The sequence below is a fragment of the Neisseria bergeri genome, from assembly GCA_003044455.1.
GTDB lineage: Bacteria > Pseudomonadota > Gammaproteobacteria > Burkholderiales > Neisseriaceae > Neisseria > Neisseria bergeri.
Genome location: POWY01000011.1, coordinates 1 through 56334 on the forward strand (window position 1 = coordinate 1; position 56334 = coordinate 56334).

The 56334-nt window shown below is 52.2% G+C and carries 60 protein-coding genes and 1 tRNA gene (1 of these 61 only partly in view); 35 read left to right on the forward strand and 26 right to left on the reverse strand.

The annotated features are described in order from the left end of the window. Positions 1-442: 442 nt before the first annotated feature. The 4 genes from dksA to DBY86_RS09950 all read right to left on the reverse strand — a co-directional run bounded on the left by dksA (position 443) and on the right by DBY86_RS09950 (position 2939). A complete protein-coding gene (gene dksA, locus DBY86_RS09935; protein ID WP_025457529.1) occupies positions 443-859 on the reverse strand; it encodes an RNA polymerase-binding protein DksA in 417 nt (138 codons plus the stop codon). A 146-nt stretch (positions 860-1005) separates the two neighbouring features. Further along, a complete protein-coding gene (proC, locus tag DBY86_RS09940; RefSeq protein ID WP_301001448.1) occupies positions 1006-1815 on the reverse strand; it encodes a pyrroline-5-carboxylate reductase in 810 nt (269 codons plus the stop codon). Positions 1816-1845: 30 nt separating this feature from the next. Then, the gene (locus DBY86_RS09945) at positions 1846-2253 is read right to left on the reverse strand and encodes a hypothetical protein (protein WP_002221801.1); all 408 of its coding nucleotides are present in this window, start codon (positions 2251-2253) and stop codon (positions 1846-1848) included. Continuing rightward, positions 2253-2939, reverse strand: a complete 687-nt coding sequence (locus DBY86_RS09950) for a YggS family pyridoxal phosphate-dependent enzyme (RefSeq protein ID WP_107819852.1) — start codon at positions 2937-2939, stop codon at positions 2253-2255. Before DBY86_RS09950 ends, DBY86_RS09945 begins: the two co-directional genes overlap by 1 nt. Before the next feature lie 113 nt (positions 2940-3052). On the opposite strand from DBY86_RS09950, the gene pilT reads away from it, so the two are divergent. The 3 genes from pilT (at position 3053) to yccS (ending at position 7753) form a co-directional block, all read left to right on the forward strand. Next, positions 3053-4096 (forward strand): type IV pilus twitching motility protein PilT, encoded by a 1044-nt coding sequence (gene pilT, locus DBY86_RS09955; RefSeq protein ID WP_107819853.1) that lies wholly within the window; start codon positions 3053-3055, stop codon positions 4094-4096. 163 nt (positions 4097-4259) lie between these two features. Beyond that, positions 4260-5486: a PilT/PilU family type 4a pilus ATPase gene (locus DBY86_RS09960; protein WP_101148277.1), complete on the forward strand. Its 1227-nt coding sequence runs from the start codon at positions 4260-4262 to the stop codon at positions 5484-5486. 116 nt (positions 5487-5602) lie between these two features. Then, positions 5603-7753 carry a YccS family putative transporter gene (yccS, locus tag DBY86_RS09965; protein WP_107819854.1) on the forward strand — a complete coding sequence of 717 codons (2151 nt, stop codon included), beginning with the start codon at positions 5603-5605 and terminating at the stop codon, positions 7751-7753. A gap of 538 nt (positions 7754-8291) precedes the next feature. Here yccS and DBY86_RS13110 read toward each other — a convergent pair. The 3 genes from DBY86_RS13110 to ftsY form a co-directional block, all read right to left on the reverse strand. Beyond that, positions 8292-8441: a hypothetical protein gene (locus DBY86_RS13110; RefSeq protein ID WP_159068582.1), complete on the reverse strand. Its 150-nt coding sequence runs from the start codon at positions 8439-8441 to the stop codon at positions 8292-8294. A 15-nt stretch (positions 8442-8456) separates the two neighbouring features. Next, positions 8457-8723 (reverse strand): DUF3079 domain-containing protein, encoded by a 267-nt coding sequence (locus DBY86_RS09970; RefSeq protein WP_107819855.1) that lies wholly within the window; start codon positions 8721-8723, stop codon positions 8457-8459. 500 nt (positions 8724-9223) lie between these two features. Further along, on the reverse strand, positions 9224-10387 hold the full coding sequence (ftsY, locus tag DBY86_RS09980; RefSeq protein WP_465120004.1) for a signal recognition particle-docking protein FtsY: 1164 nt from the start codon (positions 10385-10387) through the stop codon (positions 9224-9226). A 487-nt stretch (positions 10388-10874) separates the two neighbouring features. Here ftsY and msrAB point away from each other — a divergent pair, with 487 nt between their 5' ends. Beyond that, entirely contained in the window at positions 10875-12443 is a 1569-nt protein-coding gene (gene msrAB, locus DBY86_RS09990) for a bifunctional peptide-methionine (S)-S-oxide reductase MsrA/peptide-methionine (R)-S-oxide reductase MsrB (protein ID WP_082300465.1), read from the forward strand. A gap of 101 nt (positions 12444-12544) precedes the next feature. On the opposite strand, the gene DBY86_RS09995 is transcribed toward msrAB, so the two are convergent. The 3 genes from DBY86_RS09995 to DBY86_RS10005 all read right to left on the reverse strand — a co-directional run bounded on the left by DBY86_RS09995 (position 12545) and on the right by DBY86_RS10005 (position 15000). Continuing rightward, positions 12545-13030: a CinA family protein gene (locus tag DBY86_RS09995; RefSeq protein ID WP_082300464.1), complete on the reverse strand. Its 486-nt coding sequence runs from the start codon at positions 13028-13030 to the stop codon at positions 12545-12547. 25 nt (positions 13031-13055) lie between these two features. Next, positions 13056-13904, reverse strand: a complete 849-nt coding sequence (locus DBY86_RS10000; protein WP_082300463.1) for a mechanosensitive ion channel family protein — start codon at positions 13902-13904, stop codon at positions 13056-13058. A 94-nt stretch (positions 13905-13998) separates the two neighbouring features. Then, positions 13999-15000: a thiamine ABC transporter substrate-binding protein gene (locus DBY86_RS10005; protein ID WP_082300462.1), complete on the reverse strand. Its 1002-nt coding sequence runs from the start codon at positions 14998-15000 to the stop codon at positions 13999-14001. Positions 15001-15058: 58 nt separating this feature from the next. On the opposite strand from DBY86_RS10005, the gene DBY86_RS10010 reads away from it, so the two are divergent. From DBY86_RS10010 to DBY86_RS10025, 4 genes are all read left to right on the forward strand, one after another. Next, a complete protein-coding gene (locus tag DBY86_RS10010; RefSeq protein WP_107819858.1) occupies positions 15059-15739 on the forward strand; it encodes a pyrimidine 5'-nucleotidase in 681 nt (226 codons plus the stop codon). A 25-nt stretch (positions 15740-15764) separates the two neighbouring features. Next, complete coding sequence (locus tag DBY86_RS10015; RefSeq protein WP_101148242.1) at positions 15765-16037, forward strand: membrane lipoprotein lipid attachment site-containing protein; 273 nt, start codon at positions 15765-15767, stop codon at positions 16035-16037. Positions 16038-16091: 54 nt separating this feature from the next. Continuing rightward, complete coding sequence (gene glmU, locus DBY86_RS10020) at positions 16092-17462, forward strand: bifunctional UDP-N-acetylglucosamine diphosphorylase/glucosamine-1-phosphate N-acetyltransferase GlmU (RefSeq protein WP_101148248.1); 1371 nt, start codon at positions 16092-16094, stop codon at positions 17460-17462. A gap of 76 nt (positions 17463-17538) precedes the next feature. Then, complete coding sequence (locus DBY86_RS10025) at positions 17539-17868, forward strand: zinc ribbon domain-containing protein YjdM (RefSeq protein ID WP_101148241.1); 330 nt, start codon at positions 17539-17541, stop codon at positions 17866-17868. A gap of 103 nt (positions 17869-17971) precedes the next feature. Here the strand turns inward: DBY86_RS10025 and DBY86_RS10030 are convergent, their stop codons facing one another. The 5 genes from DBY86_RS10030 to efeU all read right to left on the reverse strand — a co-directional run bounded on the left by DBY86_RS10030 (position 17972) and on the right by efeU (position 22335). Then, positions 17972-18421 carry a hypothetical protein gene (locus tag DBY86_RS10030; RefSeq protein ID WP_143726558.1) on the reverse strand — a complete coding sequence of 150 codons (450 nt, stop codon included), beginning with the start codon at positions 18419-18421 and terminating at the stop codon, positions 17972-17974. Beyond that, positions 18396-18710 (reverse strand): hypothetical protein, encoded by a 315-nt coding sequence (locus DBY86_RS10035; RefSeq protein WP_101148239.1) that lies wholly within the window; start codon positions 18708-18710, stop codon positions 18396-18398. Before DBY86_RS10035 ends, DBY86_RS10030 begins: the two co-directional genes overlap by 26 nt. A 214-nt stretch (positions 18711-18924) precedes the next feature. Then, the gene (gene efeB / locus DBY86_RS10040) at positions 18925-20190 is read right to left on the reverse strand and encodes an iron uptake transporter deferrochelatase/peroxidase subunit (protein ID WP_101148238.1); all 1266 of its coding nucleotides are present in this window, start codon (positions 20188-20190) and stop codon (positions 18925-18927) included. Positions 20191-20332: 142 nt separating this feature from the next. After that, entirely contained in the window at positions 20333-21499 is a 1167-nt protein-coding gene (gene efeO / locus DBY86_RS10045) for an iron uptake system protein EfeO (protein WP_107819859.1), read from the reverse strand. After that, a complete protein-coding gene (efeU, locus tag DBY86_RS10050; RefSeq protein WP_107819894.1) occupies positions 21496-22335 on the reverse strand; it encodes an iron uptake transporter permease EfeU in 840 nt (279 codons plus the stop codon). The genes efeO and efeU overlap by 4 nt, the downstream gene beginning before the upstream one ends. A 212-nt stretch (positions 22336-22547) precedes the next feature. Here efeU and mltA point away from each other — a divergent pair, with 212 nt between their 5' ends. Continuing rightward, a complete protein-coding gene (gene mltA / locus DBY86_RS10055; RefSeq protein ID WP_107819860.1) occupies positions 22548-23873 on the forward strand; it encodes a murein transglycosylase A in 1326 nt (441 codons plus the stop codon). Between the two features lie 278 nt (positions 23874-24151). On the opposite strand, the gene DBY86_RS10060 is transcribed toward mltA, so the two are convergent. Next, positions 24152-24673, reverse strand: a complete 522-nt coding sequence (locus DBY86_RS10060; RefSeq protein WP_199901089.1) for a hypothetical protein — start codon at positions 24671-24673, stop codon at positions 24152-24154. A 281-nt stretch (positions 24674-24954) separates the two neighbouring features. Here DBY86_RS10060 and glmS point away from each other — a divergent pair, with 281 nt between their 5' ends. Both glmS and metG read left to right on the forward strand, forming a co-directional pair. Further along, complete coding sequence (gene glmS, locus DBY86_RS10070) at positions 24955-26793, forward strand: glutamine--fructose-6-phosphate transaminase (isomerizing) (RefSeq protein WP_101148233.1); 1839 nt, start codon at positions 24955-24957, stop codon at positions 26791-26793. 115 nt (positions 26794-26908) lie between these two features. Then, positions 26909-28963: a methionine--tRNA ligase gene (gene metG, locus DBY86_RS10075; protein ID WP_101148246.1), complete on the forward strand. Its 2055-nt coding sequence runs from the start codon at positions 26909-26911 to the stop codon at positions 28961-28963. Between the two features lie 77 nt (positions 28964-29040). Here metG and DBY86_RS10080 read toward each other — a convergent pair whose 3' ends face one another. After that, positions 29041-29994 (reverse strand): D-2-hydroxyacid dehydrogenase, encoded by a 954-nt coding sequence (locus DBY86_RS10080; RefSeq protein ID WP_107819862.1) that lies wholly within the window; start codon positions 29992-29994, stop codon positions 29041-29043. A 121-nt stretch (positions 29995-30115) separates the two neighbouring features. On the opposite strand from DBY86_RS10080, the gene DBY86_RS13120 reads away from it, so the two are divergent. Beyond that, positions 30116-30274: a hypothetical protein gene (locus DBY86_RS13120; RefSeq protein WP_159068584.1), complete on the forward strand. Its 159-nt coding sequence runs from the start codon at positions 30116-30118 to the stop codon at positions 30272-30274. A gap of 77 nt (positions 30275-30351) precedes the next feature. Here the strand turns inward: DBY86_RS13120 and DBY86_RS10090 are convergent, their stop codons facing one another. The 3 genes from DBY86_RS10090 to DBY86_RS10100 all read right to left on the reverse strand — a co-directional run bounded on the left by DBY86_RS10090 (position 30352) and on the right by DBY86_RS10100 (position 31601). Next, positions 30352-30807, reverse strand: coding sequence for a hypothetical protein (locus DBY86_RS10090; protein ID WP_107819863.1), 456 nt, complete (start codon positions 30805-30807; stop codon positions 30352-30354). 34 nt (positions 30808-30841) lie between these two features. Beyond that, on the reverse strand, positions 30842-31315 hold the full coding sequence (locus DBY86_RS10095; RefSeq protein WP_003712413.1) for a hypothetical protein: 474 nt from the start codon (positions 31313-31315) through the stop codon (positions 30842-30844). Positions 31316-31385: 70 nt separating this feature from the next. After that, the gene (locus tag DBY86_RS10100; RefSeq protein ID WP_199901090.1) at positions 31386-31601 is read right to left on the reverse strand and encodes a DNA/RNA non-specific endonuclease; all 216 of its coding nucleotides are present in this window, start codon (positions 31599-31601) and stop codon (positions 31386-31388) included. Between the two features lie 31 nt (positions 31602-31632). Between DBY86_RS10100 and DBY86_RS10105 the strand changes: the two genes are divergently transcribed. The 11 genes from DBY86_RS10105 (at position 31633) to DBY86_RS10155 (ending at position 41266) form a co-directional block, all read left to right on the forward strand. Beyond that, complete coding sequence (locus tag DBY86_RS10105; protein ID WP_107819895.1) at positions 31633-31791, forward strand: DUF2061 domain-containing protein; 159 nt, start codon at positions 31633-31635, stop codon at positions 31789-31791. A gap of 77 nt (positions 31792-31868) precedes the next feature. Further along, a complete protein-coding gene (locus DBY86_RS10110) occupies positions 31869-32198 on the forward strand; it encodes an FKBP-type peptidyl-prolyl cis-trans isomerase (protein WP_107819864.1) in 330 nt (109 codons plus the stop codon). Positions 32199-32361: 163 nt separating this feature from the next. Beyond that, on the forward strand, positions 32362-33285 hold the full coding sequence (gene lpxC, locus DBY86_RS10115; RefSeq protein ID WP_107819865.1) for a UDP-3-O-acyl-N-acetylglucosamine deacetylase: 924 nt from the start codon (positions 32362-32364) through the stop codon (positions 33283-33285). 329 nt (positions 33286-33614) lie between these two features. After that, the gene (locus tag DBY86_RS10120; RefSeq protein ID WP_234403434.1) at positions 33615-33878 is read left to right on the forward strand and encodes a hypothetical protein; all 264 of its coding nucleotides are present in this window, start codon (positions 33615-33617) and stop codon (positions 33876-33878) included. A 79-nt stretch (positions 33879-33957) separates the two neighbouring features. Continuing rightward, a complete protein-coding gene (gnd, locus tag DBY86_RS10125; protein WP_107819867.1) occupies positions 33958-35406 on the forward strand; it encodes a decarboxylating NADP(+)-dependent phosphogluconate dehydrogenase in 1449 nt (482 codons plus the stop codon). Positions 35407-35468: 62 nt separating this feature from the next. Continuing rightward, complete coding sequence (gene waaA, locus DBY86_RS10130; RefSeq protein WP_107819868.1) at positions 35469-36740, forward strand: lipid IV(A) 3-deoxy-D-manno-octulosonic acid transferase; 1272 nt, start codon at positions 35469-35471, stop codon at positions 36738-36740. Between the two features lie 40 nt (positions 36741-36780). Next, positions 36781-37230, forward strand: a complete 450-nt coding sequence (locus DBY86_RS10135; protein WP_107819869.1) for a CopD family copper resistance protein — start codon at positions 36781-36783, stop codon at positions 37228-37230. A 32-nt stretch (positions 37231-37262) separates the two neighbouring features. Next, on the forward strand, positions 37263-38237 hold the full coding sequence (locus tag DBY86_RS10140; RefSeq protein WP_107819870.1) for a TerC family protein: 975 nt from the start codon (positions 37263-37265) through the stop codon (positions 38235-38237). Between the two features lie 68 nt (positions 38238-38305). Then, positions 38306-38381: transfer RNA gene (locus tag DBY86_RS10145), tRNA-Lys, on the forward strand. A gap of 372 nt (positions 38382-38753) precedes the next feature. Continuing rightward, positions 38754-40007: a UDP-N-acetylglucosamine 1-carboxyvinyltransferase gene (gene murA / locus DBY86_RS10150; RefSeq protein WP_107819871.1), complete on the forward strand. Its 1254-nt coding sequence runs from the start codon at positions 38754-38756 to the stop codon at positions 40005-40007. 80 nt (positions 40008-40087) lie between these two features. Then, the gene (locus DBY86_RS10155) at positions 40088-41266 is read left to right on the forward strand and encodes a phosphoglycerate kinase (RefSeq protein WP_107819872.1); all 1179 of its coding nucleotides are present in this window, start codon (positions 40088-40090) and stop codon (positions 41264-41266) included. A 67-nt stretch (positions 41267-41333) separates the two neighbouring features. On the opposite strand, the gene DBY86_RS10160 is transcribed toward DBY86_RS10155, so the two are convergent. The 4 genes from DBY86_RS10160 to DBY86_RS10180 form a co-directional block, all read right to left on the reverse strand. Next, positions 41334-41582, reverse strand: a complete 249-nt coding sequence (locus DBY86_RS10160) for a BolA family protein (protein WP_025458127.1) — start codon at positions 41580-41582, stop codon at positions 41334-41336. An 87-nt stretch (positions 41583-41669) separates the two neighbouring features. Further along, positions 41670-42587, reverse strand: a complete 918-nt coding sequence (gene ftsX / locus DBY86_RS10165) for a permease-like cell division protein FtsX (protein ID WP_107819873.1) — start codon at positions 42585-42587, stop codon at positions 41670-41672. Beyond that, positions 42584-43234: a cell division ATP-binding protein FtsE gene (locus tag DBY86_RS10170; protein ID WP_107819874.1), complete on the reverse strand. Its 651-nt coding sequence runs from the start codon at positions 43232-43234 to the stop codon at positions 42584-42586. Before DBY86_RS10170 ends, ftsX begins: the two co-directional genes overlap by 4 nt. Positions 43235-43428: 194 nt before the next feature. Beyond that, complete coding sequence (locus DBY86_RS10180; protein WP_107819875.1) at positions 43429-43911, reverse strand: TlpA disulfide reductase family protein; 483 nt, start codon at positions 43909-43911, stop codon at positions 43429-43431. A 123-nt stretch (positions 43912-44034) separates the two neighbouring features. Between DBY86_RS10180 and arsC the strand changes: the two genes are divergently transcribed. The 5 genes from arsC to DBY86_RS10210 all read left to right on the forward strand — a co-directional run bounded on the left by arsC (position 44035) and on the right by DBY86_RS10210 (position 47538). Beyond that, positions 44035-44388, forward strand: a complete 354-nt coding sequence (gene arsC / locus DBY86_RS10185; protein WP_002242104.1) for an arsenate reductase (glutaredoxin) — start codon at positions 44035-44037, stop codon at positions 44386-44388. Continuing rightward, a complete protein-coding gene (locus DBY86_RS10190; protein ID WP_061727342.1) occupies positions 44385-45041 on the forward strand; it encodes a YdcF family protein in 657 nt (218 codons plus the stop codon). Before arsC ends, DBY86_RS10190 begins: the two co-directional genes overlap by 4 nt. 191 nt (positions 45042-45232) lie before the next feature. Then, a complete protein-coding gene (gene gltX, locus DBY86_RS10200) occupies positions 45233-46627 on the forward strand; it encodes a glutamate--tRNA ligase (RefSeq protein WP_107819876.1) in 1395 nt (464 codons plus the stop codon). Between the two features lie 20 nt (positions 46628-46647). After that, the gene (locus DBY86_RS10205; protein WP_107819877.1) at positions 46648-47043 is read left to right on the forward strand and encodes a hypothetical protein; all 396 of its coding nucleotides are present in this window, start codon (positions 46648-46650) and stop codon (positions 47041-47043) included. Positions 47044-47046: 3 nt separating this feature from the next. Then, on the forward strand, positions 47047-47538 hold the full coding sequence (locus tag DBY86_RS10210) for a GNAT family N-acetyltransferase (RefSeq protein ID WP_107819878.1): 492 nt from the start codon (positions 47047-47049) through the stop codon (positions 47536-47538). Positions 47539-47813: 275 nt separating this feature from the next. On the opposite strand, the gene mutS is transcribed toward DBY86_RS10210, so the two are convergent. Continuing rightward, positions 47814-50408: a DNA mismatch repair protein MutS gene (mutS, locus tag DBY86_RS10215; RefSeq protein ID WP_107819879.1), complete on the reverse strand. Its 2595-nt coding sequence runs from the start codon at positions 50406-50408 to the stop codon at positions 47814-47816. Positions 50409-50851: 443 nt separating this feature from the next. Here mutS and gap point away from each other — a divergent pair, with 443 nt between their 5' ends. The 4 genes from gap to DBY86_RS10240 all read left to right on the forward strand — a co-directional run bounded on the left by gap (position 50852) and on the right by DBY86_RS10240 (position 54185). Continuing rightward, a complete protein-coding gene (gene gap, locus DBY86_RS10225; RefSeq protein WP_107819881.1) occupies positions 50852-51856 on the forward strand; it encodes a type I glyceraldehyde-3-phosphate dehydrogenase in 1005 nt (334 codons plus the stop codon). Between the two features lie 185 nt (positions 51857-52041). Then, positions 52042-52248: a helix-turn-helix domain-containing protein gene (locus tag DBY86_RS10230; protein WP_003749495.1), complete on the forward strand. Its 207-nt coding sequence runs from the start codon at positions 52042-52044 to the stop codon at positions 52246-52248. A 44-nt stretch (positions 52249-52292) separates the two neighbouring features. Then, on the forward strand, positions 52293-53183 hold the full coding sequence (locus DBY86_RS10235) for a hypothetical protein (protein ID WP_107819882.1): 891 nt from the start codon (positions 52293-52295) through the stop codon (positions 53181-53183). Positions 53184-53192: 9 nt separating this feature from the next. After that, the gene (locus DBY86_RS10240; RefSeq protein ID WP_107819883.1) at positions 53193-54185 is read left to right on the forward strand and encodes a DNA cytosine methyltransferase; all 993 of its coding nucleotides are present in this window, start codon (positions 53193-53195) and stop codon (positions 54183-54185) included. Between the two features lie 59 nt (positions 54186-54244). Here the strand turns inward: DBY86_RS10240 and tsaA are convergent, their stop codons facing one another. Beyond that, positions 54245-54919, reverse strand: coding sequence for a tRNA (N6-threonylcarbamoyladenosine(37)-N6)-methyltransferase TrmO (gene tsaA / locus DBY86_RS10245; protein WP_107819884.1), 675 nt, complete (start codon positions 54917-54919; stop codon positions 54245-54247). 281 nt (positions 54920-55200) lie between these two features. Here tsaA and DBY86_RS14170 point away from each other — a divergent pair, with 281 nt between their 5' ends. The 3 genes in view from DBY86_RS14170 to waaC are tightly spaced (at most 35 nt apart) and all read left to right on the forward strand, a layout consistent with a single transcriptional unit that may run on beyond the window. Next, positions 55201-55368 carry an Imm32 family immunity protein gene (locus DBY86_RS14170; RefSeq protein WP_465119546.1) on the forward strand — a complete coding sequence of 56 codons (168 nt, stop codon included), beginning with the start codon at positions 55201-55203 and terminating at the stop codon, positions 55366-55368. A 12-nt stretch (positions 55369-55380) separates the two neighbouring features. Beyond that, complete coding sequence (locus tag DBY86_RS10250) at positions 55381-56016, forward strand: nicotinamidase (RefSeq protein ID WP_107819885.1); 636 nt, start codon at positions 55381-55383, stop codon at positions 56014-56016. 35 nt (positions 56017-56051) lie between these two features. Beyond that, on the forward strand, positions 56052-56334 hold the start of the coding sequence (waaC, locus tag DBY86_RS10255; protein ID WP_107819886.1) for a lipopolysaccharide heptosyltransferase I. Its footprint extends 686 nt past the window's final position; 283 of the gene's 969 nt are visible here — the first part of the coding sequence; the start codon lies at positions 56052-56054; its stop codon lies beyond the right edge, outside the window.

Consider the following 56334-nt stretch of genomic DNA (forward strand, 5'->3'; position numbering starts at 1 on the left):
TTAACTTCTGGTCTGCTTCAAAGAAACCGACAGGACAATGTTTAAAACATTATCTTGTCTGTCTTTTAAACAGTGTGAGGCTCAAGGCACTCACACTTATCGGTAATCTGTTTTGTTAAAGAGCGTTGCGAATTATAAAGCATTTCTTCCATCTGTCAAGATATCTCTCGATATTCCCGACATTCTGTGCTATACTTTCCAGTTCGTTCGCCGCTTCGGCAGCAGCGAAGAACCGAACTATACGCCCACCGGGGAAAACGGTCAATACTTTCAGCGGGATTTTTTTGGGGAAATTCGTCATGTCTCTGTCGGATAAGGTTTTTTATTTCCACCAAACGCTGCGCCGCCTCCAACAATCCCTTCCCCCCTCCTCCGGCTGGTGCGCCTTTGTGAATATGCCGTCTGAAACTTGGGGCTTCAGACGGCATTTTGTTTGCTGCTATCAGTCGGCAAACTGTTTTTTCATCCTCTCTCGGCGTTCTTGTGCCTCAACAGATAAAGTGGCTGTCGGGCGTGCCAGCAGCCGCTTCAGACCGATAGGTTCTCCCGTATCGGCACAGAATCCATAATCCCCTTCATCAATATTGCGGATGGTCGCCTGTATTTTACTGAGAAGTTTTCGTTCCCTATCCCGTGTACGGAGTTCCAATGCGTACTCTTCTTCCTGTGTGGCACGGTCGGCGGGATCGGGGGCCGATTCGTGTTCTTGGAGATGTCCTGTCGTAGCGGAAGCATTTTCGATAAGTTCGTCTTGCATTTTTACCAGCAATTCGCGGAAAAAAGCCAAATGGTCGTCATTCATATAATCGTCTTCCGGCCCGCTCCAATTCAAAATATCTTGTTCTGTCAGCTTTGCCATAATGTATGTCCTCTCGGTTCACCGAAAAAAACAAAGCACCACAAAGTGGCTTTATTCCTTTGATTTTTATAAGGCTTATTGCCTAAGGCGTTTTTGAAAACGCGCATCATAACACGTTTTGGATTGGTTTTTTTATTTTCTTTACATTATTGATATTGCCGTTCCATTTCCTGCGAACGGCGCACACAGGCACAAACGCCTTCATTTATGGCTTCGGCGACACGATGCCGTCTGAAGGCTTCCACAGCTTCGTGGGTTGTCCCGCCTTTTGACGTTACATTTTTTTGAAGCTTCTCGAAATCTTCACCCGTCTGTTCGGCAAGGGCAACCGCTCCTTTAAATGTTGCCAGGCTGAGTGCACGTGCTTCTGCCATATCAAACCCTTGTCGGATAGCGGCATTCTGCAAAGCATCCAGCAAATAAAACACATAAGCCGGCCCGCTGCCGCTGATGCCGGTGATGCTGTGCATTTGCGCTTCATCTTCCAACCAAACGGTCAAACCGACAGATTTCATGATTCGATCGGCAATCTTGCAGTCTGTTTCCGATACTTCCGCTTCGGCAAACATACCGGATACGCCCAGCCCGATTTTTCCGGGTGTATTCGGCATAACCCGGACAATGCGGCGTGTTCCCCCGAGGTAACGGCTGAGCGTATCAACCGACAATCCAGCTGCGACAGAAAGCACCAATGCGCCGTTGGTGCGGATATTTTTGCACGCGGCTTCCATATCCTGCGGTTTGACGGCAAGGATTAAAACATCGTCGGAATGAAGCTCCGGCAGGGTTGCCGAAGTTTCGACCCCCAACTCTTTTCCCAAACGTTCGCGTTTTTCCGCACCCCGATTGGCTATATGGATGCGGTAACCGCCTTGTTTGACCAATCCGCCCGCAACGGCAGCCGCCATATTGCCGCCGCCGAGAAAATAAACATTCATTATTTCTACCCTATTCAAAATTACCTGACTAAATTCATTCCCAATTTTTTACCATCGGACGCGCTCGGACAGACCGTTGCGCCGCAACCCCTGCTTTTTCAAACAATCAAAACCTTCCTGTTTGAACGTCTCAATCAAAGGTTTGCCGTCACGCGTACGCCAATCCAACCCGCAGGCTTCAAACTTCCCTATTTTCCTGTAAAAGTAAGATTGTTGTGCGGATTCATATTCATTTGCCCTGACGGAACGATTGCCGTCTGAAAGCGGTATCTCGTAGTCCTCTAAAGACGGCGGACTCTCGCCGCCAATGTCCCAAAAATCGATGGCGGCAGGTTTTCTCGGCTTACACCAGCCGGACAGGGACGAACACTCATACCACCCCGCCAACCGGCAGCCTGCAACCGTAAAGGCAAGCAACGCAGCCATTGCCGTATATTTTATTGCCCGAATTTCCATCAGCCCCTTTTCCCGAAAATCGCACTGCCGATACGGACATGTGTTGCACCGCACGCAATGGCGGCAGGCATATCGTCCGACATCCCCATAGACAGCACATCCGCCTTAACGCCAGCCGCATTGAGGTCGGCAAGCAGCTTTTGCATGGTCTGAAACTGGGTTTTCAACTCCGTTTCACTGCTGTTGGCTTTGGCAACGCACATCAGTCCGCGCACGACAAGGTTGGGCAGCTTCGCCACTTCCACGGCAAGCGCGACCGCTTCTTCGGGCGCGACACCGTGCTTTGCCGTCTCGCCCGCAATGTTCACCTCGATACACACCTGCAAGGGCGGCATCGAGGAAGGACGCTGCCCGCTCAGCCGGACGGCGGTCTTCAGACGGCATACGGTATGCACCCAATGCGCGCGTTCGGCGACAAACTTGGTTTTATTGGACTGCACATCGCCGATGACGTGCCACACGATGTCGGTCAAATCCGCCAACTCTTCCGTTTTACCGTACCACTCCTGAATATAGTTCTCGCCGAAATCACGCTGTCCGGCGGCGTAAACTTCGCGGATGCCGTCTGAAGGGAAAGTCTTACTGACGGCAATCAGGCTGACAGAATGCGGCTCCCTGCCCGCCTGCAGAACCAATTTTCCGATACGGTCGGACACCTCCCGATAACGTTCTTGCAAAACCGTCATAAATTATCCCCGGTAAAAATGCTTAAATAGTTGAATCCCAAGAATCAGGGCAGTAAAATTCAGAAGTAGGAAACACCGAACGACCCAAACATTATACTGGACAATATCCCATTATGCAGATTACCGACTTACTCGCCTTCGGCGTTAAAAACAAAGCATCCGACCTTCACCTGAGTTCGGGCATATCCCCTATGATTCGGGTTCACGGCGATATGCGGCGCATCAACCTTCCCGAAATGAGTGCGGAAGAGGTCGGCAATATGGTAACTTCGGTGATGAACGACCATCAGCGGAAAATCTACCAGCAAAACTTGGAAGTCGACTTCTCGTTCGAACTGCCCAACGTTGCCCGGTTCCGCGTCAACGCCTTCAACACCGGTCGCGGTCCCGCCGCCGTATTCCGCACCATTCCCAGCACCGTCTTATCGCTGGAAGAATTGAAAGCCCCGCGCATTTTCCAAAAAATCGCAGAATCTCCGCGCGGCATGGTATTGGTTACCGGCCCTACCGGTTCGGGCAAATCGACCACGCTTGCCGCGATGATCAACTACATCAACGAAACCCAGCCGGCACACATCCTGACCATCGAAGACCCGATCGAATTCGTCCACCAAAGCAAAAAATCCCTGATTAACCAGCGCGAGCTGCACCAGCACACCCTCAGCTTCGCCAACGCGCTGAGTTCCGCATTGCGCGAAGACCCCGACGTTATCCTTGTCGGCGAGATGCGCGACCCCGAAACCATCGGCTTGGCACTGACTGCCGCCGAAACCGGACACTTGGTTTTCGGCACGCTGCACACGACCGGCGCGGCAAAAACCGTCGACCGTATCGTGGACGTATTCCCGGCGGGGGAAAAGGAAATGGTGCGCTCTATGCTGTCGGAATCGCTGACCGCCGTCATCTCCCAAAACCTGCTGAAAACGCGCGACGGCAACGGCCGTGTCGCCTCGCACGAAATCCTGATTTCCAACCCCGCCGTCCGCAACCTCATCCGCGAAAACAAAATCACGCAGATCAACTCCGTCCTGCAAACCGGGCAGGCGAGCGGTATGCAGACGATGGACCAATCGCTGCAATCGCTGGTACGCCAAGGGCTGATTGCACCGGAAGTCGCACGCAAACGCGCGCAAAACAGCGAAAGTATAAGTTTCTGACACACAACCGCCTTCCGGCCATACCGGCGGGAAAACAAGGTGCAAACACGCGGGGCGGGACGCGGCATCCCGCCCGGTATCCCCTTCAGAACAGGAAGCGTCCGCCTTCCTGTTGAAACCCGCCGCCGCAAACTGCAAGGCTTAAACTGAAAAGAAGTTAACGATGAGTACCGATAACCTGCACGACATCTTGGACGAAATGGTTCAAGTGTATTCTCAAAAAAAACAAAGCCGCTCCGAAACCCCGGCCGAAATCGGCGCACACCTCCACCCGCTGCTCGACCGCCTGTGCGAAACCGCAGAAGCGCAAAGCGCGTCCGACATCCTTATCAGCAAAGGATTCCCGCCCTCGTTGAAAATCAACGGCGCACTGACCCCGCAGCCGCAAAAGGCTCTGACGGGCGAGGAAACCGCCGCCATCGCCGCATCGACGATGAACGCCGAACAATCGGAAATATTCCGGCGCGACGGCGAAATCAACTACTCCGTCCAATCGCGCAGCGGCACGCGCTACCGCGCCAACGCCTACCACAGCCAAGGCCACGCGGGTTTGGTTTTGCGGCGCATCAACCACGTCATCCCTCAAATGCAGGAATTGGGTCTGCCCGAAAAACTCAAAGACCTCGCCGTCGCGCCGCGCGGGCTGCTGATTATCGTCGGGCCTACCGGTTCGGGCAAATCTACCACGATGGCGACTATGCTCGAACACCGCAACAAAACCCTGCCCGGCCATATCGTTACCATCGAAGACCCGATAGAGTTTATCTACAAACCGCGCCGCTGCATCTTTACCCAACGCGAAATCGGCGTCGACACCATAAACTGGCAGACGGCGGTACAAAACGCCATGCGCCAGTCCCCCGACGTGGTCTGCATCGGCGAAGTCCGCAGCAGGGAAAATATGGAATACGCGATGCAGCTCGCCCAAACCGGCCACCTGTGCATTTTTACGCTCCACGCCAACACCGCGCCGCAGTCGCTCGAACGCATACTCAACTTCTACCCTAAAGAACAGCACAAACAAATACTGATCGACATCGCCCTCAACCTGTCCGGTATCATCTGCCAACGCCTCGCCCTCAAAAAAGACAAAACGGGCAGGACGGCGGTTGTCGATTTGCTCATCAACACGCCCGCCATCCAAGACTTCATCCTGAAGGGCGACCTGATGAACATCAATAAAATCATGGAAACCGCCAAAACCGACGGAATGCAGACGATGGACCAAAACCTTTTCGAACTGTACCGGCACGGCATCATCAGTTACGAAGAAGCCCTGCGCCAGTCCGTTTCCGCCAACAACCTGCGATTGCACATCCAACTGTACGAAGAAGGCAAAATGCCCGAACTCCTTTACGACAGGGTCAACGGTCTCAACCTCGTTTCCTGATCCGCAAAACCCAATGCCGTCTGAAAACCGCATCCCCGTTTTCAGACGGCATGATTTTATCCGCCCCATTCATGTGCTACACTTTATTCACTTCATAACAATAAACCGGTAAAACCATGAAAACCCCACCCCTCAAGCCTCTGCTCATTACCTCGCTTCCCGTTTTCGCCAGTGTCTTTACCGCCGCCTCCATCGTCTGGCAGCTTGGCGAACCCAAGCTCGCCATGCCCTTCGTACTCGGCATTATTGCCGGCGGTCTGGTCGATTTGGACAACCGCCTGACCGGCCGTCTGAAAAACATCATCGCCACCGTCGCCCTGTTCACCCTCTCCTCACTTGTCGCGCAAAGCACGCTCGGCACAGGTTTGCCATTCATCCTCGCCATGACCCTGATGACTTTCGGCTTTACCATCATGGGCGCGGTCGGGCTGAAATACCGCACCTTCGCCTTCGGCGCACTCGCCGTCGCCACCTACACCACCCTCACCTACACCCCCGAAACCTACTGGCTGACCAACCCCTTCATGATTTTGTGCGGCACCGTACTGTACAGCACCGCCATCCTCCTGTTCCAAATCGTCCTGCCACACCGCCCCGTCCAAGAAAGTGTCGCCAACGCCTACGACGCACTCGGCGGCTACCTCGAAGCCAAAGCCGACTTTTTCGACCCCGACGAAGCCGAATGGATAGGCAACCGCCACATCGACCTCGCCATGAGCAACACCGGCGTCATCACCGCATTCAACCAATGCCGTTCCGCCCTGTTTTACCGCCTTCGCGGCAAACACCGCCACCCGCGCACCGCCAAAATGCTGCGCTACTACTTTGCCGCCCAAGACATCCACGAACGCATCAGCTCCGCCCACGTCGACTACCAAGAGATGTCCGAAAAATTCAAAAACACCGACATCATCTTCCGCATCCACCGCCTGCTCGAAATGCAGGGGCAGGCATGCCGCAATGCCGCCCAAGCACTCAGGGCGGGCAAAGACTACACATACAGCAAACGCCTCGGCCGCGCCATCGAAGGCTGCCGCCAGTCGCTGCGCCTCCTTTCAGACGGCAACGACAATCCCGACATCCGCCACCTCGGCCGCCTGCTCGACAACCTCGGCAGCGTCGACCAACAATTCCGCCAACTCCAGCACAACAGCCTTCAAGTGGAAAACGATCGCATGGGCGACACCCGCATCGCCGCCATAGAGACCGGCAGCCTCAAAAACACCTGGCAGGCAATCCGTCCGCAGCTGAACCTCGAATCAGGCGTATTCCGCCATGCCGTCCGCCTGTCCCTCGTCGTTGCCGCCGCCTGCACCATAGTCGAAGCCCTCAACCTCAACCTCGGCTACTGGATACTGCTGACCGCCCTTTTCGTCTGCCAGCCCAACTACACCGCCACCAAAAGCCGCGTCCGCCAGCGCATCGCCGGTACCGTACTCGGCGTAATCGTCGGCTCGCTCGTCCCCTACTTCACCCCGTCTGTCGAAACCAAGCTTTGGATCGTCGTCGTCAGCACCACCCTGTTCTTCATGACCCGCACCTACAAATACAGCTTCTCGACATTTTTCATCACCATTCAGGCACTGACCAGCCTGTCGCTTGCAGGGTTGGACGTATATGCCGCCATGCCCGTGCGCATCATCGACACCATTATCGGCGCATCCCTTGCCTGGGCGGCGGTCAGCTACCTGTGGCCCGACTGGAAATACCTCACGCTCGAACGCACCGCCGCCCTTGCCGTACGCAGCAACGGCGCCTATCTCGAAAAAATCACCGAACGCCTCAAAAGCGGCGAAACAGGCGACGACGTCGAATACCGCGCCACCCGCCGCCGCGCCCACGAACACACCGCCGCCCTCAGCAGCACCCTCTCCGACATGAGCGGCGAACCCGAAAAATTCGCCGGCAGCCTGCAACCCGGCTTCACCCTCCTCAAAACCGGCTACGCCCTGACCGGCTATATTTCCGCCCTCGGCGCATACCGCAGCGAAATGCACGAAGAATGCAGCCCCGACTTTACCGCACAGTTCCACCTCGCCGCCGAACACACCGCCCACATCTTCCAACACCTTCCCGAAACCGAACCCGACGACTTTCAGACGGCATTGGATACACTGCGCGGCGAACTCGACGCCCTCCGCACCCACAGCAGCGGAACACAAAGCCACATCCTCCTCCAACAGCTCCAACTCATCGCCCGACAGCTCGAACCCTACTACCGCGCCTACCGACAAATTCCGCACAGGCAGCCCCAAAACGCAGCCTGAAAAAGTTTCGGCATTTTGAAAGAAAGGGCAGATTGTCAGACAGGTTGCAAGATAGTGGATAAGGCTTTGCGCAGGGTAAATGCGCAGGTAGGAGGCAGCTGTAGGGTGGATACATAAGGTGGGGGAATAGGATGGACTGTACGATGAACTGTAGGGCAGGCTTCAGCCCACCATTTCCACCAACCCCAACACCCAATCGATTATTCCCACCATCTTCATCAACTCAAAAACACAAACGGAAGAAAGGGATTCCTGCCTGCCGATTACGACTGTTTCAACGATTTGCCCACAATGTCATGTGTTTTCGATGATGTTGTGAAGTGATGAGGTTGGTCGAGACGGTGGGATTGATGGAAGTGGTGAGATTGGTGGACTGAAACCTACCTTACAGCCTGCGCGCGGCAGGCGGCGGCATGGGAAAAACAGGCAGGAATAAAAAACGCGCCCAAAAATAAAAGATGCCGTCTGAAATTGTTTCAGACGGCATCTTAATTTCTGACAAAGTATTACCCCTACCGTATCCAATCACCAATCTTAATTATGGTGCGGGTCGGCATTGCCATGCCGACGCGGTTTTGTCTGAAAATTCGGGCAGGTGCGGACGACAATGGTTTTCCAGTATACGGAATAACGGCAAACCTGTGCGTATGCCGTAAAAAATGCCGTCTGAAGCCTGTTCGGACGGCATTTCCATAGAAATGCATCAGGCGGTTTTGTTTTTGAGGGGGAGTTTAACATGGGGTTTGGCGGGTTTCGGAGCTTCTTTCAAACCGAGTTCGATTTGCTGGACTTCGCTCAAGAGGTTGCTCCAGTCGCCTTTTTTGTACCACTCGCGCCCGTCCAGCTCAATGGGGTGTTGGATGCGCTCGCAGCCGTTGCCGCACTGCAAATCGTCTTCGCGGCAATATTTGTCGCAACCCCAGCAGATGCGCTCCGGATTTTTTGGGAAAATGGGGAATTTTTTTGCCATATTCGGTGCCTTGTTTTTTATTGGATGAAATTATAGGGGATACGGCGGTGGCGGTTTCGGGTTTATACGGTTTTTACGCGCGGGTGTTAAGGTTTGTGAAATGCCGTATTATGAGGCGGTGTCGGTATTTTATACGGTAGATGTGTCAAGCGCGGGGGTGTTTTTTGGGGATAAGGTGGGGGAGTTGGTAGGATGGGTGGATTGGTGGGCTGAAGCCCACCCTACAGCCCCCCCCTACGGCTTTCTATAAAAATACCTAAACCGTCATTCCCACAAACCTACATTCCGTCATTCCCACGAAAGTGGGAATCTAGGACTCGGGACTGGAGAAACCTTTTTACCCGATAAGTTTCCGTGCCGACAGGTCTGGATTCCCACTTTCGTGGGAATGACGATTTGGAAATTACCCGAACCCAAAAACAACTGAAACCGAACACACTGGATTCCCGCCTGCGCGGGAATGACGGCATCGGTCTGCCGTTTTCAGCCGGCATTTCAGCTCAATCCAACAACGCATCCACAAACGCGCGCGCGTCAAACGGACGCAAGTCGTCTATGCCTTCGCCCACGCCGATGTAGCGGATGGGGACGGGACGGTCGGAGGCAAGCGCGGCGAGGATGCCGCCTTTTGCCGTGCCGTCTAGCTTGGTAACGATTAAACCGGTCAGCCCCAATGCGTCGTCAAAGGCTTTGACTTGGTTGACGGCGTTTTGACCGATATTGGCATCAAGCACGACGATGATTTCGTGCGGCGCGTCGGGCATGGCTTTTTGCAACACGCGCTTCACTTTTTTGATTTCTTCCATCAAATGAAGCTGCGTGGGCAGGCGGCCGGCGGTGTCGGCAAGCACAATGTCGATGCCGCGCGCTTTGGCGGCTTGGACGGCATCAAAACAAACGGCGGCGGAATCGCCCGTGGTTTGCGAAATCACGGTTACGTTGTTGCGTTCGCCCCAAGCTTGAAGCTGCTCACGCGCGGCGGCACGGAAAGTATCGCCTGCCGCCAGCAGCACGGATTTGCCCTGCGCTTGGAAATATTTGGCGAGTTTGCCGATGGAGGTAGTTTTGCCCGCGCCGTTGATGCCCGCAAGCATGATGACGAACGGCTCTTTCGTTTCTGGCAACACCAGCGGTTTTTCCAAAGGCTTAATCAGGTCGTACAAGGCTTCTTTCAGCGCATCACGCAATTCGTTGCCGTCTTTCAGCCCTTTGAGGCTGACGCGGTCGCGCACGTCTTTCATCAGGTATTCGGTGGCTTCCATGCCCATATCGCTGGTAATCAGCACGGTTTCCAGCTCTTCGTACAAGTCTTCGTCGATTTGCCCGCCGCCGAACACGCCTGCCAGCGATTTCGCCATTTTGTCGCGCGATTTGGTCAAACCTTGTTTCAAACGCGCCGTCCAACTGAGCTTGTGTTCTTCAGTTGTCGCAACGGCTTCTTGAACTTGCTCGACAGCCTCGCTGACGGTTTCGGCAACGGCTTCTTTCGCTGCTTCGACTTGTTCCGCTGCTTTTTCCGCAACCTCAGCCGCTTCAGACGGCATCTCGGCAACGGTTTCCCTTACCTGTTCAACCGCACTACTGACGGTTTCAGCAACAGCTTCTTTTGCCACTTCGACTTGTTCCGCTGCTTTTTCAGCCGCTTCCTCTGCTTCAGACAACATCTCGGCAACGGTTTCCTTTACTTGTTCAACCGCACTACTGACGGTTTCAGCAACAGCTTCTTTTGCCGCTTCGACTTGTTCCGCTGCTTTTTCCGCAACCTCAACCGCTTCAGACGGCATCGCGGCAACGGCTTCCTTTACCTGTTCAACCGCACTACTGACGGTTTCAACAGCCGATTCGACCTGCCCTTTGACGCTTTCCGTTAAAGATTCAGCATCTTCTTTAATATTTTCAACTATTTGAGCAACTTCAGACTCTACTTTTGCTGCGGTTTCCTGAATTTGAGCCTCCTCTGGAGCCGGAGTTTCCTGTTTTTTCTTGCGACGGAAGAAGCTGAACATTGAATTTTCCTTTTAATTTTAGAAACTTGAAATAGGGCGTATTGTAGCGTATTTTGCGCAGCAAGGTTGCCCGAAAATCAGGGCTGTAAGGTTTCGGCATCTCAAACGTCTAATCATACAAACCGTCCACACAGGAAACATCAAAATGAAACCTCGTACTTTCTTTTCCCTTTGCGCCAAGTTCGGCTGTCTGTTTGCGCTGGGCGCATGTTCGCCCAAAACCGCCGATGCCGGAACCGCGACCGTGCCGCACACTTTGTCCACTTTGAAAACCGCGGACAACCGCCCCGCCGATGTTTACTTGAAAAAAGACAAACCGACGCTGATTAAATTCTGGGCGAGCTGGTGTCCTTTGTGTTTGTCCGAATTGGGGCAGACCGAGAAATGGGCGCAGGATGCAAAATTCGGCTCCGCCAACCTGATTACCGTCGCGTCTCCTGGCTTTTTGCACGAGAAAAAAGACGGCGACTTTCAAAAATGGTATGCCGGTTTGAATTATCCCAAGCTGCCCGTCGTTACCGACAACGGCGGCACGATCGCCCAAAACCTGAATATCAGCGTTTACCCCTCGTGGGCGTTAATCGGTAAAGACGGCGACGTGCAGCGCATTGTCAAAGGCAGCATCAACGAAGCGCAGGCATTGGCGTTAATCCGCGACCCGAATGCCGATTTAGGCAGTCTAAAAAATTCGTTCTACAAACCCGACACACAGAAAAAGGATTCAGCAATCATGAATACGCGCACCATTTACCTCGCAGGCGGCTGCTTCTGGGGCTTGGAAGCCTATTTCCAACGCATAGACGGCGTGGTTGACGCGGTATCCGGCTACGCCAACGGCAAAACGAAAAATCCGAGCTATGAAGACGTGTCCTACCGCCATACGGGTCACGCCGAAACCGTCAAAGTTACCTACGATGCCGACAAACTCAGCCTCGACGACATCCTGCAATATTATTTCCGCGTCGTCGATCCGACCAGCCTCAACAAACAAGGCAACGACACCGGCACGCAATACCGCAGCGGCGTGTACTACACCGACCCTGCCGAAAAAGCTGTCATCGCCGCCGCCCTCAAACGCGAGCAGCAAAAATACAAACTTCCCCTCGTCGTCGAAAACGAGCCGCTGAAAAACTTCTACGATGCCGAGGAATACCATCAGGACTACCTGATTAAAAACCCCAACGGCTACTGCCACATCGACATCCGCAAAGCCGACGAACCGCTGCCGGGCAAAACCAAAGCCGCCCCGCAAGGCAAAGGTTTCGACGCGGCGACGTATAAAAAACCCAATGATGCCGAACTCAAACGCATCCTGACCGAAGAGCAATACCAAGTTACCCAACACAGCGCGACCGAATACGCCTTCAGCCACGAATACGACCATTTGTTCAAACCTGGCATTTATGTGGACGTTGTCAGCGGCGAACCCTTGTTCAGCTCCGCCGACAAATACGATTCCGGCTGCGGCTGGCCGAGCTTCACGCGCCCGATTGATGCAAAATCCGTTACCGAACACGACGATTTCAGCTACAACATGCGCCGCACCGAAGTGCGCAGCCATGCCGCCGATTCGCACTTGGGACACGTCTTCGCCGACGGCCCGCAAGACAAAGGCGGACTGCGCTACTGCATCAACGGCGCGAGCCTGAAATTCATCCCGCTGGAACAAATGGACGCGGCAGGCTACGGCGCGTTGAAAGGCAAAGTGAAATAATCCGCACCGCCGCCTAACCCGACAAAATGCCGTCTGAAACCCGAAACGTTTCAGACGGCATTTTTTATCCGATGGGGATTGTGTTCAGACGGAGATTTTGTTCAGACGGCATCGCCGCCGCTTTCTACCAGCCCCGCCAACCTTTCCAACGCAAAGGCGACCGCCTGCGCGCGGACGGATTCGCGGTTGCCGTCAAAACGGCGTATTTCTTCATAACTTCCGCCCGGAAAGGCAAACCCGAACCAAACCGTGCCGACGGGTTTGCTTTCGCTGCCGCCGCCCGGGCCGGCGATGCCGGAAATACCGACGGCGTAATCCGCCTGCGCCACGGCTTTCGCGCCGCGCGCCATCTCATAGACGGTTTGGCGGCTGACCGCGCCGTGTTCGAGCAGGGTTTCGGGCAACACGCCCAAGCGGTCTTCTTTGGCTTTGTTGCTGTATGTTACAAAACTCTGGTCGAACCATTGCGAACTGCCTGCAACGCTTGTGAATGCGGCGGCAAGCATTCCGCCCGTGCAGGATTCGGCACAGCTTACGGTTTGACGTTTTTTCGTCAGATTTCGGGCGATGGTGTGCAATGCGTCCATTTCCCACTCCCCTTTCAGACGGCGTTTAAGAATTGATGATGTGTATGTCGCGTTGCGGGAACGGGATGTTGATATTGACTTTGCGGAGGTTTTCGACCACTTGTTCGTTCAAGTCGCATTGCAGCGTCCAGCGGTCCGACTCGTGTGCCCAGGCCCACAATGTGATTTCGATGGCGTTGTCGCCCAAGGCGGTGATGTAGGCGGCGGCCTGCCGCTCTTCGTTTTGAATGCTCAAGGGGTGTTCGGTGGCGGCTTTCAACACCGCCTCTTTCGCCACTTTCAAATCGCAGTTGTAATCGACGCCGACAACCACTTGGGCGCGGCACAGCGGCAGTGTGGAACGGTTGACGATGCTGTTGCCCATCACCACGCTGTTGGGCAGCACGACTTCTTCGTTGTCGGTCGTCCGCAAAGAAGTCTGCACCATTTTGATTTCCCAGACAAACCCTTCAAAACCGCCGACGCGGATAAAGTCTCCGACTTTGAACGGGCGGAACAGGATAATCAGCGCGCCGGCGGCAAAGTTGGACAGTTGGTCTTTCAGGGACAACGCCACCGCCAAACCCGCGCCGCCGATTAAGGCGGTTACGGATGTTGTGGAAACGCCCAATCTGCCCAATGCGGCAATAATCACCAAAATCAATAAGCCGATATTGGCAACATTACACAAAAAACTAATCAGCGTGGCATCGACCTTGGCGCGCGTCATCGCCGCCCTCATTACGGCGACAATGCGTTTCGCCGCCCATTTCCCAATCAGGAAAATAAGCAGCGCGGCGGCAAGGTTCAGCCCGAACGCCCACGCCTTTTCAGCCAGATGCTCCCAGCCGGAAACACTCATCAGGTGTAAAAAATCAAATTGTTTGAAGTCCATTGTTTTTCCTCTCGATCGAACATCCGCCCTGTGCTGCGGAATCGGCACCGGTGTAAAAATGCCGTCTGAAGCCCTGCGGGGCGGTATGTTTGTTTTATTTCAAAACCGTCCTGATCCAACGGGAAACCCATCCGCGCTGGTTCGCATCAATATCGCGCTGCGCGGGGGCGGTGGTGTGCGTCGGTGCTTGTGCAAAACGGAACACATCAGGCAGGCGCGTGTTTTTGACGGCGGGGTAAACCCACATTTCGGACGGAACCGCCTGCTGCACTTCCCGACTTTGCAGCCATTGCACCAGTTTTGCCGCCAGCTTCGGCTGTTTCGCGCCCTTCAAGACCGCCGCGCCTTCGACCTGACGGAATACGCCGCCTTTTAAAAACAGGTTGCCCGTCGGCGGCTCGCTGTATTTGCCTTTGGAAAAATACACTTCCGCCGCAGGGCTGGCGGCATAACCGACCACCAGCGGATACGCGCCGCCGTTGTGCGAAAAGTCGGTGTAATACGCCTCGCTCCAGCCTTTGGCGACCTTCACGCCGTTCTGCCGCATCTGTGCCCACCATTTGAACGCGCCTTCTTCACCCATCCCGCTGATGTTCGCCATCAGGAAGCCCAAGCCGGGGGACGACGTGGCGGGGGACGGCACGACCAATAGGTTTTTATATTCGGGGCGGGTCAAATCCTGCAGGGTTTGCGGCAGGGGCAGCTTTTGGCCTTCAAACCATTTTTTGTCGTAATTGATGGACACATAGCCGTAATCGACCGCCAAAGCCGAAGGCAGCCCGACCGCGACGGGGGCGGATCCGGGTTGCGCCGCCGCTAAAATACCCATTTCCCGCGCCTTGCCGATATTGGCGTTGTCCAAGCCGTACACCGCGTCGGCGATCGGGTTGGCGCGGCTCAAAATCAGTTTGTTGAGCATTTCGTTCGCGCCGCCCGCCTGAATAATCGACACTTTCGCATCGTTTGCCCGCTCGAAGCGCGCAATCAGCCCTTTGGGCAGGCTGAACGACTTATGCACCGCCAGCCTGACTTCCGTCTGAGCCTGCAGGTATGCCGAAACTGCCAGCAGCGGCAGCAGCCAAATTTTCCGTTTCATTCCGAGTCCTCCTCTATTCGCTGTAAAATAACATTCTAACAAATTTTCACGGTTCAAAATGCAAGAAAACCCGACCGTGTGGCTGTTCGACCTCGACAACACGCTGCACGATGCCGACGCAGGCATCTTCACACTCATCAACCGCGCTATGACACGCTATATGGCACGCCGCCTCAAACTCTCCGAATCCGCCGCGTCCGACCTGCGTCAAGACTATTGGCACCGTTACGGCGCAACGCTCGCCGGCCTGCAAATCCACCATCCCGAAATCGACATCGCCGAATTTTTGCACGAAAGCCATCCAATCGATGCAATCCTAACCAGGCTGCACGGCATGGCGGATACGGAAAACACCCTATGCCGTCTGAACGGGCGCAAGGCGGTTTTTTCCAACGGGCCGTCGTTTTACGTCCGTGCCGTTGTCGGCGCACTCGGTTTGGAAAACCGTTTCGACGCACTGTTCGGCACGGATGATTTCGGGCTGCTGTACAAACCCAATCCGCAAGCCTATCTCAATGTCTGCCGCCTGTTGGACGTACCGCCCGAATGCTGCATTATGGTGGACGACAGCGCGGACAATCTCCATCAGGCAAAAGCATTGGGCATGAAAACCGTCTGGTTCGGTGCAAAATCCCACGCGCTGCCCTTTATCGACGCCTCCGTAAGCGATATGGCGCAACTGGCACAGTATGCAGAAACTTTGTCAGAACACCGCCAAACTCATTACAATACCCTCTAAACCCCGAAAATACGAAAGAAAAGCCATGCGTAAAACCTTCCTTATTCTGATGACTGCCGCCGCCGTACTGTCAGGCTGCTCATGGGAAACCTACCGGAACGAAAACGGCAAAACCGCCGTCCGTCAAAAATATCCTGCCGGTACACCCGTTTATTACCAAGACGGCAGCTACTCGAAAAATATGAACTACAACCAATACCGCCCCGAACGCCATGTCGTGTTGCCCAACCAAACCGGCAACAACGCCGACGAAGAGTCCCGCCAACACTGGCAAAAGCCCAAATTTCAAAACCGATAAACCCGCCCGATGTCGTCTGAAGCCGCTTCAGACGGCATAGCACAGGAAACCGTCATGCCGCAAAACACTTTAAACATCGTCATCCTCGCCGCAGGCAAAGGCACGCGCATGTATTCCAAAATGCCCAAAGTGCTGCACTGCATCGGCGGCAAGCCCATGGTTGAGCGCGTTATCGACACCGCCGCCGCACTGAATCCGCAAAACATCTGCGTCGTCATCGGACACGGCAAAGAGCAAGTTTTGAATACTGTCAAACGCGATGTCGTCTGGGTCGAACAAACCGAACAGCTCGGCACCGGCCACGCCGTCAAAACAGCCCTGCCCCACCTTTCCGCCGAAGGCCGCACGCTGGTGTTGTACGGCGACGTTCCTTTAATTGACGTTGAAACCCTCGAAACCCTGCTCGAAGCCGCAGGCAACGAAGTCGGACTGCTGACCGACGTTCCCGCCGACCCGACAGGCTTGGGCCGCATCATCCGCGACAGCAACGGTAGCGTAACCGCCATTATCGAAGAAAAAGACGCAAGTGCCGCCCAAAAAGCCGTGAAAGAAATCAATACCGGCATTTTGGTTCTGCCCAACGCCAAACTCGAAGCTTGGTTGAACAGCCTTTCCAGCAACAACGCCCAAGGCGAATATTATTTAACCGACCTCATCGCCAAAGCCGTTGCCGACGGTATTAAAGTTCATCCCGTCCAAGTACGCGCCTCCTACCTCGCCGCCGGCGTGAACAACAAACTCCAGCTCGCCGAACTCGAACGCATCTTCCAAACTGAACAGGCGCAAGAATTGCTCAAAGCAGGCGTAACCCTGCGCGATCCGGCGCGTTTTGATTTACGAGGCCGTCTGAAACACGGGCAAGATGTCGTGATTGATGTGAACTGTATCTTTGAAGGCGAAGTCGAAATCGGCGACAACGTCGAAATCGGCGCAAACTGCGTCATCAAAAACGCCAAAATCGGTGCCAACACCAAAATCACCGCCTTCTCCCACCTCGAAGACTGCGAAGTCGGACAAAACAACCGAATCGGCCCCTATGCCCGCCTGCGTCCGCAAGCACACCTTTCAGACGACGTACACGTCGGCAACTTCGTCGAAATCAAAAACGCCGCCATCGGCAAAGGCACAAAAGCCAACCACCTCACCTACATCGGCGACGCCGAAGTCGGCAGTAAAACCAACTTCGGCGCGGGCACGATTATTGCCAACTACGACGGCGTGCACAAACACAAAACCGTCATTGGCGACGAAGTGCGCATCGGTTCAAACTGCGTACTGGTTGCCCCTGTAACACTGGGCAACAAAGTAACCACAGGCGCAGGCAGCGCGATTACCCGCAACGTCGAAGACGGCAAACTCGCCCTCGCCCGCGCCCGCCAAACCGTCATCGAAGGCTGGGTAAGGCCGGAAAAAGACAAACAATAAAGCCATGCCGTCTGAAGCCGGTTTCAGGTTTCAGACGGCATCAAACCCCTCTGATATCAGATAAGGACTGCAAACCATGTCATTACCCCCATGCCCGCAATGCGCCTCCGAATACACCTATGAAGACAGCGGACAATACATCTGCCCCGAATGCGCCCACGAATGGAATGAAACCGAATCCACCGCCGACCTTGCGGAGGAAGTGCGCGATGCCAACGGCGCGGCGCTGCAAAACGGCGACACCGTCATCCTCATCAAAGACCTCAAGGTAAAAGGCAGCTCGATGGTGATCAAACAAGGTACGAAAGTCAAAGGCATACGCCTGCAGGAAGGCGATCACAACATCGGCTGCAAAATCGACGGCAGCGCGATGAATTTAAAATCCGAATTCGTCAAAAAAGCCTGACCGCCCAAAACAAGAAACGCCGTCCGAACCCGTTTGGCAAGGTTCGGACGGCGTTTTCACAGTGCGGATAATATCGATTGTTTTTTTTTGAAAGATGACGATTCTATCCTTTTTTATTGCAAACTGAAGCAACCACTTGACTTAAAGGGTGATTCCGATTAACCTGCTCCATCTTCAGTTTAGGGAAATCTTGTGTAACAATATTACCATTCGAATCAAGTCTTTGCATAAATTCAACCCCTACACTCTGGTTGTAGCAGCTAACCATGACTAGGTAAAATAGAGCCCACCCTTTCTTAAGCCCTAATTCCTCAAAATCATCCGTCGCTCCTATTATCACTGGGACTCTCCTATATTCACCCATACGCGTAATATTTTTACCCACAATCAACACCCCGTTGTCACCTACTGTACCCAAGAACGACGTCTTACTTAATATTTTTTCTACAGATACAGACGCATACGCAGATGAAGAAACCAACAGCAAGAAAACAATAAAGGCTTTTATTTTTCCGATAACAGACAAACTATTCATCACATCCTCCAAACTCAAACGACATTTTCTCCGTATCCAACACACACTTCCGGTCTGTCTCAACAGGCGGTTCGTCAGGAAAAAAGCCTATTCCCTCTCCCGCATCGCGAGACCCATTGGGAATGGGGCGTATCGGCAAGTTTTCCCTCAGTAAATCGCTCTCCCCTTCTTTCATCCTTTGAATACATTGCCGGACGATTTCCTCATCCCTATCGTCGGCAGCGCGTATATTCCCATAACAATAGTTTGAATCTTCCGAAAACCTGTTTAAATAAATATCCACAAATACGGGAATTTTTTTACTCATATTGTTCTCCGGTATGTTTATAACTTGAGGTACTTTCCGTCAAGGAAAGTACCTCAAAAGTGTACACTTTTGAAAAAATCTGCCCGGGTAACAAACCAATGCCTACACCGCTGATTCAAAATCCGAATTCGTCAAAAAAGCCTGACCGCCCAAACAGTAAAATGCCGTCTGAACCCCTTGTCGGATTCAGACGGCATTTATCCGTCAGGCAAGTTTATACGCCCAGCAGCCCTTGCCCCAAGAAGCCGCCTTTTTCCACGCCGGGCAAGACGAAGAAATAGCCGCCGCCAAAGGGGCTGATGTATTCTTCCAGCGGTTCGCCGTTGAGGAGGTTTTGCACGAAGATGAATCCGTCGGCAAGGTTTGCCTGATAGCAGACGAACACCAGCCCGACATCAAGCTGTCCGCTTGAGGCGAGTCCGCGCGAATAGCTGTAGGCGCGGCGGAAGAGGCGGTGTTTTTTAAGGAACTCTGGATCGCGCGGGTTCGCCAGGCGTATATGGCTGTCTTTGGGCGTGGTATTCCCCTCGGGGTCTTTAGCAAAATCCGGTTGGTCGGCTTCTTTTTTGCCGTCCATCGGCGCGCCGCTGTATTTGCGCCGCCCGAAAATGTCGGTTTGCTCTTGAAGCGGCGTCCTGTCCCAAAACTCGACAAAGTGGCGGATAAGGCGGACTGCCTGATAGCTGCCGTTTTTCGCCCACTCCGGTTCGTCGAGGCTGTTGGCGGCTACACCCGTCCACAAAACCTCGTCGGCGGTTTTAGGATCGGAAACTTTGGGGTTGCCCGTGCCGTCGCGGAAGCCCAACAGGTTGCGCGCCGCCATCGCGCCGGGTTCGGATTTGGGCTGCCACCCGTCGATACTCCAGCGGATAACGGCGGTTTGGGCGGTGTGTTTAATGATGTCTCGCAGGGCGGCTTGGCAGGTTTCGGGGGTGAAGGCGCAGATTTGCAGGCTCAAATCGCCGTCGCACCAGCTTTTTTGCAGCTTATCGTTGGAGAAGTCGCGCATTTCCTGCAAATGAACCGGTTTTTTGTCTTTGAGTCCGAATCGGCCGTCAAACAAGCTGCTGCCCACCCCCACGGTAACGGTCAATCCGTCCGGGTTGAAGGCTTTGCCCAAAATGCCGCTGCCAGCGGGTGGAAGTTTGTCGTCGCCGTCTTGGTATTCGCCGCCTTGGGTGAGAAACTCGATGCGGGCGGTCAGTGTGCGGAACAGGTTTTCCAGCTGCTTGGCACTTTGCGCGGTAACGTCGAAGGCGCACATAATGGAAAACGCCTGCTGCGGCGTAACGATGCCTGCCTGATGTTCGCCGTAGCAGGGATAAGCTTGGGGCGAGTGTTGGCTTTCGGCGGTGCGTTCGGCGGTTTCGCCCTGTTTTTTGCCGCCGAGATAACCTCCGATTGCGCCGACTGCTCCGGCTGCGATCGCAGTTTTAAAGAGAGTGCGCCTGGTCGGTTGTGTCGGGTTGTTCGTACTCATGTTTTATCCTTTGTTTAAACTCTGTATCCGATACAGCGGAACGCGGGGAACGGAAACCTCCGCCTTTTCCAATACCTTTCCGGTTTTGCAGATAAAATTTCAGACGGCATCTGTCGCTAAATGCCGTCTGAACGCTTAAGGCTTATTTCAAACCGAGTATGCCGCGAAGTTGGGCAAGGTCTTCGGCAAGCGCGTTGACAGGGGCTTGTAACGCTTTGCGGTCTGCCTCGCTCAGCTTGTCGTAGGTTTCAAAACCGTCTTTGGTGCGGTATTTCGCCAGAATTTCGTTGACCTGTTTGAAGTTGGTATCGGTTTTTTCCAACAAGGCTTTGTTTTTGGCCTCAATCAGCGGACGGAACAAATCGACGATTTTTTTAGATCCGTCCACATTGGCTTGGAAGTCGCTCAAATCGGTGTGGCTGTACCGGTCTTCTTCGCCGCTGATTTTACTGCCCGCCACTTCTTCAATCAGTTCGGACGCGCCGCCGACCACCTTGCCAGGAGGGAATGCCAATGCGTCGATTTCTTTTTGCAGGGCTTCGACATCGGCCATCAGTTTCGCTGCAATTTCCTTCACGCCGGATACGTCTTTTTCTACCCAAAGGGCGTGTTCGATACGGTGGAAGCCGGTAAACCCGGCATCTTTCGCGCCGTCTTTGAAGTCGTCTTCACGCGCATCGATGACGGGGTCGAGTTCGCTGAAAAGCTCGGCAATCGGTTCGATGCGTTCGTAATGGACGCGGGTGGCGGCAAACAGGGATTTCGCCTTTTCAATGTCGCCTGCTTTGACGGCTTCGGTAAAGGTTTTGGTTTTCGCCACCAGCTCTTTAACCTCACCTTGAACGTAGGCTTTATAGTCGGCGAGCGGTTGGGACAGTTTTTCCAAATCCGCTTCGTTGGCGGTGTCTTTAAAGCCGCTGTCGGTTACCACCAGCTTGCCGCGCGGATTGGTCAAAAGGCCGCAGGTCATTTCGTATTCGCCCGGCAACAGGGTTACGGTCATTTTGTCGGAAAGTCCGGGGGCGATGTTTTCGCGCTCGTCCACCACCATCACGCCTTTCAGGATTTCCCATTCGAGCTTGCGGCCGCTGTTGTTTTTAATATTGAACACAACCTGCCCGCTCGGCACGGTCAGATTCATCGGTTCGCAAGCGTTGTCGTTTACGGCGATACTGACCGAACCGCCTTCGTTGGCGGATTGGGTCTCACCGGACGCGGCCGGTGCGGCTTTCTCCGCTTCCGGCGGCTGGCAAGCAGTCAAGCCCAAGGCAAGCATCACGGACAATGCGGTCAAATTGAGTTTTCTCATTTCAGCTCCTCTTTACGGGTTAAAGTTTCAGACGGCCTACTGCCGCGTAAAAACCAAGTCATGACGGGAATAAGGTACAGCAGCCAAACCAAGGCCTCGCCCTGCGTCGGATGGTCGGTATAGCCGAAAAATCCGCCGAGCAGCACGCCCAACGGACTGTCTTCGTGCAAATATTTTGATGAGTCGAACACAATGTCCTGAAGCGCGTTCCAAATACCTGCCTCATGCAGCGCACGCAGCGAGCCGGCAAGCAGACCGGCGGCAACGACAATCAGAAACACCCCCGTCCAACGGAAAAACTTCGCCAGATTCAGGCGCATCCCACCCTGATAAATCAACGCGCCAATCACGGCGGCCGCCGAAACCCCCACTACCGCGCCGGCCGGCATCTGCCACGTCGGGCTCTGTTTGAATACGGCAAGCAGGAAAAAAACGCTCTCCAAACCTTCGCGCGCCACGGCAAGAAACGCCATACCGACCAAGGCCCATCCTTGACCGCTGCCACGGTTCAAAGCCGCCTGCACGGAGTCCTGAAGCTGCTGCTTCATCGAACGCGCCGCCTTTTTCATCCATAAAATCATATAAGTCAGCATGGCAACGGCAACCAAACCGATAATGCCGACGACGAACTCCTGCTGCTTCTGGGGAATCTCGCCCGTTGCCGAATGGATGCCGTATCCGATGCCCAAACACATCAAAGAAGCAAGGACGACCCCGAACCAGACCTTAGGCATCAGTTTGGAATGTCCGGACTGCTTCAAAAAACCTGCAACGATACCGACGATGAGCGCAGCTTCGATACCCTCACGCAACATAATTAAAAAAGCGACCAGCATAAACACAAACGAACAAGGATGATAAATAATATATTATCGGAATATTTTCATTGCTTGTAAATGCAAATGCAAGCTATTTTTATCTAAAGCATCATGCGGCGGAAAGTTCCGCAGGCTGCGGCCGCGCCCTGTGTTAAAATCCCACCCCTCCCAGGCTGCCGCAACGCCGCCCGAAACCATCTTTCTTATTACTGTCGGCAACATTGTCCATTATGAAAAAACACCTGTTCCGCACCGCCCTGTACGGCATCGCCGCCGCCATCCTCGCCGCCTGCCAAAGCAGGAGCATCCAAACCTTTCCGCAACCCGACACATCCGTCATCAACGGTCCGGACCGGCCGGCCGGCATCCCCGCCCCCGCCGGAACGACGGTTTCGGGCGGAGGGGCGGTTTACACGGTAGTTCCTCACGACAGCCTGCCGCACTGGAGCGCGCAAAACTTTACCCAGAGCCTGCAGTCTTTCAGGCTCGGCTGCTCAAGTTTGAAAAACCGCCAAGGCTGGCAGGATGTGTGCGCCCAAGCCTTTCAAACCCCCGTGCATTCCTTTCAGGCAAAACAGTTTTTTGAACGCTATTTCACGCCGTGGCAGGTTGCAGGCAACGGAAGCCTTGCCGGTACGGTTACCGGCTATTACGAGCCGGTACTGAAGGGCGACGACAGGCGGACGGAACAGGCCCGCTTCCCGATTTACGGCATTCCCGACGATTTTATCTCCGTCCCCCTGCCTGCCGGTTTGCGGGGCGGAAAAGCCCTTGTCCGCATCAGGCAGACGGGAAAAAACAGCGGCACAATCGACAATGCCGGCGGCACGCATACCGCCGACCTCTCCCAATTCCCTATCACCGCGCGCACAACAGCAATCAAAGGCAGGTTTGAAGGAAGCCGCTTCCTCCCTTACCACACGCGAAACCAAATCAACGGCGGCGCGCTTGACGGCAAAGCCCCCATCCTCGGCTATGCCGAAGACCCCGTCGAACTTTTTTTTATGCACATCCAAGGCTCGGGCCGTCTGAAAACCCCGTCCGGCAAATACATCCGCATCGGCTACGCCGACAAAAACGAGCATCCGTATGTTTCCATCGGAAAATACATGGCGGATAAGGGCTACCTCAAACTCGGACAAACCTCCATGCAGGGCATTAAGTCTTATATGCGGCAAAATCCGCAACGCCTCGCCGAAGTTTTGGGGCAAAACCCCAGCTATGTCTTTTTCCGCGAGCTTGCCGGAAGCAGCAATGACGGCCCCGTCGGCGCGCTGGGCACTCCGCTGATGGGTGAGTATGCCGGCGCAGTCGACCGGCACTACATTACCTTGGGTGCGCCCTTATTTGTCGCTACCGCCCACCCGGTTACCCGCAAAGCACTCAACCGCCTGATTATGGCGCAGGATACCGGCAGCGCGATTAAAGGCGCGGTGCGCGTGGATTATTTCTGGGGTTACGGCGACGAAGCAGGGGAAACGGCAGGTAAAATGAAAGAACCGGGTTACGTTTGGCAGCTTCTGCCCAACGGTATGAAGCCTGAATACCGGCCGTAAACCGGCCAAACAATGCCGTCTGAAGCCCATCACGGCCAATCGGGTGCATTAAGGCTAAGTTTTGCGATACCTCCGGCACAAGCCGGCTGGACAAAATGCCTTTTTTTATTTGGCGGAATGGATTTCCGCCCGAACGGAAATATCCCTTGCAAACGATCGGAATTAAACGGATATTCAAACGCGTCCGAACAAAAAAAGGCGGACATTCCTGCCCGCCCGTACCGGTACGGAAACCGCACATCCGATTCGGACGGCGGCATCCTCCCGGTTATCCTCCGCTAAAGCAACAATGCCGAGGGTCTGCCGTTGCATTTGATTTCTTTTTCCAATTCGTCAAACTCAGCTTCAAACCGCTGTTTTAATTGCTCGATCGCCGCCTGACGCTGCTGATACATTTGGTTTGACGGCAACGCATTTTGCGCGTCGCGGTATGCCTGTATCGTTTGTCCGCACTTTTTCTGATGGGCGATGATTTTGTCCTTCATCGCCGCATCGGTTTTCACATACTGCCTGCGTTCGACATACAGCTCTTTCCCGTCGTCGGAAAGTTTGATCGGGATTTCCCCTATCCCCGTGTTTATCGAAAGCGCGCCGTCTTTTTCAGACAAAAGCAAAGACTTTTCCTTGCCTGTAAATACGTTGATTTTATTAAGGAAGTAATTGCCTTTTTCTTTTTTGACGGCAATCATACCCTCTTTTTTGTCCGACTTTTCGCGCCAATACCCCTCGTAACCGCCGGCATCCTTACCGCAGCCCGCCAACACCGCCGCCACGCCGACGGCCAAAAGCATTTGTTTCATTTCCATACTCCGTTAACATTAAGACTGGGCGAGTATATTGTTTTTTTTTTTCAGATTGTCAATATTGATTTGCAAAAACTATAAACTAGCGGCAGGCAATGCCGTCTGAACGCCCATCCCTGTCAGGCGGGGAAATCCCTCCCTTTTTTGAGCAAGCCCAAGCCTTCAGACGGCATTTTGCTGTTTTTCGGCGCGGTAGGCGGTTTATAATCCGAAGCGGAAGGTGCGGCACGGGAGCCGTCCGCGCCTGTTTTTTTTCAACCTGATACTAAGGAACAGTTATGTGCGGTATCGTCGGCGCCATCCGCGCCCATCACAACGTCGTCGATTTTCTGACCGACGGACTCAAACGCCTCGAATATCGGGGTTATGACTCATCAGGCATCGCCGTCAACACCGACGGCAAAATCAAACGTGTGCGCCGCGTCGGACGCGTGCAGCTTATGGAGGACGCGGCACGCGAAAAAGGCATCAGCGGCGGCATCGGCATCGGGCATACGCGCTGGGCGACACACGGCGGCGTTACCGAGCCGAACGCCCACCCGCACATCAGCGGCGGTATGATTGCCGTCGTACACAACGGCATCATCGAAAACTTTGAAAGCGAACGCAAACGCTTGGAAGGTTTGGGATACCGTTTTGAATCGCAAACGGATACCGAAGTCATCGCCCACAGCATCAATCATGAATACGCGCAAAACGGCGGCAGGCTGTTTGAAGCGGTGCAGGAAGCAGTCAAACGTTTCCACGGCGCATACGCCATCGCGGTTATTGCCCAAGACAAGCCTGATGAATTAGTTGTGGCGCGTATGGGCTGCCCGCTTTTGGTCGCTTTGGGCGACGATGAAACCTTTATCGCTTCGGACGTGTCCGCCGTCATCGCCTTTACGCGCCGCGTGGCGTACCTCGAGGACGGCGACATCGCGCTGCTGGCTTCAGACGGCATCAAAAGGCTGACCGATAAAAACGGCCTGCCTGCCGAACGCAAAGTCAAGGTATCCGAACTCTCGCTCGCCTCTTTGGAATTGGGGCCGTACAGCCACTTTATGCAAAAAGAAATCCACGAGCAGCCCCGCGCGATTGCGGATACGGCGGAGGTTTTCCTCGACGGCGGCTTCATCCCCGAAAACTTCGGCAAAAACGCCCAAAGCGTGTTTGAAAGCATCCGCAGCGTCAAAATCCTTGCCTGCGGCACGTCCTATTACGCCGCACTGACCGCCAAATATTGGTTGGAATCCATCGCCAAAATCCCGGCCGATGTCGAAATCGCCAGCGAATACCGATATCGCAGCGTGATTGCCGATCCGGACCAACTGGTCATTACCATTTCCCAATCCGGCGAAACGCTGGACACGATGGAGGCTTTGAAATACGCCAAATCCTTGGGACACCGCCACAGCCTCTCCATCTGCAACGTGATGGAATCCGCCCTGCCGCGCGAAAGCAGCCTCGTGCTTTATACCCGCGCCGGTGCGGAAATCGGCGTCGCCTCGACCAAGGCGTTTACCACGCAACTGGTCGCGCTGTTCGGTTTGGCGGTAACGCTGGCGAAAGTGCGCGGTTTGGTTTCCGAAAAAGACGAGGCGCGTTACACCGAAGAACTCCGCCAGCTTCCCGGCAGCGTGCAGCACGCTTTGAACCTCGAACCGCAAATCGCCGCTTGGGCGCAACAGTTTGCCAAGAAAACCAGCGCGCTGTTTTTGGGGCGCGGCATCCATTACCCGATTGCCCTCGAAGGCGCGTTGAAGCTGAAGGAAATCACCTACATCCACGCAGAAGCCTATCCTGCCGGCGAACTGAAGCACGGGCCGCTTGCCTTGGTGGACGAAAACATGCCCGTCGTCGTCATCGCGCCCAACGACAGCCTGCTGGACAAAGTCAAAGCCAATATGCAGGAAGTCGGTGCGCGCGGCGGCGAACTTTTCGTCTTTGCCGACCTCGACAGCAATTTTAATGCCACCGAAGGCGTGCACGTCATCCGTGCGCCGCGCCACGTCGGCGAATTGTCCCCCGTCGTGCATACCGTCCCCGTGCAGCTCCTCGCCTACCACACCGCCCTCGCACGCGGCACGGATGTGGACAAGCCGCGCAATCTGGCGAAATCCGTAACCGTCGAATAACGCCCGCCGTTTTGCAAAAATGCCGTCTGAAGCCCGATTTTTCAGGCTTCAGACGGCATTTCCCCGTTTGATTTGCGGTATAATCCGCCTTTACCCATTGTTTGCAAAGCACAATATGACACGCAAAATCTTAGTTACCTCCGCCCTGCCCTATGCCAACGGCAGCATCCACCTCGGCCACATGGTCGAACACATCCAAACCGACGTTTGGGTGCGCTTTCAAAAACTGCGCGGCCACGAGTGCCACTACTGCTGCGCCGACGACACCCACGGCACGCCCGTGATGCTGGCCGCGCAAAAACAAGGCATCGCGCCCGAAGACATGATTGCCAAAGTGCGCGAAGAGCACCTCGCCGACTTTACCGGTTTCGGCATCGGCTACGACAATTATTACAGCACCCATTCCCCTGAAAACAAACAGTTTTCCGAACAAATTTACCGCGCGCTGAAAGCCAACGGCAAAATCGAAAGCCGCGTCATCGAGCAGCTTTTCGACCCTGAAAAACAAATGTTCCTGCCCGACCGCTTCGTCAAAGGCGAATGCCCCAAATGCCACGCTCAAGACCAATACGGCGACAACTGCGAAGTCTGCGGCACAACCTATTCCCCGACCGAACTGATCAACCCGTATTCCGCCGTTTCCGGTGCCAAACCCGAATTGCGCGAATCCGAACACTTCTTCTTCAAACTGGGCGAATGCGCCGACTTCCTCAAAGCATGGACTTCCGGCAACAACCCGCACGACGGCAAGCCCCATCTGCAAGCCGAAGCCCTCAACAAAATGAAAGAATGGCTGGGCGAAGGCGAAGAAACCACTCTGTCCGACTGGGACATCTCCCGCGACGCGCCGTATTTCGGTTTTGAAATCCCCGACGCGCCGGGCAAATATTTCTACGTCTGGCTGGACGCGCCCGTCGGCTACATGGCCTCGTTTAAAAACCTGTGCGACCGCATCGGCATCGATTTTGACGAATACTTCAAAGCCGGCAGCCAAACCGAGATGTACCACTTCATCGGCAAAGACATCCTCTATTTCCACGCCCTGTTCTGGCCCGCCATGCTGCATTTCTCCGGCCACCGCGCCCCGACCGGCGTGTACGCACACGGCTTTTTGACCGTAGATGGACAAAAAATGTCCAAATCGCGCGGCACCTTCATCACTGCCAAATCCTATTTGGAACAAGGCCTGAATCCCGAGTGGATGCGCTACTACATCGCCGCCAAACTCAACAGCAAAATCGAAGACATCGATTTGAACCTGCAAGACTTTATCAGCCGCGTCAACAGCGACCTCGTCGGCAAATACGTCAACATCGCCGCCCGCGCGTCAGGTTTTATCGCCAAACGCTTTGAAGGCCGTCTGAAAGACGTTTCAGGCAGCGCATTGCTGGCAAAACTTGCCGCCGAAAGCGACAACATAGCCGAGCAATACGAAAACCGCGAATACGCCCGCGCCCTGCGCGACATTATGGCTTTGGCGGACGCGGTGAACGAATACGTCGATGCCAACAAACCTTGGGAGCTTGCCAAACAAGAAGGCAAAGACGCACGCCTGCACGAAGTATGCAGCGAACTCATCAACGCCTTTACGATGCTGACCGCCTACCTCGCCCCCGTGTTGCCGCAAACCGCCGCCAACGCCGCGCGTTTCCTCAATCTGGACGCGGTTACTTGGACGAACACAAGGGTAACCCTAGGCGAACACGCCATCAACAAATACGAACATTTAATGCAACGAGTGGAGCAAAAACAAGTGGACGATTTAATCGAAGCCAACAAACAAAGCATTCAGACGGCATCCGCGCCCGTTGAAGCGGGCAAATACGAAAAAGTCGCCGAACAAGCGAGCTTCGACGACTTTATGAAAATCGATATGCGCGTTGCCAAAGTATTGAACTGCGAAGCTGTCGAAGGCAGCACCAAACTTTTGAAATTCGACCTCGATTTCGGTTTTGAAAAACGCATCATATTCTCCGGCATCGCCGCGTCTTACCCAAATCCTGCCGAATTGAACGGCCGCATGGTCATCGCCGTCGCCAACTTCGCCCCGCGCAAAATGGCAAAATTCGGCGTATCCGAAGGCATGATCCTCTCCGCCGCCACGGCAGACGGGAAACTGAAGCTGCTTGATGTGGATGCGGGCGCGCAACCGGGCGACAAAGTCGGTTAAGTAGAAATATCAAAAACAATGCCGTCTGAACCCTTGAGGTCTTCAGACGGCATTGTTTTTCGTTATCCCGACAAAGCTCAAACCACTCGGTTTTGCGCCTCGCCTTTCACAAAGGCATGAATGTTCGCCAACAATATATCGAACAGCCTATCCAAAGCCTCGCGGCTCGCCCACGCGGTATGCGGTGTAACAATCAGATTGGGTAATCGTGCATTCAGCAAGGGATTGCCGCCCCTCGGCGGTTCCTCCGTCAAAACATCGACACCTGCCCCGCCAATCTGCCCGTATTTGAGTGCGGCAACCAGCGCGTTTTCATCCACCAGCCCGCCGCGCCCGCAATTGATCAAAACCGCACCGGGCTTCATCTGCTGTAATTCGTTTTCGCCTATCATATTTTCAGTTTGGGCGTTTAGCGGACAGTGCAGCGACAACACATCAGCAGCCTGTACCGCATCTTCAAAGGAAACATAGCCTTCGCGCACATCGGGAGCGTGTTTGTGTTCGGCAAACACCACCCCCATACCGAATGCCTGCGCGTATCGGGCAAGCGTCCGCCCGATATTGCCGCGTCCGAAAACCGCCAGCGTTTTGCCGTTCAAATCCCGAATCGGCGCGCCGTAATGGCAGAAAAACGGCGACTTTTCCCATAATCCTGCCGCAACATCACGCTGATAGGCGGGCAAATTCCGCATCAACGCAATCATCAGCATAAAGGCGTGTTCCGCAACCGATTCGTTTCCGTAAGCGCGGACATTGCATACCGCAACGCCCGCCGCCTCCGCCGCCCCGATATCGACATTGTTCACGCCGGTCGCGCTGACGGCAATCAATTCAAGCCGCGGCGTGTTTGCAATAATATCCTCTGAAATCATAACCTTATTGGTAATGACAATATGTGCGTCGCGCACCCGTTCTGCCGTTTCCGCGGCATCTGTCGTGCCGTAAACCGCAAGCTCGTGTGGGAAATCGAAGTGAAAAGTCCGACCGGGCAAAGTATCCGCATCCAAAACAACGATCTTTTTATGATTCATAATTTCTATCCTTATTTGGAAAATGATTTATTTACACTAACAGCGAATAGCAAATTTAAACCGCACAGCCTTATGATAATCTTTATCATCTCTCCGTCAATGTCCAATCCGGGAGAGGATAATGCTTAAAACCCTGACTTTTGCCGCACTGCATTTCAGCGTCGCCTTCAGTATAATCTACAGCGAGCTGCCGACGGCTTCGGCGCTGCTGCCATCCTGCACCTGCGTGCTGCGGCTGCGGGCACAATCAGAGCCGAACCGAAACCGAGCAGCAGGCTGAAAGCCAGCGTGCCCAAATGCAAACGACAGCCTGAATGGGGTTTCGGGCTGCCTTTAATCTGCATTATGGAATCATGATTAGCCATACGGGTTTTCTGTTTTTTGCTTTTCTTCTTTAAACCATTGTTCAAAAATATTACCCGGTGTTAAATCATCTCTATGCGAGAAAAATTTTTCATATGAATAATTAGCGGATGCTTTCTGATTTACATTGTCATATATGAGTTTCAACTGAGTTGGAATTTCCTGATGATTCTCGGCAAAGACAGAGCATAGTTCCGAATAATCTTCCATTCCAAGATTAAGAAACTGCCATTGAATCTCTTTTGTATTAAAAGACTCCTTTCTCATAATTTTATTATCCACTTTAAAAAAAGCATCAAAAGACAATACGTTTCTTTCCCTTGCACCATATATATAGACAGCGGTAACCCCCTCTCCTGAAAATTCAAGTGCCAAGCTAAGCATACGTTTTTGTATTTCTGATATCTTATCTTCTTGGTAGGCTTGGGCACCGGCGGCTAGGGTTTGCATAGAAAAAAGATACAAGGCAGCAAGCCGCCTACGCTTACTCGATACTCTGTACGGGAAAAAATATCTTACCCCACGGCATATCGTTTTCTTCAAAGATGCTTTCAAGATGATCGATAAAGGTGGGATTCACGGCATTGTCGTCTTCTGCACTGTTCACTACTTCGGGATCAAAATATTTAAAATAAAATAATTCTCCCTTAGAGGTAAGGTTAATATGTGTAAGCCAATAATATCCCCACCAACGATCAAATTCTTGACTTTTCAAATAAAGATCTGCATCGGGATCATAACGGGCAAGATTCCGGCAATACTCCCAGATGTCTTCATCCGTAATCTCTTTCTGCGGCCAAAATTCCATCCATCTCAAGGTAAACAGCCGGTAAATAATCTCTACTGTTTCCTGCCAATCAATCCCTGAATTGGGAAGGTCTACAGGTTCTGTATCAACAAAAGCTAATTTTCGAAATACATCCTGAATAGCAGATGCTTGTCGTTCATTCATTCTCATAATACATTACCTTTTCATTTATATTACTTTATTGGAAATTTCAATTTTAAATTTTCGTTAAATTTCATTTTTACTTTCCTGTGTTGTAAATCTTTTCAACTTTTTTAATGCCATCAATTTCATATTGAATAACAAAATGATCTGGCCTTAAACTATTTCCATTGTATTGTATATCGACATTTACCGTTACGCGTTTCTTTTCCATTAATGCATTTGCCCATTCATTTTCTAGAATTTTATAATTGCTTAAATTAACTCCGCTAAGCTGGGATACCAGATTATCCAACTTTGGAGCCCCGCCAAATCTATCTCCCGATATACTGACGGGCAGTATAGGCGTATCGGGGGCGGTCGAGCTGGTCGAACCCCTAATCAACACCGTCGTTTTCTATTTCCATGAAAAAGCATGGAACCTTTACGAAAAAAATAAAACAGTCCAACAAACACAGCCGTTTCAGCTGCACCGGTGCAGCTGACGTTTGAGCAGCATTTGACTTCGCCGGACGGTATGTTACCCTTGCCGTTTTGACCAACAAGCAACGAAAGGACAGATATGGGCAGCCTGATTATTGAAGATTTGCAGGAAGGCTTCGGCAAAGAGGCGGTAAAGGGTAAAGAAATCACCGTCCACTACACCGGCTGGCTGGAAAACGGAACCAAATTCGACTCCAGCCTCGACCGTCGCCAACCGCTGACCATCACGCTCGGCGTCGGACAAGTTATCAAAGGTTGGGACGAAGGCTTCGGCGGCATGACGGAAGGCGGCAAACGCAAGCTGACCATCCCTTCAGAAATGGGTTACGGCGCACATGGTGCCGGCGGTGTGATTCCCCCGCATGCCACTTTGATATTTGAAGTCGAGCTGTTGAAAGTGTACGAATAAAGCTGCCTGACCCATGCCGTCTGAAACCCAAACAAATCGTTTCAGACGGCATTTTGTTTTAAATAAAACATCCGTATTGGCAAATACTATTGAAAAACATAGCCTGTTTTTCCGGTTTTATCGTATTATTCCCTAACTTACCCCATTGATAAGGAAGCGGTTTATGCTGCAAAGAACTTTGGCGAAATCCATCAGCGTTACCGGAGTCGGCCTGCATTCCGGCGAACGGGTCGCTCTGACCCTGCATCCCGCACCTGAAAACAGCGGGATTTCATTTCGCCGCACGGATTTGGAAGGGGAAATGGGCGGGCAAATCAAACTGACCCCTTATTTGATCAACGATACCCGCCTTTCATCCACCATCGTTACCGACAAAGGTGTGCGCGTCGGCACTATCGAACACATCATGTCCGCACTGTCCGCCTACGGTATCGACAATGCGCTGATTGACTTGAACGCGCCCGAAATCCCGATTATGGACGGCTCCAGCCTGCCGTTTATTTATCTTTTGCAAGATGCGGGCGTGATCGATCAAAAGGCGCAAAAGCGTTTTTTGAAAATCCTCAAGCCCGTCGAAATCAAGGAAGCGGGCAAATGGGTGCGCTTTACGCCGTACGACGGCTTTAAGGTAACGCTGACCATCGAATTCGACCATCCGGTTTTCAACCGCAGCTCGCCGACGTTTGAAATCGATTTCGCAGGCAAATCCTACATCGATGAAATCGCACGCGCGCGCACTTTCGGCTTTATGCACGAAGTTGAAATGATGCGCGCCCACAATCTCGGCTTAGGCGGCAATCTGAACAACGCCATCGTGATTGACGACACGGATGTCCTGAATCCCGAAGGCTTGCGTTATCCCGACGAGTTTGTCCGCCACAAAATCCTCGATGCCATCGGCGATTTGTATATCGTCGGACACCCGATTGTCGGCGCGTTTGAAGGCTACAAATCAGGACACGCCATCAACAACGCCCTTTTGCGCGCGGTTTTGGCAGACGAAACGGCTTACGAATGGGTGGAATTTGCCGACAGCGATGATTTGCCCGACGCATTTCACGAGCTGAACATTAAAAAATGTGGATAACACCCCCTTTTCCAAACAAATGCCGTCTGAATCGATAAAATACCCGCTTCAGACGGCATTTTTTATATACGTATCCCCATCCGAAACTTTACTTATACACAATCCACCAAAAGTTATCTTTTTGAAATATTACGAGATTTACCCGCAAATCTCATTTTCTCCACCACTTATACACAAATCCGGATGCACACCCTGCCAATATGCAGAAAAAAAGACATCCGTGCCGACACTTTCTTATCCCCACAAGTTCCAAACACATTTCCTGCTCAAATCTCCACAGCATTCCCGTCCTTAAAGGCACCGGCAGCCATTCGGTAAAGAAAAGCGGGATGTCATCTGCACAACAAGCAAACTATCCACAAAGCCTATTCCCCACGAAAAACGATCCACAGGGATGCACAAAAGGAAAACCGCCTTACCGACACCCTTTAAAAACAGTAATCCCGATGATTTTAAAAATAAAAAAAAGTTACCCACAGAAAACTTCCCATATCAATATAATCATCGTTTTATTATTTAAATTTTATATTTTATTCATAACCCTTCAGCAAAACGGTACAGCAAAGCGTAAAGGCATCTTTTCAAAAAATTAAAAAGTTAAGGATTGTTAAACAAGTGTAAATCAGGTAGAGTTGCGGTCGATAAATTAAATCTATGACGGAGCTTCCTGCAATGAAAGGCGATATTGGCGTAATCGGTTTGGCGGTTATGGGGCAAAACCTGATTCTGAATATGAACGATTGCGGATTTAAGGTGGTTGCCTACAACCGGACAACCTATAAAGTGGACGAGTTTTTAAACGGCGCGGCAAAAGGGACGGGTATTATCGGCGCGTACTCCCTGCAAGACTTGGTCGATAAACTGGCAAAACCAAGAAAAATCATGATGATGGTTCGCGCAGGTTCGGTGGTTGACGACTTTATCGAACAACTGCTTCCGCTGTTGGAAGAAGGCGACATCATTATCGACGGCGGCAATGCCAATTACCCCGACACGACACGGCGGACACATTACCTTGCCGGAAAAGGGATTTTGTTTGTCGGCGCGGGCGTATCCGGCGGCGAGGAAGGCGCGCGGCGCGGCCCGTCCATCATGCCGGGCGGGGATAAACGCGCTTGGGAAGCCGTCAAACCGATTTTCCAAGCGATTGCCGCCAAAACGCCGCATGGCGAACCGTGTTGCGACTGGGTCGGCAAGGACGGCGCGGGACATTTTGTCAAAATGGTGCACAACGGCATCGAATACGGCGATATGCAGTTGATTTGCGAGGCTTACCAGTTCATGAAAGACGGTTTGGGACTGTCCTACGACGAAATGCACCGCGTGTTTGCCGAGTGGAACAAAACCGAGCTGGATTCTTATCTGATTGAAATCACAGCGGCAATTTTGGGCTATAAAGACGAAGGCGGCGAGCCGCTGGTCGAGAAAATCCTCGATACGGCAGGGCAAAAAGGCACGGGCAAGTGGACGGGCATCAATGCCTTGGATTTGGGTATTCCGCTGACGCTGATTTCCGAAGCGGTATTCGCCCGCTGCGTTTCGTCGTTCAAAGAACAGCGCGTGCAGACCGGCAAGCTGTTCGCCCGAACCGTTACGCCCGTCGAAGGCGGCAAACAAGAATGGGTCGAGGCGTTGAGACAGGCCCTGCTTGCATCCAAAATCATTTCCTACGCACAAGGCTTTATGCTGATCCGCGAAGCGGGCGAAAGCTACGGCTGGGATTTGGACTACGGCAACACTGCGCTGCTGTGGCGCGAAGGCTGCATCATCCGCAGCGCGTTTTTGGGCAATATCCGCGACGCGTATGAAAACAATCCCGATTTGGTGTTCTTGGGTGCAGATCCGTATTTCAAAAATATTTTGGAAAACTGCCTGCCGGCATGGCGCAAGGTGGTTGCCAAGGCGGTCGAATGCGGCATCCCTATGCCCTGCACGGTATCCGCCATCACGTTCTTGGACGGCTACACGACCGAACGTCTGCCTGCCAACCTCTTGCAGGCACAACGCGACTACTTCGGCGCGCACACTTACGAGCGCACCGACAAACCGCGCGGCGAGTTTTTCCATACCAACTGGACGGGCAAGGGCGGAGATACCGCTTCGACAACCTACGATATTTGATTCCGTTGCCGAAATGCCGTCTGAACCGTTCAGACGGCATTTGTTTTGCAGGAAATAGAAAGATGTTCCAATGGCTTTATGATGTATTGTGGCTGCTTGCGCCGATATGGATACGGCGTTATTTGGACAAACGCTCCGGAAGCGCCCCGGCATATCGGGCGCATCGGGACGAGCGTTTCGGCAAGCCGTATCCGAATCCCGTTACCGGCGCGGTTTGGATACACGCCGTTTCGGTCGGGGAAACGCGTGCCGCCCAGCCCTTGATACGCGAGTTGCGGCAGCGTTTTCCCGATGCGCCGCTGCTGATGACGCAGATGACCCCGACGGGACGGGAAACCGCGCAAGTTCTGTTTCCCGATGCGCAATGCCGCTATCTTCCGTATGACAAAAAAACGTGGGTGCGGCAGTTTTTGCACGAACACCGCCCGATGTTCGGCATTTTGATGGAAACCGAAATCTGGCCCAATCTGATGAAGGAATGCCGGCGCGCGGGGGTGCCGCTGTTTTTGGCGAATGCGCGGCTGTCGGAAAAATCGCTGAACGGTTATCTGAAAGTCCGCCGCCTGATCCGTCCTGCAGCCGCTTCGCTGACGGGCTGTCTGGCGCAGACGGAGGCGGATGCGGCGCGGTTGGCGGAATTGGGCGCGGCATCCGTACGGGTGTGCGGCAATACCAAATACGACCTGATGCCGTCTGAACAGATGAAGACGCTGGCGGGGCAGTTTGAAAAACGAATCGGAGGCCGGCAGGTTGCCGTGTGCGGCAGCACGCGCGTTTATCGGGGCGAGGACGAGGCGGAAAAACTGCTGGCGGCGTGGCAACAATATCGCGGCGATGCCCTGCTGGTCGTTGTGCCGCGCCATCCCGAGCATTTTCAGACGGCATTTGAAACGGCAAAACGCTTCGGGTTTAAGGTTCAGCGGCGCAGCGACGGTTTGCCGGTCGAACCCGATACGCAGGTGTGGATAGGCGACAGTATGGGCGAGCTGTATGCGTATTACCTGTGTGCCGATGTCGCTTTTGTCGGCGGCAGTCTGGTCGACTCGGGCTGTCAGAACATCATCGAACCGCTTTCCTGCGGCGTTCCGACGATATTCGGCTTTTCGACCTACAATTTTTCCGAAGCCTGCCGGCACGCCTTGGCATCGGGTGCGGCGGTTCAAGTCGAGTCGGCGGACGCGTGGCGGGAAGCCGTTGAAAAAACCTTATCGGACGAGGGGGGCGGAATGCGGATGCAGGCGCGCGTGGACGGCTTTATCGCACAACATCGCGGAGCGGGCGCGAGAATCGCCGAGGCGGTGTGGGAATCGGTATGCGGACATCGGGGGCGATAGTGATACAATCCGTATCCGAGTTTTCCGGTTGGAGCATCGTATGAGTATTTATGCCGTCGCGCACATCGTCCACCTGTATTGCGCCATTGCCTTTGTCGGCGGCGTGTTTTTTGAAGTGCTGGTTTTGTCCGTCCTGCACACGGGACGGGTGTCGCGCGAGGCGCGGCGCGAAGTGGAAAAGGCAATGTCCTACCGTGCCGTCAGGGTGATGCCGTTTGTGGTCGGACTGCTGTTCGCCAGCGGCATCGTGATGGCGGCAAACCGCTACCTTCCTATATTGGGCGAACCGTTTGCCACTTCCTTCGGTACGATGCTGACGCTGAAAATCCTGTTGGCGTTCAGCGTGTTGGCGCATTTCGCCATCGCCGTCGTCAAAATGGCGCGTTCCACACTGACGGTCGGCTGGTCGAAATACATACACGCCGTCGTCTTTACCCATATGCTGCTGATTGTGTTTTTGGCAAAAGCGATGTTTTATATCGGTTGGTAACACAACTACATTTCAAATCAGGAGATTGAACCATGACAGAATATCCCGGTATCGGGTCGCCGTTGTTTTACGGCGTTTTTTTTGCGGCAGTGCTGGTCATGATTGCCTTGGATATGTTTTCGCTGAAGAAAAACGGCAGCCATAAAGTCGGTGTCAAAGAAGCCTTGGCATGGAGCGGCTTGTGGGTTGCCGTATCCTGCCTGTTTGCCGGATGGCTGTATTTCGAACTCGCCGGCAATCCCGGCTACGGCGCGGCAGTCGCAAAAGAAAAAGTATTGGAATTCTTTACCGGTTACATTTTGGAAAAATCGTTGGCAGTCGACAATATTTTCGTGTTCCTGATGATATTCGGCTACTTCAAAGTCGCACCGCAGTTTCAGCACCGCGTGCTGCTGTACGGCGTATTGGGCGCATTGGTATTGCGCACCGTCATGATTTTCGTCGGATCTGCACTGGTTCGGCAGTTTGAGTGGATTCTGTATCTGTTCGGCGCGTTCCTGCTCTATACCGGCATACACATGATGAAGCCCGAAGGTGATGAGGAAGAGGATTTGGCAAACAGCAGGCTGCTGAATGCCGTCAAGAAAGTCGTTCCGGTCGGCACGGAGTTTCACGGCGAGAAATTTTTTACCGTCGAAAACGGCAAAAAAATCGCCACGCCGCTGTTTTTGGTGCTGGTCATGATTGAATTGAGCGATGTCGTGTTTGCCGTGGACAGCATTCCCGCCGTCTTTGCCGTTACCACCGATCCGTTTATCGTGCTGACTTCCAATATTTTTGCAATTCTGGGCTTGCGGGCGATGTATTTCCTGCTGGCGGATGTGGCGGAACGCTTTATCTTCCTGAAATACGGCTTGGCATTCGTGTTGAGTTTTATCGGTGTGAAAATGCTGGTAATGCATTGGGTGCATATCCCGATTTCCGTTTCGCTGTCGGTCGTCTTCGGCGCGTTGGGTGCATCGATACTGACCTCGTTAATTTATACGAAAAAACAGCCTGATAAATAAAATGCCGTCTGAACGCCGACAAAATAGTTGACAGCATCAGGCTTGATGTATAGAATTTCGGGCTTATCGGGTCGTTAGCTCAGTCGGTAGAGCAGCGGACTTTTAATCCGTTGGTCGAGCGTTCGAATCGCTCACGACCCACCAGATAAAACAAAAAAGCCGAGTTTTCAAAACTCGGCTTTTTTGTCTTCCGACAATCCTTGTTCGGAAAGCGCGGCATTTCGTCAAATTCTTTGGTGCGGCTTCCGTATTTTTCCCGAAAATCCCTTATAATTCCGCCTCTGCAACCTTCATCGGGTGATGCTTTGTGCGTTGTCCCAAGTATTGAAATATTATAGCGGGTTAAATTTAAACCAGTACGGCGTTGCTTCGCCTTAGCTCAAAGAGAACGATTCTCTAAGGTGCTGAAGCACCAAGTGAATCGGTTCCGTACTGCTTGTACTGTCTGCGGCTTCGTCGCCTTGTCCTGATTTAAATTTAATTCACTATACAAGTACCCACCAGGAAAGAACAAACGTGGACAAACTGAAAATCTCCGCAAACGGCCCGCTCAACGGGGAAATAACGGTCTCGGGCGCGAAAAACGCGGCATTGCCGCTGATGTGCGCGGGTTTGCTGACATCGGGTACGTTGCGCCTGAAAAATGTCCCTATGCTGGCAGATGTGAAAACCACGCAAAAGCTGCTTCAAGGGATGGGCGCACGCGTTCTGACCGACAATATCAGTGAATTTGAAATCAACGGAGGTACGGTAAACAATACCTGCGCCCCTTACGAATTGGTCAGAACCATGCGCGCCTCAATTTTGGTACTCGGCCCTACGCTGGCGCGTTTCGGTGAGGCGCAAGTCAGCCTGCCGGGCGGTTGTGCCATCGGTTCCCGCCCTGTCGACCAGCATTTGAAAGGCTTAGAAGCGATGGGTGCTGAGATTGTTATCGAACACGGTTACGTCAAAGCCAAGGGTAAGCTTAAAGGCACGCGTGTGGCAATGGATGTGGTAACGGTCGGCGGTACGGAAAACCTGCTGATGGCGGCTACTCTGGCCGAGGGTACGACGGTTTTGGAAAATTGCGCCATTGAGCCTGAGGTGGTTGATTTGGCTGAATGCCTGATAAAGATGGGCGCGAAAATCAGCGGTATAGGAACCTCAACCATGATTGTGGAAGGGGTGGATGAGTTGCACGGCTGCGAACACAGCGTTGTCCCCGACCGGATTGAAGCGGGTACGTTCCTGTGTGCGGTGGCAATGACCGGCGGCAAGGTGGTTTTGCGAAATGCCGCACCGAAAACCATGGAAGTGGTGTTGGACAAATTGGTTGAGGCCGGGGCGTTAATCGAAGTCGGAGACGATTGGATTGCCATCGATATGCGTCAACGTCCAAAGGCAGTGGATATCCGTACAGTCGTCCATCCCGGCTTCCCCACGGATATGCAGGCGCAGTTTATGGCATTGAATGCCGTGGCGGAGGGAAGCTGCCGCGTGGTGGAAACGATTTTTGAAAACCGCTTTATGCACGTCCCCGAGTTGAACCGGATGGGGGCGAACATTACAACCGAGGGCAATACGGCATTTGTGCAGGGTGTGGAACAGCTTTCCGGTGCGGTCGTCAAGGCGACGGATTTGCGCGCGTCCGCAAGCCTCGTTATCGCCGGTTTGGCGGCACGCGGCGAAACCGTGGTCGAACAGATTTACCATTTGGATCGCGGTTATGAAAATATTGAAAAAAAACTCGGCAGCGTCGGCGCGAACATCGAGCGCGTATCCGGCTGATCGGGTTGCGATGCCGTCTGAAGGCTTCAGACGGCATCAATTGTTTCTGTATCGCAAACACTGATTGAAAAGGACCGATTATGGCATTTTTAAAACTGACCGAACAAAACGTGCGGGGTAAAACCGTCCTCATCCGCGCCGATATGAACGTGCCGTTCAAAGACGGCAAAATCAGCGACGACACCCGTATCCGCGCCTCGCTCGCGTCCATCAAATACTGCCTGGACAACGGCGCGTCCGTTATCGTGATGACCCACTTGGGCCGACCGACCGAAGGCGAATTCCACCCCGAAGACGATGTTGCACCCGTTGCCGCGCACTTGGGCAGCCTGTTGGGCAAAGACGTGAAAGTATTGAACGACTGGCGTGAAAACAAACCCGCCCTGAACGCGGGCGATGTCGTTATGCTGCAAAACGTGCGCATCAACAAAGGCGAGAAGAAAAACGATTTGGAACTGGGTAAAGCCTACGCTTCTTTGTGCGACGTGTTCGTCAATGATGCGTTCGGCACCGCCCACCGCGCCCAAGCTTCGACTGAAGCTGTTGCCCAAGCCGCGCCCGTTGCCTGCGCTGGCGTATTGATGGCGGGCGAACTCGACGCTTTGGGTAAAGCCCTGAAAGAGCCTGCGCGCCCGATGGTGGCGATTGTTGCCGGCAGCAAAGTGTCTACTAAACTGACCATCCTCGAATCGCTGGCGGACAAAGTCGATCAACTCATCGTCGGCGGCGGCATCGCCAACACCTTCCTGTTGGCGGAGGGCAAAGCCATCGGCAAATCTTTGGCGGAACATGATTTGGTGGAAGAATCCAAAAAAATCATGGCGAAAATGGCGGCCAAAGGTGGCTCCGTACCGCTGCCTACTGATGTTGTCGTTGCCAAAGCCTTTGCCGCCGATGCTGAAGCGGTCGTCAAAGACATTGCCGACGTTGCCGAAGACGATATGATTTTGGACATCGGTCCGAAATCCGCCGCTGCTTTGGCTGATTTGCTCAAAGCCGCCGGTACGGTGGTGTGGAACGGTCCGGTCGGCGTGTTTGAGTTTGACCAATTCGCAGGCGGCACGAAAGCCCTTGCCGAAGCCATTGCCCAAAGCAAAGCGTTCTCGATTGCGGGCGGCGGCGACACGCTGGCGGCGATTGCCAAATTCGGCGTTACCGAACAAATCGGCTACATCTCCACCGGAGGTGGCGCGTTCCTCGAATTCTTGGAAGGCAAAGAGCTGCCTGCCGTAGCCGCTTTGGAAAAACGCGGCGCGTAAGCGGTTTGATATAAAAAAAAATGCCGTCTGAAACGAAATGGTTTCAGACGGCATTTTTGTGTGGCGGTTATTGTGCCTTGGCAGCCCATTCCGCCGGAGTGGCGGCAACCGAAATGGAAAGTGCGTGCAGTTCGTTGCTTTCCAGTTGGGCTTTGAGTCCGTCTTTAATCAGGCGGTGGCGTGCAAGGCGTGCTTTGCCTTCAAATTCTGATGATACGATGACGGCGAAAAAATGGTGTCCGTCGCCTTCTACTTCGATATGTTCGCATTTTGCCACGCCTTCAATCATGGCTTTTACTTGTTCCAGGGTCAGCATGGTAGGTTCCTTGTTGGAAAAATGCGCCATTATACTGGCAAATTGAAATGCCGTCTGAAAACGGCTTCAGACGGCATTTTATCAGGATTATTTTCTGGCTTTAAAACCGAGCAGGTGTTGGGTGGTGGCAAGCCATGCCCCTAATATCCCCAGTGCGACGACGAAGCCGAACACCAGCGCGATTTCTCCCGGGTAGAAGAAACGCCAGCCGATATTAAGCCCATAGGGTTTGAAGATGGCATCGACCAACGGGCGCACGGCGGAGAGCAGCCAGCCGCAAAGCCCCAGACTGACGGTGGCGGAAAGAATGCTCTGCCACATGGCTTGATAAAGGAAGGGGCGGCGGATAAACGATGCGGGCGCGCCGAGCAGCTTGGTGATTTCGATTTCTTCTTTTCGGCTGAGGATTTGCAGGCGGATGGTGTTGTGCGCGACAAGGACGAACGCCATCCCCAGCGTCAGTGAAAGAAACCATAAAATTTTACGGATGAATTCGTTGATTTGGTACAGTGTCTGTACCCATTCCGTATCCATGTTGGCGGATTCGACCATAGGCAGTTTGGTAATGTCCCGGTAGATTGCCTGCATTTGGTCGGGCGTGGTTGCCGGGTCGGGGGTAACGATAAAGACATCCGGCAGGGGGTTGCCGTCAAGCATGGAAATCAGATTTTGGTCGAGATTGGACTGCAATTCTGCCAAACCGTCTTCCTTGCCGATGAAGCGGACGTTGTCAATCCGTTTGTCGCGCGTCAGCAGGCTGCGGACGGTATCGCTGTCGCTTTGTGCGGCGGCGGTTTCCATATAGATTGTGATTTGCGGCGACTCGTTGAGTTTGCCCAACACGCTTTGCCCGCTTTGGATGCCCAGATACATAAACAGCGGCAGGGTCATGGCGACGGCGAGCATCAGGAGGGTCAGTATTGTGCCGACAGGTTGGAGCATGAGTTGTTTGAGCGCGGTGCGTGCGGATTCGACGTGTAGCGAGACGTAGTGGATGATGCTCATGCGAGTCGTCCTTTCGAGAGGCGCAGGATGTGGTGTCCGTAGTCCGCCATAAGGGTTTCGTCATGGGCGGCAACGATGACGGTGGTTCCTGCTTCGTGGAAGGTTTTGAACAATTCCATGATGTCGAGCGCGTAGGCGCGGTCGAGGTTGGCTGAGGGTTCGTCGGCAATCAGCAGGCTGGGCTGGTGAACGACGGCGCGGGCAATGCACAGGCGTTGTTGTTCACCGCCCGAGAGGGTTACGGGATCGTCCAATTCTCGCCCTTTCAAGCCGACTTTTTCAATGGCGATGCGGGCACGTTCTTCGGCTTTGCGCGGCTGATAACCGATAATCCGCAGCGGGAGGATGACGTTTTGCAGGACATTGCGGTCGTAGAGGATTTTGTGGTCTTGGAACACGATGCCGATGTGTTGGCGCATAAAGCCGATTTGGTTGTCGGACAATGTGCCGAGGTTCTGCCCGTTAAACAGGATTTTGCCCCTGCTCGGCTTGGTGATGCCCGAAATCAGCTTGAGGACGGTGGATTTGCCCGAACCGGAGTGTCCCGCGATAAAAATCATCTCGCCTTTGTTGATTTGGAAGCTGACGTTTTTCAGGGCTTCAAAACCGCCGGGATAGGTTTTGGAAACTTGTTCGAAACGGATCATAGGAGGTCCTGTGAGGAATGGGCGGCATATCGTTTCGGGCGGTTGCGTCCGCAGGGATATGCCGTCTGAACAATAGGTAAGACAGTGCCGATTATAAAGATTCCGCCTGTTTTTAGATAGTGGATAAGTTTGCACCGGCAGGCGGGTGGAAAAGAAAAATGCCGTCTGAAGCGGCTTCAGACGGCATCCGGCATTTAACGGCATTTTGAACGGGCGAGTTTGACGGCTTCGGTCAGGCTTTTTTCGTTTGCCTCCCCGGTAATGGTCTGCCTGTATCCGCATTTCGGGGCTTCGACGACGGTAAAGGGCAGTACGCCGACATTGTTTCCGTAGGATTTCATAAAGTTTCGGCTGTTCGCCCCGGTGTAACGCCAAATCGGGTAGGAAACAGGAGTTTGTTTGAGGAAGTTGCCGATATTGTCGGATGTATCGAGTGTGATGCCGACCATATCGACGCTGCCTTTTTTCTGCGCCTTGTACCATTTGGACATGGCGGGCATCTCTTTTCGGCACGGGCCGCACCAAGTCGCCCACAGGTTGACGATGCGGACGGGGGCTTTGAGCGATTGCAGGCTTTGCGGGGTGTTGTCTTTCCATCCGGCAAGTTCGTCTGCCGAGGCGGTATGTGCGGCAAATGTGGCGGCAAGGGCGATTGCGGCAAGATTCAAGTATTTCATCGTTTTGTCCTTTGTATGTCGATTCGGGTATTGTAAACCGTTTGGTACGGTTGGAGGCGGGATATTGAGTAAAACCCTGCGTAAGCCGATAATAAGGGGATTGTCGAGAAGTAAGGAAATGTCATGTCTGAAATCAAAATTTTCCACAATCCGCGTTGCAGCAAATCGCGTGCCGCCTTGTCCCTATTGGAAGAACGCGGCATTGCTGCCGAAGTGGTCAAATATTTGGATACGCCGCCCGACTTGTCCGAATTGAAGGATATTTTCAACAAATTGGGCTTGGCATCGGCGCGCGGGATGATGCGCGTGAAAGATGATTTGTATAAGGAATTGGGTTTGGACAACCCCGATTTGGACAATGACGCGCTGCTGCGTGCCATCGCCGATCATCCCGCCCTGTTGGAGCGTCCGATTGTTTTGGCGAACGGTAAGGCGGCTGTCGGCAGGCCGTTGGAAAATATCGAAGCGGTATTGTGAACAAACGGCTGTTTTGCAGCCGCAACGGCTTGCGCTATTACCTGTTGGGCGGTTTCTGTTTGAGTGTTTTTCCACTTTTGCTGGTGTTTGCCTCATCCGTTTGGGCGGTTTATCGGACGGGCGGGCAGGTTTTGCCGCCGTATGTCCGGGCGGATGCCGCGCTGGTGTTGGGGGCTGCCGCGTGGGACAAACGCCCCTCCCCGGTTTTTCGGGAACGCATCAACCACGCCATCGCGCTTTACCAAAGCCGCAGGGTAGGCAAAATCGTGTTTACGGGAGGCCGGACCAAAAAAGGCTATATGACCGAAGCCGAGGTCGGGCGGCGGTACGCGCTAAAACAGGGGGTTCCGGCGCGCAACATCCTGTTTGAAAACACTTCGCGCAACACTTATGAAAACCTGAACAACATCCGTCCGGTTTTGCGTGCCAACGGTATTGCCAGCGTGGTGATTGTCAGCGATCCCTACCATTTGGCGCGGGCGGCGGAAATGGCGGAGGATTTGGGTGTCCGCGTTTATATGTCTGCCACGCCGACCACGCGGTTTGATGCGGGAAATAAGAAAAAAATCTTTATGCTGCAAGAGGGATATGCGTTATCCCTCTACCGTTTGGAAAAATGGGGGCGGGATTTTTTCAATTGGCTGTTTCATTGAACTTTTTTTCGGACGCAATCCCGAAGGAATCCGGTCGGCGGCGCGTGATACACTGTTCCGCGTGCCGAAGCATTGAAAACAAGGAAAATGCCGTCTGAAACTTATCCATAGGCTGGGTTCGGACGGCATTTTTGATGCTCAAGCACGGTAAAAACAGTAAAATAAACGCTTTCAAAGATTTCGGAGCCATCATGACCGTCAAAACCCGTTTCGCCCCCAGCCCCACCGGCTACCTGCACATCGGCGGCGTTCGCACCGCCTTGTTTTCGTGGGCGTTTGCCCGCCATCATAAAGGCGAATTTTTATTGCGTATCGAAGACACCGACTTGGCGCGTTCCACCGCCGAATCCGTCAACATCATCCTTGACGGTATGAAATGGGTCGGTCTCGATTACGACAACGCCGACAACGTGGTGTACCAAACCTGCCGCTTCGACCGCTACAAAGAAGTCATTGCCGAACTCTTGGCAAAAGGCGATGCCTACTACTGCTATTGCACCAAAGAAGAATTGGAAGCCATGCGCGAGAAAGCCGAAAAAGAAGGCTCGGCGACTTACGACCGCCGCTGGCGTCCGGAAGAAGGCAAAACCCTGCCCGAAATCCCTGCTGACGTGCAACCCGTCGTCCGCTTCAAAACGCCTTTGGACGGCGTGACCAAATGGACAGACTTGGTCAAAGGCGAAATCTCCATCCCCAACGAAGCACTCGACGACCTGATTATCGCCCGCGCCGACGGCACGCCGACCTACAACTTCTGCGTTGTCGTAGACGACTACGACATGGGCGTTACCCACGTTATCCGCGGCGACGACCATGTGAACAACACGCCGAAACAAATCAACATCTTAAAAGCCATCGGCGCAAACCTGCCCGAATACGGCCACCTGCCCATGATTCTCAACGAACAAGGCAAAAAAATCTCCAAACGCAGCGGCGATACCGTTGCCATCACCGACTTCGGCGCGATGGGCATCCTACCTGAAGCTATGCTCAACTATCTGGCGCGTTTGGGCTGGGCGCACGGAGACGACGAGTTCTTTACGATGGAACAATTCATCGAATGGTTTGATTTGAAAGACGTTTCCCCATCCCCAAGCCGTATGGATTTGAAAAAACTCTATTGGATTAACGGCGAACACATCAAAATCACACCCAACGGCAAACTCGCCGAACTCGTCAAACCGCGCCTTGCCCTGCGCGATATTCATGAAACCGAAAAACCTGCGTTGGAAGACGTGTTGGCACTGGTCAAAGACCGCGCCCAAGATTTGAACGCCTTGGCAGACGAATGCCTGTATTTCTACAAAAAACAAGTCCCTGCCGAAGCTGACGTGCAAAAACACTGGGACGACGAAGCCGCCGCCCGTATGCTGCGCTTCGCCGAACGCCTCGAAGGGCTGGAAGACTGGAATGCCGAAGCCATCCACGACTTGTTCAAACCCTTCTGTGACGAAGAAGGTATTAAAATGGGCAAACTCGGTATGCCTTTGCGCCTCGCTGTCTGCGGCACGGCGAAAACCCCAAGCGTCGATGCCGTGTTGGCATTAATCGGCAAAGAGGAAGTGTTGAAACGCATCCGCGCTTAAGTTATCCATAGGTGCGGGCAATGCCGTCTGATGTCGGAATGCGGCTTCAGACGGCATTTAAACGGAAGTTAAAAATGAAAAAAATATTGTATTTTCTGATGGTTGTTTTTTCTACCAGTGTATGGGCGGGGGATGCTGAAGACAATTTGCTCAGTATCCAATCCGGTTACCGCGCCTTATTGCAAAAACAAAACAATCTTGATGGAAAAATTATCGGGATGCAGTCGGATTTGGAAGATGCGCGCCGACGGTTGCAGGTGGCGCAGGCGGATATTACCCGTTTGGAAGCGGAAATTCCTGCTGCAATGGCGCAAAAAGCCCGGCAGGCTGAAGAGCTGAGGCAAATCGGAGTGCGTTTGGACCATGCTTGGAATGCGGTTTACGGTGCGGGGGGAACAAAGGCGTCGGGGAATTGACCGATGAATTCCCTCTTTGTGGACAATACTGTTTCCATCACACGGCTGAAAGCCGGGCATATCGGCAGGTTGGTTCAGGCGTTGTTTGAGGAGTGGCACGGATTTGAACCGTGGTCTTCTGTGGATAAGATTCGTGCCTATTACGGCAGGTGTTTGAAGGATGACGAACTGCCGCTGGCTTTTGCGGCTGTGGATGATTCCGGAACCCTGTTGGGTTCGGCTGCGGTCAAGCGGCATGATATGGAAAGTTTTCCACAGTATGAATATTGGTTGGGGGATGTCTTTGTTTTACCTGAATATCGCGGAAAAGGCATTGGCAGGAGGCTGGTCGCCCACTGCATAGGCGCAGCGCGTTCGCTGGGGATAAAGTTCTTGTATCTTTATACGCCTGATGTGCAAATATTTTATGAATCATTCGGCTGGGCGGTTGTCGGGCGACATTTCCATAACGGTGAATGGGTTACGGTTATGCGTTTGGATATGAATAAGGTTTAAGCCGAATGGACAGATGCCGTCTGAACAGCTCAGACGGCATTTTTATGTTTGGAAACTTCCTGTCAGATATAGTGGATTAACAAAAACCAGTACGGCGTTGTCTCGCCTCAGCTCAAAGAGAACGATTCTCTAAGGTGCTGAAGCACCAAGTGAATCGCTTCCGTACTATTTGTACTGTCTGCGGCTTCGTCGCCTTGTCCTGATTTATGTTAATCCACTATAAAGTTTATACACAGATTTTTCCATATGGTTTGATGCTGCTCCGCCAACGGAAATTAAGATACGGATTTGCACAAATCTTTCAGACGGTACAGTTCTGACAATGCTTCGCGCGGGGTCAGGCTGTCGGGATCGAGGTTTTCCAGGGCTGCTGCCAATATACCTTCAAAATGTTTTTCCTCTGCTTTGTCCACAAAGCTGTCCACATTCGGTTCATTTCCTTTTTCAGACGGCATGGTACTGAAAATATCCAGTTGGGGCCGGTTTGCGGCGGCTTGGTTTTCCAGTCCGTTCAAATGCTTTTGGGCGGATTTCAATGCGCGTACAGGCAGGCCGGCGAGTTTGGCGACGGCGATGCCGTAGCTTTTTCCGGCGGGACCCGGTTGGATTTGGTGCAGGAACACGATGTCCTGTCCCTGTTCGAGCGCGGAAAGGTGCATATTGACGGCGGCGGCGTGGGCTTCGGGCAGGTAGGTCAGCTCGAAATAGTGGGTGGCAAACAGGCTGAAGGATTTGTTTTTTTGCAGCAGGTGTTCGGCAACGGCGTGCGCGAGGGCGAGGCCGTCAAACGTCGAAGTGCCACGTCCGACTTCGTCCATTAAAACAAGGCTTTGTTCGGTGGCGTGATGCAGGATGTAGGCGGTTTCACTCATTTCGACCATGAAGGTGGAGCGGTTGGAGGCGAGGTCGTCCGATGCGCCGATGCGGGTGAAGATTTGATCGACAGGCCCGATTGTGGCGGCATCGGCAGGCACGAAACAGCCGGTGTGTGCCAATAAAACAATCAGCGCGACTTGGCGCATATAGGTGGATTTGCCGCCCATATTGGGGCCGGTGAGCAGCATGAGGCGGTGTTTGTGGTCGAGGTCGGTGTGGTTGGCGGTGAAGTGGCGTACCTGCTGTTCGACCACGGGATGGCGGCCGTTTTCGATGTGGATAACCGGATAGTCGGCAAACTCGGGGCGGACGAAGTTCCGCTCTTTTGCCAAGGCTGAAAATGTGGACAACACGTCCAGCGCGGCGGCGGCTTTGGCGGCTTTTTGAAGCTGCGGCAATGCCGTCTGAAGGTTTTTCAATACGCCGTCAAAGAGTTGTTTTTCTAAGGCGAGGGCTTGGTCTTGGGCAGTCAGCACTTTGTCTTCAAAGGCTTTCAGTTCCGGCGTGATGAAGCGTTCGGCGTTTTTGAGGGTTTGCCGGCGTTGGTAGTCGGCAGGTGCTTGTTCGGCTTGGGTTTTGGACAATTCAATGTAAAAGCCGTGAACGCGGTTGAACTCGACTTTGAGTGTGGACAAACCGGTACGTTCACGTTCCTTGGCTTCCAAATCCAGCAAAAATTCGTCGCCATGGTTTTGAATGCGGCGCAATTCGTCCAGTTCGGGATGAAAACCGTGGTTGATGACATTGCCGTCTTTCAGCCAGACGGAAGGTTCGGGCAAAATGGCTTGGCGGAGCTGTTCGGCTGTGGATAGGTTTTCCGGGAAAACGGCTTTGAGGGTTCCTAAGAGACTGCTGCACTCGGCGGACAATTCGATTTCGGACAGGGCAAACAGGCTGTCGCGCAGGGCGGCGAGGTCGCGCGGGCGGGCGTTGCCCACGGCAATACGGGCGGCGATGCGTTCGATGTCGGCAATGCTTTTCAGACGGCACTGGAGGGGTTCGTATTGGCTTTCCAGCGCGGTTACGGCTTCTTGGCGCGCTCGGATGTGGGCGCGGTTGCGTAAAGGGTGGTGCAGCCACAATGCCAAGAGGCGGCTGCCCATATGGGTAGCGCAAAGGTCGAGCGTGGATATCAGGGTCGGCGATTTTTTTCCGGAGAGGGTTTGCGTGATTTCGAGATTGCGGCGCGTGGCGGCATTCATGCCGATATATTGGCTGTCGGTTTCGAGCGACAGACCGTCCAAATGTTGCGGCATCAGGTTTTGCGTCAGGCGGATATAGTTCAACAGCGCGCCCGCCGCGCCAATTGCAACGGCGTGTTCTTTGCTGTCCAAACCGAAGCCGCGCAAATCTTGGCAGCCGAAATATTCCGTCAGCAGTTTTTCCCCTGCGTCGGCGGCAAACTGCCACGCGTTCAGGCGTGTAACACCCGATGCCGTCTGAAGTTGCAGCGCGTTTTTATTGTCCGGCAGCAGAATTTCCGCCGCCTGCAGGCGCGCCAGTTCGTCGTTCAACTTATCCACAGTTGTCAGCTTGGTTTTGAATTCGCCGCTTTGCAGCGATGCCCACGCCAAACCGATGTATTTTTTGTCGGGAGACACGGCAACGATGCGGTTGGTTTCCTTGTCTTCCAGCAATGCGGAATCGGTCAGCGTGCCGGGCGTTACGATGCGGACAACTTTGCGTTCCACCGGTCCTTTGCCTGCGCCGACTTCGCCGACCTGTTCGCAAATCGCCACGCTTTTGCCCATCTTCACCAGCCGCGCCAGATACTGTTCCGCCGCGTGAAACGGCACGCCCGCCATTTTAATCGGCACGCCGTCCATCTGCCCGCGCGTGGTCAGGGTAATGTCCAGCAGCTTTGCCGCTTCCACTGCGTCATCCAAAAACAGCTCGTAAAAATCGCCCATGCGGTAAAACACCAGTTTGTCGGCATGTTGCGCTTTGATGGCGAGATACTGCTGCATCATCGGGGAAACGACGGATTTGGACATGGGGCTGCCTTATCATTAGGAAAACGGTATTGTAGCAAAAGGTTTTGTCTTCGACGGAATGAGACTGACCGTAAGCCTGTCAATAAAGTTGTGGAGACAAATAGGAAAACAGCAAAGTTATCCATAGGAATATTATTAAATCAAAAAACATCCACGCTTATCTGTCTTATACGGCAAGCCTTAAACTCAAATTTATTTGACAAAAAGTTAATGAAAATATTGGATATTTGCTACTTATACACAAGCAGGTCGGCAATCATCAAAATCATCATTAAAATTTTAAATTCAAATATTGATAATAAAAGTTTTGGAAATCTGTGAAAACAGCAAAATTCATCTATATCAAATAAGCATCAAGTAGTTGGATGTAATAGTAGAATGTAACTTTATTTCAGAATACAATGCAGGTATTGAAATTTCGTTTCATAGCTTGGAGTATAAACATGAGCATTAAAGTAGCGATTAACGGTTTCGGCCGCATCGGCCGCCTCGCATTGCGTCAAATTGAAAAAGCCCACGGCATCGAAGTCGTCGCCGTCAACGACCTGACCCCCGCCGAAATGCTGCTGCACCTTTTCAAATACGACAGCACACAAGGCCGTTTCCAAGGTACTGCCGAATTAAAAGACGATGCTATCGTAGTAAATGGCAAAGAAATCAAAGTTTTCGCCAATCCGAATCCCGAAGAATTGCCTTGGGGCGAGTTGGGTGTGGATGTCGTCCTTGAATGTACCGGTTTCTTTACCAGCAAAACCAAAGCCGAAGCACACATCCGTGCCGGCGCGCGCAAAGTCGTTATTTCCGCGCCCGGCGGCAATGACGTGAAAACCGTCGTATATGGCGTAAACCAAGACATTTTGGACGGCTGCGAAACCGTCATTTCCGCTGCTTCCTGCACCACCAACTGCCTTGCCCCGATGGCGGCAGTCCTGCAAAAAGAGTTCGGCGTAGTTGAAGGCCTGATGACCACCATCCACGCCTACACCGGCGACCAAAATACCCTTGACGCGCCGCACCGCAAAGGCGATTTGCGCCGTGCCCGCGCCGCCGCGCTCAACATCGTGCCCAACAGCACCGGCGCCGCCAAAGCCATCGGTCTGGTTATCCCCGAATTGAACGGCAAACTCGACGGATCCGCCCAACGCGTCCCTGTTGCCACCGGCTCGCTGACCGAATTGGTTTCCGTCCTCGAACGCACTGTAACCAAAGAAGAAATCAACGCCGCAATGAAAGCCGCCTCCAGCGAATCTTACGGCTACACTGAAGATCAAATCGTTTCTTCCGACGTTGTCGGTATCGAATACGGCTCGCTCTTTGACGCAACCCAAACCCGCGTGATGACCGTAGGCGACAAACAACTGGTGAAAACCGTTGCCTGGTACGACAACGAAATGTCCTACACCTGCCAACTCGTCCGCACTTTGGAATACTTCGCAGGTAAAATCTAAAAGATTTCGGATTGGGTAAACCAGTCTGTGGATAATAAGAGAACAGGTCGTCTGAAAACCTAAATCTAGGTTTTCAGACGACCTTTTTTCTTATTGACTAAATAATTATTGCAACATTTTGTTACTTATAGTCCGTTGCTTTATATGTAACAAAAAGGATAATTGCTTTGAATTCGGAGGTTGAAATGGTACTAGAAAAAATTGGAGCAAGAATTCGAGAATTGCGTAAGGCTCAGAATCTAAGCCAAGAAAAATTTGCTTTGAAGGCTGAAATTGATAGGACTTATCTTGCAGGCATTGAACAAGGAAAAAGAAATCTATCCATGAAAAATATGGAGAAAATCATTAATGCTCTAGGAACTACATTCCATCAATTTTTTGAAGATATATAAATTTGTAGATTATAAGTAACAATTGATATAAAATGGAGAGACTAATGTCTAGTTTTATTCAGGCAGAAAGAGATATTCAATCTTATTTTGAAATTGGTCAGGCAGTTTGTTTCAACGGTCAATCATGGTGTGTACAGAACGTAGGTAAACCTACTTGCGGAAACGGCGAACCTAAAACGGATATTTATATTTTATTAAAAAGTGAATCATCTGAAGAAATAAGAGAAATTAAAATTTCATACAAGAAAAGTAATGCTGATTTTGTAGAAAATAAAATTAAAGCAGACCGAGCTGAAATGATTTTTGGAAATAATTGGGCAAAAATTATTCAAAGTTCAACAACAAATATTCGTAGGAAATTTTTAGATAAAAATCTAATTTTTAAAAAAAGCAAGGGTAGGACAGACAATGGATCTATTACGCTTGGTTGGAAGTTTGAACTTGTTAATAAATTAAACGGGGAATTATCAGATAAAGTAGATTTAACTACTGAACAATTATTAGATATTTACGTAGGTAATAATCTAGATGAAGAAAAGAAAAATGCGAGTGTAAATGGGGTAATTATTTCAAACTCTGGTGTTGCGAATTATATTCTGATAGGAGACGAATTTTCGTCTACTGAAGAAATACTGGATAAAATTGTTTCATTAGATGAATATGTTAGGGATAATCCTAATATTTATTTTGCCTGTAAAGCACTTAATTATCGAAGTTTCGAAGATAAATTTGATGGAGATAGACCACTTGCAGTTCAAGTAAAATGGGAAGTTGTTAATGGAAAACTGACTCATGAATTGATTTTTGATAAACCATTTCAATGTAATGGGAATAAAGTTGCGAAACAATTAAAACAATGCCTAATTAACTTAGGTGTTCAAAATACAGATGATTTAAATGATAAAAACACGCAAGATTGTAATATTTTTCAATGAAAGGAACAGATGAAGATAATTAGTTTATTTAGCGGTTGTGGTGGTTTAGATTTAGGCTTTGAAAAAGCAGGATTTGAAGTGCCTGTTGCAAACGAATATGATAAAACCATTTGGTCAACATTTAAGGCTAATCATCCTAAAACACATTTGATTGAAGGCGATATACGCAGTATTAAGGAAGAAGATTTTCCTGATGAAATCGATGGTATTATCGGAGGTCCTCCTTGTCAGTCATGGTCGGAAGCAGGGGCTTTGCGAGGTATTGATGATGAGCGGGGTCAATTGTTTTTCGACTATATCCGTATTTTGAAAAGTAAGCAGCCTAAGTTCTTTTTAGCTGAGAACGTTAGCGGTATGCTTGCAAACCGCCATAATGAAGCGGTACAAAATTTACTGAAAATGTTTGATGAATGTGGGTACGATGTAAGCCTGACTATGGTAAATGCCAAAGATTATGGTGTGGCTCAAGAACGTAAGAGAGTCTTCTATATTGGTTTTCGTAAAGATTTGAAAATCAAATTCTCATTTCCAACAGGTTCGACAGTTAAAGATGGAGATAAGATAACATTGAAGGATATTATTTGGGATTTACAAGATATAGCCGTTCCTGCGGCTTTTCAAAATAAAGCTAATCCTAATGCTATTAATAACAACGAATATTTTATAGGTAGTTTTTCCCCAATTTTTATGAGCAGGAACCGTGTGAAAGCATGGCATGAACAAGCATTTACAGTTCAGGCTTCGGGGCGGCAATGCCAGCTTCATCCACAAGCTCCAAAAATGGAGAAACATGGAGTAAATGACTACCGTTTTGTAGTTGGAAAAGAAGCTCTTTATCGTAGGATGACTGTGCGTGAAGTAGCGAGGGTTCAAGGCTTTCCTGATGATTTTAAATTTATCTATCAAAATATTAATGATGCGTACAAAATGATAGGTAATGCTGTACCTGTTAATTTAGCTTATGAGATTGCGGTAGCAATCAAAAAAGAGTTGATAATTTAAAAAAAGGTCGTCTGAAAATTTTTCAGACGACCTTTTTTAATAGAATTGTGAATAAAATTTCACACAACACTTATCCCAATAACCGTCGCGCGGTTTCCTTTGATTTGAAACCTGACTTCGTAATCCGCAATATTCATCACATAAATCCGTTCGGGAATATCCTGATAGGCGGGGCGCGGGTCTTGGGCAATGCTTTGGCTGATCAGGTTTTGGGTGCTTTCAGATAAATTTTCCGCGCCGATGTTTTCCAGCCATACAACTTCAAGCTCTTCGGGTTTGCTGCTGACGAAACCTGATGCGGCATCGGGTTTGGATTCGACAAAGGGGATGTAAGGTTTGATGTCCACAATCGGCGTGTCGTCCAGCAGGTCTGCGCCGCTGCAATAGAGGCGGACGGGTTTGCCGGTTTCGATGCGTTCGAGTCTCAGGAGCGAGAGTCCGAGATGGTTGGGGCGGTGGGGGCTGCGCGTGGCGAATACGCCCATTTTTTGTTTGCCGCCGAGCCGTGGCGGGCGCACCATTTGCGCCCAGCCTTCATCCAATATGCCGTGAAAGATAAAACTTATCCACACATAGCCGAAGTGTTCTAGTCCGCGTACGCTGTCTGCGGTAAATTCAGGATTCAGCTCGATGCATACTTCTGCGGCGGAGACCAAACCGGGCTGGCGGGCGATGCCGAATTTCTGTTTGTAGGGCGAGCGGGCGATGCCGATGGGGGTAATGGTATAAGCCATAAGGTTGTGGATAAGTTTTTCGGAAAAACGCTATCTTATCACAGTCGGTTTTACCGCTTTGGGGCAGTAATTTGTTATAATACAGGGCATTTTAATCGTGTTGAAATAAAGTAGCACAGAATCCTCGTGTCCAAGACGCTCTTAAAAAAAGGCATTGGAGTATTGATAAAAAAAGAAGCATAACGGTTCGCTATAACGAAGAGGGAATCCCGTATATTACACCCAAGTCAGGTTGTTATCTTTCCTTTCAGATCTCACCTATAGGAGGTGAGATTGAAATTTTGGGTAATAAAATCGGATTACAGCTTCTAGCAAGGAGTATCTTAGGTATAGCTAAAATGGAGGAGATGGATATGACATATCATATCCATCTAGATGAATTGTACTCCTTAAATAAAGAAGGTAAGAGTTTTGTTATTCGTAAAATAGAGAATGACGATCTTAAGTGAAGAAGTAATGAGATGATTGTTTCTATTGATGTTGATGCACAAAAAACGTTTACGCCTTTGTGTCCTAAAGAGCTGCCTGTGAACGAGGGGCATTTGATTGTCGAGGAGTTGAATGCCCAAGCCACTTTGGCGGATTTGCGCGTGATGACGAAAGATGCGCATCATGCGGCAGCGAAATGGCTTGTGGATAACCCTGTTGATATGTTAAAGTTGACAGGTTTGCCCGATGCGGATTTGACTTGGGTGGCTCATGCGATGGTCGGTACGCGCGGCTATGAATTGTTGGATGGACTGCCTTCTACCAAGGAATACGATTATTGCGTTTGGAAAGGCGTTGATCCTGAATTGCATCCTTACGGCGCGTGTTTTCACGATATTGAGGAAAAACTGAGCACAGGGTTGATCGAATGGCTGCGTTGTCAAAATACGGATACGGTCATTGTCGGCGGCTTGGCTACGGATTACTGTGTGAAAACAACGGTTTTGCAGTTGCTAAAAGGCGGCAATTGGCAGGTTGTCGTCAATGAAGCGGCTTGTCGGGGCATTGCGCCAGAAACCATCGAAACAGCATGGCAGGAAATGCGTTCTGCCGGTGCAATTATCTTAAAAAGCGCTGAAGAAATTAAAAAATATATCAATAATCAATAAGTTAAAATTGTTTCACGTGAAACACCCTTCTAAATATGAAAATTTTGCTTGTCCGCTTGTCCAGTATGGGCGATTTAATTCACACTTTGCCCGCAATCGAAGATTTGGCGCGACAATGCCCTGATGTGGAACTCCATTGGCTGTGTGAAGCCGGATTTGCGGATATTGCGCGCCTGCATCCGTTTGTGAAAAAAATCCATGTGATGAGATGGCGGCAATGGCGCAAACATCTTTTTCAAGCAGAAACTTGGCAGGAAATAGGTCGTCTGAAACAGGTCTTGCGGCAGGAAGCATTTGATTTTGTATTGGACAGTCAAG

Bases quoted from the DNA above. Each gene is read 5' to 3' on its own strand.
- arsC (WP_002242104.1), top strand. From the start codon at position 44,035: ATGTCTGAAATCAAAATTTTCCACAATCCGCGTTGCAGCAAATCGCGT.
- ftsY (WP_465120004.1), bottom strand. From the start codon at position 10,387: ATGTTGTCTGAAGCAGAGGAAGCGGCTGAAAAAGCAGCGGAACAAGTC.
- DBY86_RS09945 (WP_002221801.1), bottom strand. From the start codon at position 2,253: ATGGAAATTCGGGCAATAAAATATACGGCAATGGCTGCGTTGCTTGCC.
- DBY86_RS10000 (WP_082300463.1), bottom strand. From the start codon at position 13,904: ATGGACTTCAAACAATTTGATTTTTTACACCTGATGAGTGTTTCCGGC.
- DBY86_RS10170 (WP_107819874.1), bottom strand. From the start codon at position 43,234: ATGATCCGTTTCGAACAAGTTTCCAAAACCTATCCCGGCGGTTTTGAA.
- DBY86_RS10060 (WP_199901089.1), bottom strand. From the start codon at position 24,673: ATGAAACAAATGCTTTTGGCCGTCGGCGTGGCGGCGGTGTTGGCGGGC.
- DBY86_RS10025 (WP_101148241.1), top strand. From the start codon at position 17,539: ATGTCATTACCCCCATGCCCGCAATGCGCCTCCGAATACACCTATGAA.
- DBY86_RS10135 (WP_107819869.1), top strand. From the start codon at position 36,781: ATGAGTATTTATGCCGTCGCGCACATCGTCCACCTGTATTGCGCCATT.
- DBY86_RS10120 (WP_234403434.1), top strand. From the start codon at position 33,615: ATGTCATCTGCACAACAAGCAAACTATCCACAAAGCCTATTCCCCACG.
- DBY86_RS09960 (WP_101148277.1), top strand. From the start codon at position 4,260: ATGAGTACCGATAACCTGCACGACATCTTGGACGAAATGGTTCAAGTG.
- DBY86_RS10230 (WP_003749495.1), top strand. From the start codon at position 52,042: ATGGTACTAGAAAAAATTGGAGCAAGAATTCGAGAATTGCGTAAGGCT.
- gap (WP_107819881.1), top strand. From the start codon at position 50,852: ATGAGCATTAAAGTAGCGATTAACGGTTTCGGCCGCATCGGCCGCCTC.
- DBY86_RS10155 (WP_107819872.1), top strand. From the start codon at position 40,088: ATGGCATTTTTAAAACTGACCGAACAAAACGTGCGGGGTAAAACCGTC.
- DBY86_RS10090 (WP_107819863.1), bottom strand. From the start codon at position 30,807: ATGCAAACCCTAGCCGCCGGTGCCCAAGCCTACCAAGAAGATAAGATA.
- gltX (WP_107819876.1), top strand. From the start codon at position 45,233: ATGACCGTCAAAACCCGTTTCGCCCCCAGCCCCACCGGCTACCTGCAC.
- efeO (WP_107819859.1), bottom strand. From the start codon at position 21,499: ATGAGAAAACTCAATTTGACCGCATTGTCCGTGATGCTTGCCTTGGGC.
- DBY86_RS09950 (WP_107819852.1), bottom strand. From the start codon at position 2,939: ATGACGGTTTTGCAAGAACGTTATCGGGAGGTGTCCGACCGTATCGGA.
- yccS (WP_107819854.1), top strand. From the start codon at position 5,603: ATGAAAACCCCACCCCTCAAGCCTCTGCTCATTACCTCGCTTCCCGTT.
- efeU (WP_107819894.1), bottom strand. From the start codon at position 22,335: ATGCTGGTCGCTTTTTTAATTATGTTGCGTGAGGGTATCGAAGCTGCG.
- glmU (WP_101148248.1), top strand. From the start codon at position 16,092: ATGCCGCAAAACACTTTAAACATCGTCATCCTCGCCGCAGGCAAAGGC.
- glmS (WP_101148233.1), top strand. From the start codon at position 24,955: ATGTGCGGTATCGTCGGCGCCATCCGCGCCCATCACAACGTCGTCGAT.
- gnd (WP_107819867.1), top strand. From the start codon at position 33,958: ATGAAAGGCGATATTGGCGTAATCGGTTTGGCGGTTATGGGGCAAAAC.
- DBY86_RS09970 (WP_107819855.1), bottom strand. From the start codon at position 8,723: ATGGCAAAAAAATTCCCCATTTTCCCAAAAAATCCGGAGCGCATCTGC.
- dksA (WP_025457529.1), bottom strand. From the start codon at position 859: ATGGCAAAGCTGACAGAACAAGATATTTTGAATTGGAGCGGGCCGGAA.
- DBY86_RS10240 (WP_107819883.1), top strand. From the start codon at position 53,193: ATGAAGATAATTAGTTTATTTAGCGGTTGTGGTGGTTTAGATTTAGGC.
- waaA (WP_107819868.1), top strand. From the start codon at position 35,469: ATGTTCCAATGGCTTTATGATGTATTGTGGCTGCTTGCGCCGATATGG.
- tsaA (WP_107819884.1), bottom strand. From the start codon at position 54,919: ATGGCTTATACCATTACCCCCATCGGCATCGCCCGCTCGCCCTACAAA.
- DBY86_RS10160 (WP_025458127.1), bottom strand. From the start codon at position 41,582: ATGCTGACCCTGGAACAAGTAAAAGCCATGATTGAAGGCGTGGCAAAA.
- DBY86_RS10210 (WP_107819878.1), top strand. From the start codon at position 47,047: ATGAATTCCCTCTTTGTGGACAATACTGTTTCCATCACACGGCTGAAA.
- DBY86_RS10250 (WP_107819885.1), top strand. From the start codon at position 55,381: ATGATTGTTTCTATTGATGTTGATGCACAAAAAACGTTTACGCCTTTG.
- lpxC (WP_107819865.1), top strand. From the start codon at position 32,362: ATGCTGCAAAGAACTTTGGCGAAATCCATCAGCGTTACCGGAGTCGGC.
- DBY86_RS10180 (WP_107819875.1), bottom strand. From the start codon at position 43,911: ATGAAATACTTGAATCTTGCCGCAATCGCCCTTGCCGCCACATTTGCC.
- DBY86_RS13120 (WP_159068584.1), top strand. From the start codon at position 30,116: ATGCTTAAAACCCTGACTTTTGCCGCACTGCATTTCAGCGTCGCCTTC.
- DBY86_RS10010 (WP_107819858.1), top strand. From the start codon at position 15,059: ATGCAAGAAAACCCGACCGTGTGGCTGTTCGACCTCGACAACACGCTG.
- DBY86_RS10080 (WP_107819862.1), bottom strand. From the start codon at position 29,994: ATGAATCATAAAAAGATCGTTGTTTTGGATGCGGATACTTTGCCCGGT.
- DBY86_RS13110 (WP_159068582.1), bottom strand. From the start codon at position 8,441: ATGCCGTCCGAACAGGCTTCAGACGGCATTTTTTACGGCATACGCACA.
- DBY86_RS10235 (WP_107819882.1), top strand. From the start codon at position 52,293: ATGTCTAGTTTTATTCAGGCAGAAAGAGATATTCAATCTTATTTTGAA.
- DBY86_RS10110 (WP_107819864.1), top strand. From the start codon at position 31,869: ATGGGCAGCCTGATTATTGAAGATTTGCAGGAAGGCTTCGGCAAAGAG.
- mutS (WP_107819879.1), bottom strand. From the start codon at position 50,408: ATGTCCAAATCCGTCGTTTCCCCGATGATGCAGCAGTATCTCGCCATC.
- msrAB (WP_082300465.1), top strand. From the start codon at position 10,875: ATGAAACCTCGTACTTTCTTTTCCCTTTGCGCCAAGTTCGGCTGTCTG.
- DBY86_RS10035 (WP_101148239.1), bottom strand. From the start codon at position 18,710: ATGAGTAAAAAAATTCCCGTATTTGTGGATATTTATTTAAACAGGTTT.
- pilT (WP_107819853.1), top strand. From the start codon at position 3,053: ATGCAGATTACCGACTTACTCGCCTTCGGCGTTAAAAACAAAGCATCC.
- DBY86_RS10140 (WP_107819870.1), top strand. From the start codon at position 37,263: ATGACAGAATATCCCGGTATCGGGTCGCCGTTGTTTTACGGCGTTTTT.
- DBY86_RS09995 (WP_082300464.1), bottom strand. From the start codon at position 13,030: ATGGACGCATTGCACACCATCGCCCGAAATCTGACGAAAAAACGTCAA.
- efeB (WP_101148238.1), bottom strand. From the start codon at position 20,190: ATGAGTACGAACAACCCGACACAACCGACCAGGCGCACTCTCTTTAAA.
- mltA (WP_107819860.1), top strand. From the start codon at position 22,548: ATGAAAAAACACCTGTTCCGCACCGCCCTGTACGGCATCGCCGCCGCC.
- ftsX (WP_107819873.1), bottom strand. From the start codon at position 42,587: ATGAGCATCATCCACTACGTCTCGCTACACGTCGAATCCGCACGCACC.
- DBY86_RS10005 (WP_082300462.1), bottom strand. From the start codon at position 15,000: ATGAAACGGAAAATTTGGCTGCTGCCGCTGCTGGCAGTTTCGGCATAC.
- metG (WP_101148246.1), top strand. From the start codon at position 26,909: ATGACACGCAAAATCTTAGTTACCTCCGCCCTGCCCTATGCCAACGGC.
- DBY86_RS10095 (WP_003712413.1), bottom strand. From the start codon at position 31,315: ATGAGAATGAATGAACGACAAGCATCTGCTATTCAGGATGTATTTCGA.
- DBY86_RS10015 (WP_101148242.1), top strand. From the start codon at position 15,765: ATGCGTAAAACCTTCCTTATTCTGATGACTGCCGCCGCCGTACTGTCA.
- DBY86_RS10205 (WP_107819877.1), top strand. From the start codon at position 46,648: ATGCCGTCTGATGTCGGAATGCGGCTTCAGACGGCATTTAAACGGAAG.